The sequence below is a fragment of the Undibacterium parvum genome, assembly GCF_003955735.1.
Lineage (GTDB): Bacteria > Pseudomonadota > Gammaproteobacteria > Burkholderiales > Burkholderiaceae_D > Undibacterium > Undibacterium parvum.
This window is the reverse complement of record NZ_CP034464.1, coordinates 3224973-3282643: the sequence shown is the minus strand read 5'-3', so window position 1 is coordinate 3282643 and position 57671 is coordinate 3224973. Positions and strand designations below refer to the sequence as shown.

Below are 57671 nucleotides of genomic sequence, written 5' to 3'. Positions count from 1 at the left end.
AACGGTGTTTGACATTTTATACAATGGAAGGCTTGCGCCTCATTCAGTACGCGCGCCTCACGGGCGACATCGGTGAGCAATAATCGCGGCAGCAATTGAATTGCATTCTCTGGGCAAGTCTGTTCGCACAGGCCGCACTGGACACAATTACGCTCAATAAAACGCAATTGCGGTGCATTGGCATTATCCATCAAGGCCGAGGATGGGCAAGCACCGACACAGGACATGCAAAGCGTACAGGCATCTTTATTGATCCTCACTTCCCCGTACATAGCACCCTTGCCTCTTGGTAAAGCAATTTCTTCCGCTTTAACGGGCGCATGCTTATACAAATGCTCAAGCGCAAAATCGAGAGTTCCGCGTTTTTCAGCCGCGACATTAAATAGCGCGGCGACTGCAGGTGTCTGAGCTTGCTGCATGCCAAATAAGGCCTGATCTAATTGCGCCACGGTTTCTGCTTGAATCAGATGAAAATGCTGACCAGCGTAGCCCAAACCAGTCAAAATAGTTTGCGCAACCTCCATCTGATTTTGCACGGCTTGCCGGTACTCCTGCGCTTCCTCGTCAGTCATGAGGACCGCGATATTGCTAGCACCAAAGGCAATCGCTGCCATCCATAAGTCAATACCAAGCGAGGCGGTGTGATGTAAATCTACGGGTATCACATGCGCTGGCAAACCCCTTCCCTTTTTCGCAGCATTTTGCCCTGTTTGCAGCAGCAACTCAGCGCCTCCCTGCTTACTATGAAACAATAGCGCCGGCGCTTTACCGCCAGCTTTAGCATAAGTAGACAGCAGGGTTTTTAGTCGCAAACCTTGGTCCGCCGGACGCAAATACGCATAACTCATGGCACCTGTCGGACACACCGTAGTGCATGCACCGCAACCAGCGCAAAGATTAGGATCAACCAAGACCTTATCGCCCTTGGAACTGATCGCCGCCGTAGAGCAGACATCGATGCAGGCATTACATCCGGTTTTAGCGCTGCGACTATGTGCGCACAATTTTTCCTTGTAAGTGAAAAATTTTGGTTTCTCAAACTCACCCACCATTTGCGTCAGACGCAACACCGCATCGAATTGCGCGTCCAAATCCTTACCTGGCGCGAAATACCCTTGCGGAGGCTGCGACATGCTCAATAAAGGTTTTACCGATAGATCCAAAATCAAATCAAATGCTGAATTTCTGGCGATTTCCTTGCGATTAAAATCGATAGCACCGATCGCACCGCAGGCCTTGACGCAATCAAGGTGATTGCTGCATTTATTTAAATCAATTTGATAGGAGAAATCAATCGCATTTTCTGGGCATACTTCTACGCAAGCATTACAGCGGGTGCAACTTTCCAGATCAATAGGATTGGCTTGTTGCCACTCAACGTTAAACGCACCTAAATGACCAGAGATAGCAATTTTTGCTCCGGAAAACACCGGAAAACCTCTCTCAGTCAAGCGTTCAGACCCGCTCACGCCCTCGGTGATTAAAACATTCACATCCAACTGTGTCGCAAGGCGTTTCGCCCATGCCAAGGCCGCCTGGGCACCACCTATGATCAGTAGATTGCCTCCCGAGCGATAACTAACCGTAGGTACCGGCTCTGGATCCGGCAAGGCAGCGGCAGCGAGTAAAGCCGCCATTTTTGGCAGCGCCAAATTCGACTGCCGAGACCAGCCTGCTGCCTCACGAATATTCACAAAACGTAGCGGTGCAACAGATTGCTGTGCTAATTCAGAGAATAAAGCGCGCTCCTGAGTGCAAGCAACAACGACGTCTTCGCTGCCTTTAATCGCATCCAGAAAAACCCCGGCTTCACGTCGACACAGGGCATCACTGACGGTAAGCGTCGTTGTACCCAAAGACTGTTTCAATGCAGCAGCGGAGTCTGCATCTAGCGGCATTGTTTTATTGCAACTACAAATTTTAAATTGGGTACTCATACCTGAATCGGGTCTTTATCGTTAGAGTTGTCTAAATGCGGCGCATCTGTTTTTGTAATGAGTTCGTGCTCTGGCTCATCATCCTGCACAGCAACAGAGGCTGGCATGATGTCGGGCGACGTAATTGAATTTTGATTTTCAGTCGCTATTGTCAAATCTGAAGCCGCGATTAGACGCGGCAATAAATTTTGCAGAGGTTGAGCCAGTTGCGCCAAGGGATTCAACAACATCTCGGCGTGGCGCAAACTTGCCAGCATTCCCACTGGAAGCGGGTCAGGCTGACTGTAATCCGCGACATAAATATCTAAACCATCCATAAGATTAAAATGTGGATTGGTAAATAATTTTTTCATCGCTGAACGCCGCACCGACTCGTCCACACCATCGCGCATGAACACGGAAAAATCTGACCCCTCGTGTAACTGCTCGACATCCTGCATTTGCGGCAGAGGTGCAGGTTCTACTGACTCAATCTCAGTTGTGTCGCAGCCATCGGGCAACTGCGGACTGACTCGCTCGCACTGTTTATCTACTTCCGCATGTTTGGTTTTAGACCAGCGATTAAAAAAATCATTTGCCGCCATGCCTAGCTCCTATCTAATTCGGCACGTGCCATTTTAGCCACCTCTGCACCACCTTCAAAAGAGGGGCGCTTACGTTTTTTCTTAATTTCGGGCTGAAAATATTCCTGAGTATATGCCGCCAACCAAGCTGCAATTTCATCGGATAGCTCTAGGGTTTCGACTTGCTCTCCCGCATCCATCCAGCGCGCCGCCTCATTGTATGAAAGCGTGATGGCTTTAGGTACTGCCAACTCATCATCACCCAACTGCTCCATCCTCCACATAACGAACCAACAGGGAGTATCTGCACTGAGATTTAAAAAATAACCCGGCGTTTCATCGACAAAAAGTTCAACAGAAAATCCTGACGATACGCAGCGACCGGTTTGTGCATCGAACTCCAGCTTAGCGCGATCCTGCGTTTCAAGTTCATTTGCAAGCGGTGCAAGGGCCTGCACCTCCAACAACTTCCATTGAAAGGATTGCCAGCGGTTTTGCAAAATTTCACGCTGCATCACAATGCTGACGGTAAAAGGAAGAGAGGCGTTTTTATTCATAGATGCTAGTATTGCAGAGTACGGAAAGTTTAGTCCAGAGAATAAAAATCACCTATGCAATTTAAATCCCCCTTGCCCATCCGTGATGGTGTCGCAGCGAGCTACCTTTGGCTACCGGAAGGACACTGGAACAATATGCTGGAATTTTTGCTTATGCAATTTCCAGATGTCCTAGAGGCCACCTGGCGCCAGCGCATGGAAAAACATGAGCTGCTGGACATGCATGGAAACGCACTGCAAGCGAACAGCGTGGCGAAGCGTGGGATGTGTATTTTTTACTACCGCGAATTGGAGGCGGAAACCCTCATCCCGTTCGAAGAACGCATACTGCATCAAGATCAACACTTGCTAGTAGTCGATAAACCACATTTTTTGCCAGTCACCCCAGGCGGTCGTTTTTTGCACGAAACTTTGCTGGTACGCCTAAAGAAAAAACTAGGGCTGGAACATCTGACACCCATTCATAGACTGGACAGAGAAACCGCTGGCGTCATTTTGTTTTCATGTGAGCCTAGCAGCCGAGGAAATTATCAGAGCTTATTTCAGCAACGCACTATCCAAAAAACTTACCACGCACTTGCCCCACATCTGCCTGAACTGCATTTCCCCTTGATCCATCGCAGTCACATGCTAGAAAGCGAACAGTTTTTCGTCATGCAGGAAGGCTTAGGAGTTGCAAACTCCGAAACCGCGATAGACATCATCGATCGCCGTGGCGAATTAAGTCTTTACCAACTACAACCTAGCACGGGAAAAAAACATCAGCTGCGTGTCCATTTAGCCAGTTTAGGAGCTCCGATCGTCAACGATAGTTTTTATCCTGTCGCACTCCCTTGCAAAGCTGACGATTTTTCTATGCCCTTAAAACTACTGGCAAAAGCGATTGCTTTTACCGATCCAATAAGTGCGAAGCTACGTTACTTCGAAAGCCAACAAAGCCTGTAATCACAGCGTCAACTTGCTGTCCTCGATATACGGACAGCGACAAATCTATTGACAGTACCGAACAGCCGGAGTAATATCTTGCTCTTCGGAGTGTGGCGCAGTCCGGTAGCGCACCTGGTTTGGGACCAGGGGGTCCAAGGTTCGAATCCTTGTACTCCGACCAAATTTTAAGGATCATCGAGCTAAAACTTGGTGATCCTTTTTAATTTACAAAATTCAGGGATTTGCTTTAAAAACAAATCCCACATCAGTTTCGGAGTGTGGCGCAGTCCGGTAGCGCACCTGGTTTGGGACCAGGGGGTCCAAGGTTCGAATCCTTGTACTCCGACCAAATAAAAAGGATAGTCGAGTTTATCTCAACTATCCTTTTTTCTTTTCCGCATCATTTCTTCCACGAACTTTCTACATAAGCTTTCGCGACTAACTAAGCGAACCTGGCCAAGATCCGTATTGCATCACCAACTTTGCTTACCTCATGAAAAATGAGCTTTTTAGCCTGATCCAACGTACTTAGTTCTGGCAAGTCAAATAGTCCTGCACCATCTCCCAATAATTTGGGTGCCAGATACACCAATAATTCATCGACGCAACCTTGCTCTATCAAGGCGCCATTGAGTTTTGCTCCGGCCTCTACATGCAACTCATTGACTTGCCTACGCCCAAGCTCAAGCATTAACTCTTTGAGATCTACCCGCCCGACCTGATCTCGCAATAGCAAAACTTCCGCCCCCACACTTTGCAAAGCAGATCGTTTCTCAATCTCTGCAGTTGCGCACACCACGGTAGCACCACCGTGCTGCAGCAATTTTGCAGCAGTAGAGATACGCAGATTGCTATCAAGTACGAATTTTCTCGGTTGAGGCGAGATATTTATTCCTCTCACATTCATTTGCGGGTCATCAGCCAGTACGGTACCGATGCCCGTTAATATCGCATCAGCACGAGCCCGCCAGAAATGCCCGTCCTGCCGCGCATCCAAGCCGGTAATCCATTGACTATTGCCATTTGGCAGTGCGGTACGGCCATCCAGACTAGCTGCCACCTTCATACGCACCCAAGGCCTCCCGGTCTCCATACGCTTAAAGAAGCCAATATTCATTTCTCTGGCCTGCTCCGCCAGCAAGCCGCAATCGACAGAGATACCTGCAGTACGCAATAAATCCAACCCACGCCCGGCCACCCGAGGATTGGCATCCTGCAGCGCAGCGACAACGCGGCCAATCCCCGCATCAATCAAGGCATTGGCACAAGGTGGAGTGCGTCCAAAATGACTGCAGGGTTCCAGCGTCACATAAGCGGTAGCGCCACGAACATCATGGCCACGGGCGGCAGCGTCACGCAAGGCTTGCACCTCTGCGTGCGCCTGCCCGACAGGCTGCGTCCATCCTTCACCTATAGGGCTACCATGCTTGACGATGACACAACCGACTTTGGGATTGGGAGAAGTGGCCTGCGTGGCGCGGGAAGCAAGTTCCAATGCCATCCGCATAAAACCAAGATCCACCTCTGTTTGACTCATAGTGCGTATGCTCAAGTATTTTGTATCGTTATATTTGGAAATTTACTTGTCATATCTTTAGCTTTTTCCGCTACCTTGATCGCCAACTTGCGAGCGATCTCTTTATAAATCAACGCAATCTTGCCATCAGGATCAGCAACTACGGTCGGCTTACCAGAATCAGCCTGTTCGCGAATCGCCATGGTCAACGGCAAACCACCGAGGAAATCCACGCCATATTCGGCGCACATTTTTTCTCCGCCGCCTTCGCCAAAAATCGCTTCGGCATGACCACAGTTTGAGCAGATATGCGTGCTCATATTTTCCACGATACCCAAGATAGGGATGCCGACTTTTTCAAACATTTTCAAACCCTTACGCGCATCGAGCAACGCGATATCCTGAGGCGTAGTGACGATCACCGCGCCTGTCACCGGCACTTTTTGCGACAAGGTCAACTGCACGTCGCCGGTGCCAGGCGGCATATCAACGATCAGATAATCGAGATCGCGCCAATTGGTCTGCTCAAGCAATTGCTGCAAGGCTTGCGTCACGATAGGCCCACGCCACACCATGGGCTCATCAGGATCGATCATGAAGCCGATGGAAGACACTTGTAGTCCGTGATTTTCCAGCGGCTCCATAGTTTTACCATCGATCGTTTCTGGTCTTCCAGAAATACCCATCATCATAGGCTGAGATGGCCCGTAAATATCTGCATCCAAAATACCTACCGCTGCACCTTCAGCTGCCAATGCCAGCGCCAGGTTGACTGCGGTGGTGGATTTACCGACACCGCCTTTGCCGGACGCAACGGCGATAATATTTTTTACATTCGGCATCAACTTAATTCCGCGCTGAACTGAGTGAGCAACGATTTTCGACGTTACGTTCACACTCACATTGCCCATACCCGGCAGCGCGCGCAAAGAGGCAATCACACTCTTACGTATCAGATCAAATTGACTCTTGGCGGGATAGGCTAACTCCACATCAAGCGCCACATCAGAGCCATCAATCTTAATGTTTTTAGCTGACTTGGATGAAATCAAATCTTTATTCGTATTAGGGTCTATGACCAGGGATAAGGTGGCCTTGATATCTTCTAATGTAGCGCTCATGCAATTCTCCGTTTATGTGCCGCTAGTCTAGCGTAAAAATGCTAAACATCAGAGATAGCCTTGCAAAAAGTAGGCGTTTTATCGAACACTAAAACTAATCTGAGCAAGCCTAAGTTATCAGTTTTGGGAAAAGCAAAATTAGATCGCAATGTGACTATTCATACAAATAAAAAAGCCTCGTCACAGTGCCGAGGCTTTTTGCAAGAAGCTAGAAAATTAGTTTAAACGACAATTAATACCAATTATTCAAAAAAAGTTTTAACCTTATCCATCCAACTCTTACTTTGCGGATTATGCTTAGCGCCACCCTCAACCGTCAAGGTTTCAAAGTTACGCAACAAATCTTTTTGTTTCTCTGTCAGCTTGACTGGTGTTTCTATCACTACGTGACAAAACAGATCACCAGCATATCCCGAACGCACACCCTTGACGCCCTTGCTGCGCAAGCGGAAAGTTTTTCCGGATTGAGTCCCTTCCGGTATCGTAAAAGACGCTTTACCACTTAGAGTCGGCACTTCGATGTCACCACCAAGTGCGGCCTTGACAAAAGAAATTGGAATTTCACAATGCAGATCATCGCCTTCGCGCTGGAACACAGTGTGCTGCTTAATGTGAATTTCCACATACAAATCACCAGGAGGTCCACCGTTCACGCCAGGCTCACCATTACCAGAGGAACGTATGCGCATGCCATTATCGATACCAGCTGGAATTTTCACTTCCAATGTCTTATTACGCTTAATCCGGCCAACACCAGAACAACTAGTGCAAGGCTCAGCGATCATCTTACCAGTACCGTGACATTTAGGGCAGGCCTGCTGAATGCTAAACAAGCCTTGCTGCATACGCACCTGGCCGTGTCCACCGCAAGTCGTGCAAGTGACAGGTGAAGTACCAGGCTTAGCACCAGAACCATGACAAGGCTCACAAGCATCCCAACTTGGAACGCGGATAGTGGTATCGAAACCGTTCGCGGCCTGCTCCAAAGAAATTTCTAAGTTATAGCGTAAATCAGCACCGCGAAATACTTGCGGTCCAGAACTACGTCCACGACCACCACCAAAAATATCACCGAAAATATCACCGAACGCATCCGCAAATCCAGCCCCACCACCACCACCACCACCACCGCCACCCATATTTGGGTCTACGCCGGCATGACCGTAACGGTCATAGGCATCGCGTTTCTGCGCATCAGAAAGCATCTCGTAAGCCTCTTTGACCTCTTTAAATTTATCTTCTGAGGTCTTACTATCTGGATTACGATCCGGATGGTATTTCATTGCCAACTTGCGATAAGATTTTTTAATCTCATCCTCTGAGGCATTCTTGGCTACACCTAGAATCTCGTAAAAATCACGCTTCGCCATTTCGATTACACCCTGTTATATCTTGCAAAAATTAAGCAAAAACGCCGAGTAGAGTGTCGCATTCACGATCACACTACCCGGCGAGTCATAGCGGAACTAAGCCGCCGGACTAATTATTTAGCGTCTTTAACTTCTTTGAAGTCTGCGTCAACTACATCATCATCCTTGGCTTGCGCATCCGCTGCACCTGCTGCACCAGCTGTGCCTGCAGCAGCTTGTTGTGCCTGCGCGTCAGCGTAAACTTTCTCGCCCAACTTCTGTGAGGCTGTCGACAATGCCGCCAGTTTAGTATCGATCTCAACCTTATCGCCGGATTTCAAGACATCTTCTACGTCCTTGATCGCTGCTTCGATTTTCTCTTTCTCACCAGCCTCGAGCTTATCGCCATGCTCAGCCAAGGATTTTTTGGTAGAGTGAACCAAAGCATCGCCCTGGTTGCGAGACTCAGCCAATTCCTTGGCTTTTTTATCTTCTTCCGCGTTCAACTCGGCATCTTTCACCATGTTTTGAATTTCTTCTTCAGTCAAACCGGAGTTTGCCTTAATGGTGATCTTGTTTTCCTTACCGGTTGCCTTGTCTTTCGCGCCCACATGCAAGATGCCATTGGCATCGATATCAAAAGTCACTTCGATCTGTGGTGTGCCACGTGCTGCTGGTGGAATGCCTTCCAGATTGAATTCACCCAGACCTTTATTACCAGCGGCAATTTCACGTTCACCCTGGAAAACCTTAATCGTTACCGCAGGTTGATTGTCATCTGCAGTTGAGAACACTTGGCTGAACTTAGTTGGAATCGTAGTGTTTTTCTGTATCATTTTAGTCATTACGCCACCCTGGGTCTCAATACCCAAAGACAAAGGTGTCACGTCCAGCAACAGCAAATCTTTACGGTCACCCGACAATACTGAACCTTGAATTGCAGCACCAACAGCAACTGCCTCATCCGGATTCACGTCTTTACGTGGCTCTTTACCGAAAAATTCTTTAACCAGCTCTTGCACTTTAGGCATACGAGTCATACCGCCGACCAGAATGATATCGTCGATGTCAGACGTCTTAACGCCAGCATCTTTAATCGCCATACGGCAAGGTTCGATGGTTTTCTTGATCAATTCCTCAACCAGCGCTTCCAGCTTGGCACGAGTAACTTTTAAATTCAAATGCACAGGTGCGCCGTTGGCCATCGCGATATACGGCTCATTGATTTCTGTTTGCTGTGCGCTAGACAATTCGATCTTGGCGCGCTCAGCAGACGCCTTAATACGCTGCAAAGCGATAGGGTCTTTGGATAAATCCAAACCATTGATTTTTTTGAATTCGTCTATGATGTAATCAATAATGCGTTGATCAAAATCTTCACCGCCGAGGAAAGTATCGCCATTGGTAGACAAGACTTCAAACTGCATTTCACCATCAACGTCGGCGATTTCAATGATGGAAACGTCGAAGGTACCGCCACCCAAATCATACACAGCAATCTTACGATCACCTTTTTCTTTTTTATCCAGACCGAAAGCCAAAGCAGCAGCAGTAGGCTCATTGATAATACGCTTTACGTCTAAACCAGCGATACGACCCGCATCTTTTGTTGCTTGGCGCTGCGCATCATTAAAGTAAGCTGGAACAGTAATAACTGCTTCGGTCACTTCTTCGCCCAAGTAATCTTCAGCCGTTTTTTTCATCTTACGCAAAACTTCGGCAGAAATTTGAGGAGGTGCTAAACGCTTATCGCGCACACTCACCCATGCATCACCGTTGTCGGCCTTGGAAATAGAATAAGGCATCATGCCTATATCTTTTTGAACTTCTTTCTCGTCGAATTTGCGACCTATCAAACGTTTTACTGCGTACAAGGTATTCTTAGGATTAGTGACCGCCTGACGCTTAGCAGAGGCACCGACCAAGATCTCGCCATCTTCTTGATAAGCGATAATTGATGGTGTAGTGCGCGCACCTTCAGCATTTTCGATTACTTTAGGCTTGCCATTTTCCATTACAGCTACGCAAGAATTTGTTGTACCTAAATCGATACCGATCATTTTTCCCATGATATTTCCCTATAGATTTAATATTATTTTTGAATTTTGCTGAGTCATGAAGACCAGCTTATTTTTAATATTAGGCAAAACCACCCTTTTTCAAGATAATTTCACCTATTTTTTCTAGCTTTTTTTATTTTGTTTGTGCCACGGTGACTAAAGCTGGTCGCAACAATCTATCTGCGATGGTGTAGCCTTTTTGCAATACAACGACGACTGTATTCGCATCTTGTTCAGCGGGAACCATGGAAACAGCCTGATGCTTGCTCGGATCCAGTTTTTCGCCCTGAGTCGGATTAATTTCAATTAAGCGATTCTTTTCAAAAGCGGATATAAGTTGCTTCAACGTCATTTCAACGCCTTCTTTGATCGACTCCAGTGAAGGAGTTTCAACCTTCAATGCCATTTCCAAGCTATCTTTAACAGGAACCATGGCTTCTGCAAAGCTTTCAATCGCAAATTTATGTGCTTTGGAAATGTCTTCCTGAGCACGACGACGAATATTCTCGCCCTCAGCCTTAGCGCGCATAAAGGCATCCTGCAACTCCAGCACCTTCGCCTCCAATTGTGCCAAAGTGTCGCTTGGCACCTCTAAAACTTCAGCTATGTTTTCGACATCAGTCACAATAGTTTCAACTGGATTGGTGTTCTCCACCGGCTTTTCTTGCTCTTGCATTAACAATCTCCAAAATTAAAAACAATGGGATAGAAATGGGGGGATATTCATGCCATTTCAAGGGCTAATCTCAAAGAATTTCAAAGAAATCGGAGCTCCATGCATTTCACAAAGGAAATTAATGCTTCACAGATATAATTTATTATCTACAAACACGATCTATCACTCCTTCTCGCGTAAAATCATGAGATTTTTCTCTGCGCATACAAAAGTTTAAACTTATACAATACGGCGTGGAAAAATAGCAAATAATGGCCGTCATAACTGTCACGCGCGCACTCTCTGCAAAGGTAAAAAGAGTAATTTTCAATTCAATCGCAATTATTGTCGCCGGCACATTTTTAAAAAATTAGACAATGTCTGGCAACTATGCCAAATAGCAATTGAAGAATTCAAGAAAAAACAGAATCTAATCGAAGAGCATTTCGGTTTTTCTGTTTAAAAAACGCAATTCAATAGCCGAGTAAGCGAATATGAATACATCTAAACAAAATGCGTCCATTTTATTGACAGGCGCCACTGGTTTTGTCGGACAAGGGATGCTCAAGCAAGCCTTACAACAATCTATAGATGTTTGCTGTGTCAGTCGCAAGCCTATGCAAATCATCTCGGGCACGGGCGGGAGTATGCGCAATATCGTCATGCCTGAACTGGCACCCGATACCGATTGGAGCACGGCACTGTCCGGCATCAATAGCGTGATTCATTGTGCAGCAAGGGTACATGTGATGCAGGAAACCAGCGCCGATCCGATTAGCCTGTTTCGACAAGTAAATGTAGCTGCCACTTTAAAGTTAGCGCAACAGGCAGCCCAAGCTGGCGTGCGCCAATTTATTTTCATCAGTTCGGTCAAGGTCAATGGTGAGCAAACCCCACACGGCAAGCCGTTCACCGAACAGAGTAAGCCGCAACCTGAGGATGCCTACGGTATTTCTAAACATGAGGCCGAACTTGCCTTACTAGAATTAGGGCGAAATACCGGTATGGCAATCACGATAATCCGACCGCCTTTAGTCTATGGGCCTGGCGTGCGCGCCAACTTTCTGAGTCTACTGCAAAGCGTAAGGCGCGGTCTGCCACTGCCTTTGGGGCGCATCCACAATAAACGCAGTTTCGTCTATCTCGATAATTTGGTGAGTCTGGTATTGTGCTGCCTGGATAATCCCAAGGCCAACAACCAGGTATTTCTGGCATCGGATGGTCACGATCTGTCCACCACAGAACTACTACAAGCTTGTGCAATAGCACTGGACGTGCCATCCCGCTTAATCCCATTCCCCGCCAAGCTACTGAGCCTCGCTGCCAGCTTGATCGGAAAAAAATCCATGGCCGACCGGCTTTGCCAGTCCTTACAAGTGGATATCAGCAAAGCAAAGCAAATATTAGGTTGGACTCCGCCTTACACGGTAGCGCAAGGTTTATTGGCTACAGTAAAAAATATAAAGACATCATGAACCTAAAACGACTATTTGACCTGACCATCGCCCTGCTCGCAACCTGCCTGCTGCTATTGCCCATCTTATTGGTGGCGTTATGCGTAAAACTGACATCGCGCGGTCCTGCCGTATATTGGTCGGACCGCGTCGGTCGTAACAATGCCATATTCCGCATGCCAAAATTTCGTAGCATGCGTATCGATACGCCCTCTGTCGCCACCCATTTGTTAGGCAATCCGGATCAGTATTTGACGCCTATCGGTTCTTTCCTCAGAAAATCGAGTCTGGATGAACTACCCCAGTTATGGAGCATACTCAAGGGCGACATGAGTCTGGTCGGTCCTAGACCGGCGCTCTATAATCAGGATGATCTGATTGCCCTGCGCACAGAAAAACAGGTGCACCTGATCGTTCCCGGTCTAACCGGCTGGGCTCAAATCAACGGGCGTGACGAACTACCGATCCCAGACAAAGTAGTGCTGGATGTCTACTATCTTGAGCATCAGTCTTTCTGGATGGATATGCGCATCTTGCTCTTGACGTTTTTTAAAGTAATCAAACGCGATGGTGTTACACATTGATACGTATTTGTCGCGGCTTAATCGATGATTAACCGGCAAAGACACCTGTATGTCACGCAGCACACGTATAATTAAGGCAATATGATTATTGCAGCACTCGGACACCTAACACATGGAATTTCTTCTCGTACTACCGCGCTTTAAAAAGCAGCTCATCACTGCCATGGTAGATGCCATCTGTCTGCCCATCACCTTTATTCTGGCGATCTGGTTGCGCTATGACACCTTCAATCTGGCGTTATTCTCTCAGTATTTTTGGCTCATCATCGCAGTGCCTCTTGTGGCAGTTCCGATTTTTATCCGCATCGGTCTGTACCGTGCCGTGATCCGCTATATCGATCAAAAAATCATCGGGGTCGTATTCATAGGCGTCACCTTGTCAGTACTCGGACTGGCCTTCATCGGCATCATGACCCATATCATCGCGCCTTCGCGTGCCGTGTTCGGCATTTACTGGGCCGGTGCCTTGCTGTATGTCGGTGCCAGTCGTTTTCTGGCGCGCGCTTATCTGGTCGGCGTGGATCGTAATGAAGACACTGTCAAAATCGCCATTTATGGTGCTGGCTCGGCCGGCGCACATCTGGCCACGGCTCTGCGCAGCAGTGGCGCCTATACCTGCGTGGCCTTCATCGATGACAATAAAAGTTTGCATGGTTCCTTAATTGCCGGGATTGCTGTTAGCTCGCCCGATAAGCTCGCTGAGCTGATCACACGCTTAAATATAAAAGAAGTATTGCTGGCCATGCCTACCATTTCCAAAGCGCGCCAAAAACAGGTTTTGGATCATTTGGAAGCCTACAAAATTCGCATCAAGGTGACGCCCTCGATTAAGAGTCTGGTCAATGGGGAATTGCGCGTACAAGATATACGCGATGTAGAGATAGAAGATTTGCTGGGCCGCGATACGGTAGAGCCCGATGCGCGCTTACTTGCCGCCTGCATCACCGGCAAGAACGTGATGGTGACCGGTGCTGGTGGCTCTATCGGATCTGAGCTATGTCGCCAGATTTTAGCCCAGCGGCCAGCCCAACTGGTGCTGCTGGAGATGTCAGAATTTGCCTTGTATGCGATAGAGCAAGAACTGAGCGCCTTACGCCAAACTACCCAGATCAAGTGCGAGATTATCCCCTTTCTTGGGAATATTCATGATGCCGCAAAACTAGATAAGATCTTCCGCGCCTACGACATCAATACCCTATACCATACCGCCGCCTATAAACATGTACCACTGGTGGAGCATAACCCGATCGAAGGCATACGCAATAATGTGTTTGGTACTTTGCGTCTGGCGCAAGCGGCGATGGCGGCGCAGGTAAATCATTTCGTTTTAATTTCTACCGATAAGGCGGTACGCCCAACCAATGTGATGGGTGCCACCAAACGTCTGGCTGAACTGATTTTGCAAGCCTGCGCCCGGCGTCAGAGTGCCACCCGTTTTTGTATGGTCAGGTTTGGCAACGTACTCGGTTCTTCCGGCTCGGTAGTGCCGCTGTTTCGCAAGCAGATCATGCAAGGCGGACCGATCACTCTGACGCACCCGGAAATTACGCGCTACTTCATGACCATTCCAGAAGCGGCACAATTAGTGCTACAAGCTGGTGCCATGGGTGAAGGCGGCGACGTGTTTGTGCTCGACATGGGTGAACCGGTGCGCATCATCGATCTGGCGCGCCGCATGGTGCATCTGTGCGGGCTGGAAGTAAAATCAGAGACGACACCAGAAGGCAGCATAGAAATCAATCATGTCGGTCTGCGTCCTGGTGAGAAACTGTATGAAGAATTGCTGATCGGTGACAACGTCGAAGGCACCAGCCACCCGCTCATCATGCGCGCCCAAGAATCAGAAATCCCCTGGGATCTATTGCAGCTATCTCTGCAACAGCTAGACGCGGCTTGCGCTGCCTTTGATCATCAGCAAGTACGCGCGCTATTGCAACAATTAGTCCTTGAGTACGAGCCACAATGCGGCATAGAAGATTTCATCTGGCAGGCCAAATTGGCAGCGCCCGAAGCGCCACTCTCTAACACCGTTCTGCATTGATACCCGCAAACTGCTCGTCAAGTCTCCAACATTATTTAAACCTAAAAACTCAACTCTTGGTAAACCACTATGTCCCTGCTCTCCCCTAGTATTTTTAAAGCCTACGATATCCGCGGCATTATCGGCAAAACCCTCGATGCCAAAGTCGCTTACCAAATCGGTCAGGCGTTTGGTTCGGCAGCCCTGGCAAAAGGCGAAGCAAGCGTGGTCATCGGTCGTGACGGCCGTCTTTCCGGCCCGGAACTGACTGCCGCATTGGCACAGGGTTTGCAATCGACCGGTGTCAACGTCATCGATCTGGGTATAGTCGCAACGCCCATGGTGTATTTCGGCACGCATACGCTGGGGGCTGCTTCGGGCATCATGGTGACCGGCAGCCACAATCCTCCCGACTACAATGGTTTCAAGATGGTCTTGGCCGGTGAAGCGATTTATGGCGATGCGATACTGGCACTGTATCAGCGCATCTTGCATAACGACTTCGTTACCGGCAGCGGTAGCTACCACACGCACGACATCAAGGCCGCCTACCTGGCGCGAATCGTCGATGACGTCAAACTGGCGCGTCCCTTGAAGATCGCGATTGATTGCGGCAATGGCGTGGCAGGTGCTTTCGCCGGCGAAATGTACCGTGCCATGGGTTGCCAAGTGACAGAATTGTTTTGCGAAGTCGATGGCACATTCCCGAATCACCATCCTGATCCGGCGCATCCGGAAAACCTGCAAGACCTGATACGCTGCCTGCAAAATGGCGACGCTGAAATCGGTCTAGCCTTTGATGGCGACGGCGACCGTCTCGGCGTAGTGACAAAAGACGGCCAGATCATTTATCCGGATCGTCAATTAATGCTGTTTGCCGAAGACGTGCTGACCCGCAATCCTGGCGCGCAGATTTTGTATGACGTCAAATGCACACGCCATATCTCGGCCTGGGTCAGAGCACGCGGTGGTGTGCCGCTGATGTGGAAAACCGGTCACTCACTGGTCAAAGCCAAGTTGCGCGAAACCGGTTCACCTTTGGGCGGCGAAATGAGCGGCCACATCTTCTTCAAGGACCGCTGGTATGGTTTTGACGATGGCATGTACGCAGGCGCGCGCCTGATGGAAATCTTGAGCAAAGTCAGCGAAATGACCGCTACCCTCAATAACTTGCCGCAATCGGCCAGTACCCCGGAACTACAATTGCAATTAAGCGAAGGCGAGAATTTTGCCATCATCGCCCAGATGCAAGCCAATGCCAACTTCCCAGGCTCGGATGAAATCATCACGATAGACGGCCTGCGAGTCGAGTATCCGGATGGTTTCGGCCTGGCCCGCTCATCGAATACCACACCGGTGATCGTGATGCGTTTTGAAGCAGAAACACCGGCGGCGCTGGCGCGCATACAAGCGGCGATCAAGCAAGCGGTGCTGGCCGTCAAACCGGATGCAGACTTCCCTTACTAAGTAGGCCAACCGCAAACACCCACATACTCCCCTAGGTATTTTTTGTTTGCGCACTAAATACGTGCGCAAACAGCTAGATTTTAAATATTTTAGGGGGAGTATATGGAAATCTCTCCTTCTACCGTCAAGCAAGCATAGTGAAAATCTTACTCGTCCGCGTCTCATCCCTGGGGGATGTACTCCACAATATGCCGATCGTGGATGACCTGTTGCAGCACTACCCAGAGGCCCAGATTGATTGGGTGGTCGAGGAAGCCTATGTCAATCTGGTCAAACTTAATCCCGGCGTGCGCAAAGTGTTTCCGTTTGCCTTAAGGCGCTGGCGTAAAAATTTGGGCGATGCGCTTGGCAAGCAAGAGCTACAAAATTTCTTTAAGGATTTACGCCGCGAAGAATACGACCTGGTGCTGGAGACTCAGGGTTTGCTGAAAACCGGTCTAATCATGGGGCTGGCGCGGATTAAGGCCGGCGGCAAAAAAGTCGGCTTGGCCAATGGCACCGAAGGCTCAGGTTACGAAGCGATCTCACGGGTTTTTCATAGCGAAAGCGTGAAGGTCGACAGCCGTACCCATGCGGTTTTGCGTGGCCGTCTGGTGGCGGCACAAGCTTGCGGCTACCGCGTCAACACGCCAGCCAGTTTCGGCTTACGTGGCTCGGCACTGCATCCGGCCTGGATGCCCGCCAAACCGTATGCGGTGTTTTTTCATGGCACCGCCGGCGCCTCAAAAAAATGGGCGCGCAGCAATTGGATCAGCATCGCACGCACACTGATGCAAAAAGACATGCCGATCTTGCTACCGTGGGGCAGTGCAGAGGAAAAAGCCGAGGCCGAACAAATGGCAGCACAGATGCCCAATGCCACTGTCTTGCCGCAATTATCCATGCAAGAAGCGACCGTGTTAGCACAACGCGCCGCCCTGGCGATAGGCGTCGATACGGGTTTAACGCATATCGCGGCAGCTTACGAGACCCCAACCATAGAAATTTATTGCGACTCGCCACGCTGGAAAACTGAGGGCAATTGGTCGTCTAAAATTATCAATCTAGGCGACCAGGGCAAACCTGCCAGCGTAGGAGAAGTTGAGCGCGCCATCCACAGCTTAATACCAGACAAAACTTAGACTAAGCTCAGATTAAACCTGGATTAAACTCAGACCAAAAAAAACGCGCCGATAGCGCGTTTTTTATTCGTATCGTCTAGATACTTATTTCGATTCTTCACCCAGCAAAGCATGCTTGAGCTTGTCATCCGCTGGGCTGGCACCTAGCCAAATCCTGAGCAAGGCATTATAGAAATTCGGATCTTGTATCGTGTCGCCGATTTTTTTGCCGTTATACTGACTCACCACGCCGGTGCCGGGCAGCCAATCTACCGTCAAGACATCGCCTTTTTTCATCTCGGGTATGGTGGCAAACATCTGGCCAAAGCTAAGCATGGCATTGACTAATTTCGCACGCTCCGCCACTTCTGCATTCTTGCGTATGCCGTCCATGAAACGCTGACCGAGGTCATCACTACTCAGATCTCTGAGAATGACCAAGGACACCCGTTTTGCGCCCGGCAAGGCCAGTACCTCGGCCGTCGTGGTTTTCTTCTCTGTCATATACAGCGCTGCCGTGTAGACCTTGAAAATCACTTTATAGCGTATCCCGGCGCCATTGAGTTTGAGTTGCTGGGTGCCGACCTGAGCCGTGTCTTCTATCTTCACTCCCGCCAACTCCAGCGCCCCAACCGGAACCGAAACTGCCAATGCACAGGCCGCCAAAAATAGTGCCAAACGTCGATGTATAGAAACCCCAAATGTCATACTGCCCCCAAGAAATGGTCAAACATTAAAAAGCGAACGAACGTATTATTTTATTATTCTAGGATAAAGATAAACTCCCTTGCTGGCAAGCATATCTCCAATAAATAGACATGCTTAGGGGCAAGACTCTAGCCCCTAGCTCTGGTGTTTAACAATCTGCGCCAATGTTTGGATTACCCAACTTGCGCTCGCTTATCGCAGGTTCTGCTTGCGCTGTACAAGCATGACAAGAATTTCAACAAATTCCCGCTTTTAGGGTATATTCCACGCTTAACGAGAATTTCTTACAAGGAAGTATCGCCGCTGCGCTGTACTTCTTAAAAATTAACACCACCTGCATCCCTTATGCGTCTTATTTACTCTCTCGTCTGGTGGCTAGCCTTACCGATCGTCTTACTGCGTCTGTGGCTGCGTGGCCGCCAGGAACCTGGCTACCGCCAACACATCCTTGAGCGCCTCGGCTTTTACACCAGAAAGCCAGATACTAGCGCCCAGACCATCTGGGTGCATGCGGTATCAGCCGGTGAAACCCGTGCCGCCGAGCCACTGATACGCGCGCTCTTACTGCGCTATCCTGATCATCGCATCTTACTCAGTCACATGACACCGACTGGTCGCGCCACTGGCATCAGCCTGTTTAGCGATGTCGCCGAGCGCATCACACCGGTGTTTCTACCCTACGACATCGACAGCATGATACGGCGTTTCCTACGCCATTTTTCACCGCGACTCTGCATCTTGATCGAGACTGAGGTCTGGCCCAATCTGGTGGCGCAATGCCGCCATGCCAGAGTGCCGGTGACGCTGGTGAATGCCCGCCTCTCTGAAAAATCTCTGAAAAAAGCCATCAAACTTGCCTCCCTCATCTTGCCAGCAGCCAGAGCTATCCATTACGTCGCCGCGCAATCCGGGCCGGATGCCGAACGACTGCTAAAGCTAGACGTACAAAGACTCTGTGTCACTGGGAATATGAAGTTTGATGTGAGCCCACCAGCGCAGATGGCAGAACGTGGCGCCCGCTTGCGCCAGCAGTTAGGTAGCAGACCGGTGTTTATCTGCGCCAGCACCCGCGATGGCGAAGAAGAACTGCTACTCAAGGCCTTTGTCGCGCTAGCTCAACCACGTCCGCTACTGATACTCACGCCGCGCCACCCGCAACGCTTCGATCAAGTTGCGGCCATGCTGAGCGCGCACCAGCTCACGTATCTGCGACGCTCCGCGCTTCAATTGGAACAGGCCCCAGCCGCACTGGCAGAGAATATCGACGTCATCCTCGGCGACAGCATGGGCGAGATGTATATGTATTATGCAGCGGCCGACGTTGCCTTCGTCGGCGGCAGTCTGGTGAATTTGGGCGGGCACAATCTGATCGAAGCCTGCGCCATGGGCAAACCGGTACTCACAGGCCCCTACACCTTTAATTTTTCTGAAATCACCGAGCAAGCCATCGCCGCCAAGGCCGCCCTGCGCGCCGCCGATGCCACCGAGCTGATGGCACTGGCACAGCAACTGCTCGCCGACCAGCCCAAGCGCAGCGCCATGGGGAATAATGCCCACGCTTTTTTCATGCAACACCAGGGCGCGACCGCAAGAACCATGCAAATGCTGGAACAGTTTTTGTAAAATTCCCCTGTATTATTTTTTTCAGTGCCCTGCCAACGCGCATATTCCATGCGGCTTTCCAAGGCATATTGGCCTGCAAGGCGCATGAAATATGCGCAGCAGGCCTGCCTGTTTTTAAACCGGAAAACTACTTACAGCTCTGCCCACTGGCGCAAGAGGTTGTGATAATGTCCGGTCAGGCCTATCACTTCGTCGCAATCGCCTAGCCGGTTTCTGAGCTTGTGGATATTCTGGTCTAGCTCAAACAACATGCTGCGCTGGGCGTCGTCGCGCACCATGCTTTGGGTCCAGAAGAAGGAACAGACTCGCGCCCCGCGCGTCACCGGCAAAACCTGATGCAAGCTGGTCGATGGATACACGATCAGATCACCGGCCGGCAGCTTCACCTCATGCGTGCCATAGGTATCGACCACTACCAACTCACCGCCTTCATACTCGTCCGGATCACTCAAGAACAGAGTGGATGAAACATCGGTACGCAAGCTCACACCACTACCGGGCAATTTGCGTACCGCGCCATCAACATGCAGACCGTAATGTTGGCCACCTTCGTAACTATTGAAGAGCGGCGGTATCGTGGTGCGTGGCAAGGCGGCAGCGAAAAACAGGGAATTTTTTGCCAGCGCTGCCAGCACGATCTGGCCTAATTCCAGACTCAATGGCGAGTGTTCAGGCAATTGCCGGTTCAGCTTTACCATCGCCCCCTGCGCGCCCACCGTGGCGCGACCATCGGTCCAATCGGCCTCTGCTAGTTTTGCGCGCATCTTCGCCACTTGCTCAGGGCTCAACACGTTAGGGATATGTAGCATCATACAAATTTCCTTAAAAAACAAAAAACCCCAAGCGCACACAGACATGCGCGCTTGGGGTCATTAATACGTGCAGAAAAAACTGCACAAACAAGCTAACACTAAGCCGGCATCAGAACGCGATATTGGCCGTCACACTGAAAGAACGAGGCGCCCCCGGCGTGTAACGATAGCCGCTCTTATTGATAGACGCTACGTATTCTTTATCGGCGAGGTTATATAGATTCAATTGCAAATCAAGATTTTTACTCACGCGATACGAAGCCATTGCATCAAACACCCAATACGCTTCGGTATTGACAGGAGTGCCAACGGCACCGTCTTTACCACGCGTCAATTGATCCACGTAGCGGGCGCCACCGCCTATCATCAAGCCCATAGGCAGGGTGTAGGAAGTCCAGGCAGTAAAGGTCTGTTTCGGTGTGTAATTGAGATTATTTACACCACTGGCAGTGACCACACTACCGGCTTCCACGCTGGTGTCCATATGTGCATAGCCAGCACTGATCAGCCAGCCGCGCACGATCTCGCCAGTCACACCTAACTCCAAGCCTTGCACACGTTTTTTTCCAGTCTGGCGATACGTCAAATCGAGCGGATCTTGTTCAACTTCGTTCTTCACTTCGGTTTGATACAGCGCCGCGGTGAATGCCAGTTTTTGCTGCAAGAAATCCCACTTGGTACCGATCTCTTTGGTGATGGTTTCTTGCGGATCAAACTTAGGATTGGCGGCACTACCGGCTTGTGCGCTTAAGGCAAAACTATTCCCACCCGGTGGCTGCTTCGAGGTCGCCACCATCGCGTACACACTGCTATCGGCAGTCGGTTTATACAGAGCGGCCAACTTACCGTTGATTAAAGTGCCACTAGTGTCGATTGCCAGCGCACTCATGGTGCCGGGCGGTATGCCTTTACCTGTCAACTCAGAAATACTGGTGTAAGTGGTGCTGTAATGATCGGCGCGCAGGCCAAGATTAAATTGCCATTGCTCACCGAGCTTCAAGGTGTCAAACACATAGGCGCTTTGGGTGCTGGTGCTACCATCAGTGCGTTCGCCATTACGTTGCAAGTTAAAATCACTCACCGGAGCGCTAGGGTCGGGATGATACAAATTCGAATTTGGTAAAATTCCCTTCCCTTTATAGAAAAAGTTGGTTTGTTTCTCGTTAATAAATTCCAGGCCCGACACCACGGAATGAGCGATCACACCAGTGGTAAATTGTGCGGTCAGCGTAGTTTGGTTGGCGAAGATTTCGTTAACTTGATCTTTCACGGTAGGGATGGTGCGCGCCATGGTCCAAGTCGACAGATCAGTGGCAGATGGTGTCAACAGCCCTTCGCTATGGGTACGGTAGGAAGTGAGTAAATAGTTCTGACTGTTCTTACCGTAGCGGCTAGTATTTTGCAACTTGCTGGTGCTAGAGAAATCATGCTCTACCCGCACAGTCGCCATATCGGCCGTGACCTTATTAAAATCAGTCATGGCACCGTAAAAATTCTTGCTATCAACCTTAGGCGCATTCGTGATGAAGGGGCGCTTAGGGTCTGGACTGGTATAGCCAGGCAAGCCTATGGTAGGGACGCCGCCATCGGGTAAATTATCTTGCTTCACATGCAGATAATTGAGGTTCACGCGAGTCGCGCCATTCAAACCAAAGGCGAGACTAGGGGCAATCGCCCAACGCTTGTTTTTAACTTCGTCACGTGCCGGATTGCCACTATCCTGATCCATCAGGTTCACGCGAAAAGCAGTGCCGGTCTCGGCGTTAATGACTTTATTCCAATCGGCCGTAACGCGTTTGTTACTGCCGCTACCTGCGGTGACCAGCGAGTAAAAAGCATCTTCCAGTGTCGGCTGTTTTGAACTTAAATTGATAGAACCGGTTGGCGAACCACGACCACTATCGGTGCCCGCCGGGCCTTTCAAGACGTCGATCTGCTCAATATTAAACATGTCGCGCGAGATCGAACCGAGATCGCGTACACCATCGACATAAATGCTGCCCGAGGTATCAAAGCCACGCATGTAGACCGCGTCACCGGTACTGGTGCTGCCGTTTTCACCCAAGAAAAACGTGCCTACGCCTGGCGTATTGCGCAGAGCTTCAGTTAGCGTGACTGCGCCTTGCTGCTCTATCAATTCGCGCTTGATGACGGTGATGGTTTGCGGCGTATCGACCAGTGCTTCGGTGTATTTGACCGAGGCGGCCTTATCGGCCTTGAATTCATTGACGCCTTTTTTACTTCTGTCGCCAGAGACATTGATCTCTTTGAGGCCTTGCGTACTGCTCTCATTTTTTGTAGCTGCGGGGCTAGTCGCCACATCGGCGGCGAGCGCAGTTTGCGCTGCGAGAGGAAGTAACATCACAGCCAGAGCGCTACTCATCTGGACCGAAATTTTTTGCTTGGGAGTGTTAGTTGCGTGCTTGCGACTGGTAATGAAAGCCATGAAATCTCTCTGAAAATGTTAAAAGAGTAGCTGGCTAATTCACATACGAGGTCAGTGCAAAGCGAGACGCTGATACTTTATTTGGCTGGCGGAAAGGTGCTGCGATTTTTTAGCATTGTAACGAAGTCTAACAAGATTGTAAATGCGAATTAATATCATTTAAAAGATACTCAACTTAAAACCCGCCAACAAAACCCTAGAAGCTTGTCGCTTGCAGGCGTAAAATTCGCATCCTTAAACCCTCTACTTTATTTTTCGGACGCAGCGCATGTCATTAGATTTTCCTTTCAAGCAGCACAGTTTGTGTGCCCTCTTTTGCATCCTTAGTGGCCTCGGTTTAAGTAAGTGGAGTGTGGCCAACAATACTGCCAGCGCCGCTGATCTGAACAAAGCGCCAAGTGCTGTGCCGCAAGGCATGCTCAGTTTGGAGGGTATGTATCACCCCACCAAAAAACTCAGTTTCGAGACTGTGCCACTGACCCAGTTATCCTGGGATAAGCAAGATAGATTGATAGAGTCGCAGACCAAGGATGGCATAACGCAGTTATTCGTGATCAATCCTGACAACTGGGAAAAACAAATACTGCCGCTCGATGGCAACTTATTGGGCATACTCAAAACGGCTGCGATCGATGACAAGCAGGCGCTCAAGATTGCCGAGAAACTGGCGCCGCAAATTAGTCCTCAAATCAGCGTCTACCTGTTCAACTATCAGAACGACATCTGGCTACTCGATCTAAAAAATCAGCTGGCGCGCGCCTTAACTAGTACTCCGGAAGTGGCGGAAGATGAGGCCTTACTTTCGCCCGATTTTAAGTCGGTCGCCTACCTCAAAGGCAATGATCTGTATGTGACCGATCTGGCCAGCAGCCAGGAAACCCGACTTACCAGCGGTGGCAGCGAGACTGTGTTTAACGGCCGGCTAGATTGGGTTTATCAGGAAGAGGTTTATGGACGCGGTTCTTTCCGCGCTTTTTACTGGTCGCCGGACTCGCAACGCATCGCCTTTCTGAGCTTAGATGAAACGAAAGTCCCGCTCTACACACTGGCGGGCGAGCACGCACAGCCGCTCAAAACTAATCTCACTCGCTATCCCAAAGCGGGCGACCCAAATCCGCTCGCCAAGTTAGGCGTGGTAGATCTGCAAGCCAGATTAAGTTGGGTCGCCGATCCCTATCCAGGTCAAGAAAGTCTGATCGTTCAGGTCGGCTGGACACCGGACGGCAAACTCCTCAGCGCCTGGCAAGATCGGGTACAAACCTGGCTGGATTTACGTATCAATACGCACAACAATGAAAGCAAGCTGATCTTGCGTGAAAGCAGCCCCGCCTGGACCGAGCGCCTGCCATTGCCACACTTTCTCAAGGATGGTAGTTTTATCTGGGAGTCGGATCGTACCGGGCATAGGCATCTGTATCGCTATCTCAATGATCAAGGCAAGTTTACACTGCAAGCAGCCGTCACTGAGGGCGACTGGGATGTGCGTCATGTCTACGGAATCGACCAAAACAAGGGTAAAGTCTACTTCTCCGCCAACGCCCACAATCCTATCGGTGTTGATCTGTACGCCACCAATCTGCAAGGCGGAAATCCGCAAAGGCTAAGCAGCGAAGGAGGCGCGCATAAAGTGCGTTGGAACGCTAGTTTCACCCATTATCTGGACAGCTGGAGCGGCCTCAGGCAAACGCCAAAACAAGCCTTGTTTAGCGACAACGGTGCATTACTCAAATTGGTCGACGATCAGGGCACCCCTGAAAACATGCGAGGACTAAAACTGGCCACGCTCAAGCAGCAGCAAATCAAAGCGCGCGATGCTCACTTACTGGAAAGTCTGTTATTTCTACCGCCCGATTTCGATCCGTCCAAAAAATACCCGGTGTATCAGCATCTGTATGCCGGACCGATGGCGCCGCAAGTAATCGATCGCTGGACTAGCAATCTGTGGCATCACTTTTTAGCCCAGCAAGGCTATATTGTCTGGATACTCGACAACCGCAGCGCCAGCAATAAAGGAGTTGTCAGCGCCTGGCCCATCCACAAAAAACTTGGTCAGCTAGAACTGCAAGATCAACTCGATGGTCTGGAGTGGTTGCGTAGCCAAGGCTGGGCCGATATGCAGCGTATCGCCCTCAATGGCTGGAGCTATGGCGGCTATTTCACGTCCTATGCGATGACGCATAGCCAGGCATGGAAGATCGGTTTGGCGGGAGCGCCGGTCACCGATTTCCGTCTGTACGACAGTATCTACACCGAGCGCTACATGGGGCTGCCAAAAGACAATGCCACTGGCTACGATCAGGGCAGCGTATTGAAGGCGGCCAAAGACTTAAGCGGCAAGCTACTCATCATGCACGGCACCATGGATGACAACGTACACCCGCAAAATTCCATCATGCTGATCGATGCATTGATCAAAAACGGCAAAGACTACGAGCTGCAGCTCTATCCGAATAGTGATCACAGCGTGCGTGGTGACTGGGAGACCTGGTCATTGCAAAAAGCCAAATGGAACTTTATAAAAAATAATTTATAGAATTTCCCGGCTTTAGAGCGATACCGATTGCTGCAACTGCTGTGCGGCTATCGTTTGCAAGGCGAACCAGTATGTGCAAGCGGGCATTAAGACAATTGCACCAGTTCGCCGCTCTGATTGAATGCCAAATACTGGCTGATATTGCCATTCCGCAGGGATTGCACCATCATATCCAGCGGCCGGTTGGCTTCCTCGGTACTTGGTGCGACGCCGCCCTTACCCGACATGGTCGTCACGAACACAATATCCCAACTCTTGCCGGTATGTGAGGACTCTGCCGCCAGATGGGCAAAATCGCGCAATTCTGTGCTTAGTTTGTCGACGCACATGACCGCGGCAAGCGCACCGCCCTGGCGATTTTCAAATAACTGTTTTTCTTCCGGATTAACGCCAGGCGGCAATTCTGCCTTGGCGAACATAAACAACAATCTCTGCGGCTGTGGCTGCGCTCTAGCGGCCTCTAATAAGTCGGCAAAACTACTAATTTCCACGATGTTTTCCCTATAACTAATTCAAATTTTGAATTAAATAAGCTTACGCCAACTTATCTTTCCAGCATACCAAGTGTCCAGAAATTCTTGAGTCGCATCAAGGAAAAAACAGAGCCTAGGGTTATAATGCCTGACGCGATTTGGCTTTGGCATGAGCACTTTTAACAAAATTCCTCTGCAACAATTTCCCTAAAAACATACTCTTATTTAATCAATAATGACGATTTCGACATAGTTCTCTGTGTCGTCTTATTTCCCAAGTATTTTTTGTTTCTTGCTTTTTGTTTGCCTATTGTTTGCTTGTTATTGCCCCGTTCTGCCGCTGCTCTGACCCTGTGCTGGCCCTGTTCTGCCCCTGTTCTGCCCCTGTTCTGACCATATTGTTAATCTGTTATTAGCTATTTCTTTTTGTTCTTAAGTTAATTTCACGTTTTACCCAAATTTCGCCGCACTCCACTCACCGTTACCACCACTACTTATTCATCCAGATGAACGCCAACGAAAAAATGTTAGGACTGACTGAAATGTCGCCACAAGAAATCTCTCTCGATGTGTTACTAGAAAAATACGCCAAAGGCGAAGAAAGCAGTATCCAGGACGTACAAGCGCGGGTTGCCAGCGCCTTAGCCAGTGTCGAACAGCCCGATTTCCAAGCCTATTACGAAGAAAAATTCTTGTGGGCGCAAAAGAATGGTTTCGTCCCGGCTGGCCGGATTAATTCCGCCGCCGGCATGGATTTGCACGCCACCCTGATTAATTGCTTCGTGCAACCGGTAGGCGATTCGGTCTCCTCCACCACCAATGGCAAGCCGGGTATCTATACCGCCTTGTCCGACGCTGCAGAAACCATGCGTCGCGGTGGTGGTGTCGGTTACGATTTCTCGACCATACGCCCGAAAGACGCACTGGTACGTGGTACCCGTTCACGCGCCTCCGGCCCTGTCTCTTTTATGCAAGTGTTTAATGCTTCTTGCTCCACGGTAGAATCAGCTGGTGCGCGCCGTGGTGCGCAAATGGGCGTATTGCGCGGCGACCATCCAGACATCCTCGAATTCATACGTTCCAAAGACCAGGGCGGCCTGACTAATTTTAATATCTCCATCGGCGTTACCGATGAGTTCATGAACGCCGTCGCTAACGATACCGATTTCTGTCTGGTGCACAAAGCTGAACCTGGCGACGAGAAAAAAGAAGCCGGCGCCTATCTGCGCGAAGATGGTCTGTGGGTACACCAGACCGTCAGAGCCCGCGATCTGTGGGACGAAGTCATGAAATCGACTTACGATCACGCCGAGCCTGGTATTTTGTTTTTGTCGCGCATGAACGCAGAAAACAATCTGTACTACTGCGAAACTATAGAAGCGACCAACCCTTGTGCCGAACAGCCTTTGCCTGACTATGGCTGCTGCTGCCTCGGTTCGGTCAATCTGACGCGTTTCGTCAAAGCAGCATTCGGCAATACTGCCAGCTTTGATTTTGATACTTTTAAAGAAGTCGTCACCCTGGCAATTCGCATGCTGGACAATGTGCTGGAAGCCACTGCATGGCCTCTACCACAGCAAAAAGCCGAAGCCATGTCGAAGCGCCGCATCGGCCTTGGCTTCTTGGGTCTGGGCAGCACGCTGGTGATGATGGGTCTGCGTTACGACTCAGACGAAGGCCGTGCTCTGGCACAAAAAATCTCAGAAGTCATGCGCGACACTTCGTATCTGGCATCGATAGAACTGGCCAAAGAAAAAGGCGCGTTCCCGCTGTTTAACAGCACGAAATACCTGGCTGGCGTGTTCGCAAAACGTCTGCCTAAAGCCATCCGCAGCGCCATGTCCAAGCACGGTCTGCGCAACTCACACCTGCTGTCGATTGCGCCTACCGGCACCATCACCTTGGCCTTCGCCGACAATGCCTCTAACGGTATAGAACCGGCCTTCTCTTGGGTATACAACCGTAAGAAACGCATGGCCGTTGGCGACAGCAAAATCTATGAAGTCGCCGATCACGCCTGGCGCCTGTATCGCCACTTGGGCAACGACGTTAGCGATGACAATAAGTTGCCGCATCAGTTTGTCACCGCGCTCAATATGTCGGCCAGCGATCACATGAAGATGCTGGAAGTGGTGCAGCCCTTCATTGATTCGGCGATTTCAAAAACCGTCAACGTGCCGGCTGATTACCCTTACGAGGACTTCCAAAATCTGTACATGGACGCCTGGCGCGCAGGTCTCAAAGGCCTCGCCACCTACCGTCCGAACAGCATTTTAGGTAGCGTGCTGTCAGTCGCCAGCACCACACCGGATGTACCAGCAGTAGCATCCATTCCAGATGACGATTTACTGCGCAAGCAATTCGATGGTCGTCCGTTTGGCGACCTGGAGTCAGTCACTTCTAAAGTGCAGTACATGACTTACGAAGGCAAGAAAACGGTTTATCTGACAGTTAGCTTCATTCACATCCAGGGTGTTGTCGGCGGCGAGCGTGCCACCATAGAAAGACCGTTTGAATTCTTCATGCCAGCCGGCCAGAAGAACGATGGTCAGCAATGGATATCGGCCAGTATGCGTCTCTTGTCGATGGCAGCGCGTTCGGGTGGCTCGATCGCCAAAGCGCTGGCCGACATGCGCGAAGTGGTGTGGGACAAGGGCACGGTACGCTGCGGCATGATCACCAAGGAAGACGGTTCGCAAGCGCCGATGTTCCATGAATCAGAAGTAGCCGCCATCGGTTACTCGCTGCAACGCATCTTGATGAAACGCGGCTTTTTGGATGCTGCCGGCAATCAGGTACCAATCACGGTACTGGCAGAAAAATTCAAAAACAAAACCTTAGCCTACGGCATGGATGACCTTGCCTACGAAGCAGATGCGGCACCCATTACCTATACGGCTACCGGTAAAAAATGCCCGGATTGCGGTGCCTATGCCTTGCAAAAAATCGACGGCTGCAGCCGTTGCGTTTCCTGCGGTTATGTCGGTGCTTGCGGCTAATTCCACAGCAGACGATTGTTGATTATTTTTGATTGACGTTGAGTTAAACTAACTTAAACTAACGAGGGCCAGTGAAATCACTGGCCCTCGTTTTTTTATTGTATTTATTGCGCACTGAGTGGGCGTATGCTGATTTTGACGACCTCGGGCGAGTACACTTTTTGATATGCACGCCAGGCTTCGCCAGATTGCCCAGCCTGCTCCAGCATCTTAGCCAGTTTTTCGCGGTCAGCCTGAGTCAGCGCAGTCTTGGATAAATAGCTACCGCTATACGACCAGGCCAGCTCATCGAGTGGTTCAAATCTGAGTTTTCCTAGCATATCTTCAACCCGGCTATCGGCTTGCAACTCGCCAGTGAAAATACTCGGCGCCATAATCGTGGCACTCGTTGGGCGCAGTTTAAGTAAGCGTGCCACCGACAGCGGCTCACTTTCAAACGACACGCGCGCTTGCTTATTGAGCTCATCGATCAAGCGCTGATACTCGGGACCGTAATCAAAACCACGCACTAAAATTAAATGCATGTCAGATTGCTTGAGGACATCCTTGAAATTGCTTATGGCCGGCCGTGAAGTCGCGATAGAGATCAAGGTTGCCCGAATACTCACCATAGGAAAAAAGATACCAAATTCGTCTCTGCGCGGCGTTTTTATGGAAGCCAACATCATGTCAGAGTTGCCAGCCTCAAACATCGCTGCCACCCTCGCCTTGGGAACACTGGTAAAGGCAAAGCTGCAGGCATTTTTCTCACCGAGGCGGCGCAGTAAATCGGGGAAAATCCCGTGAATTTTCTCACCGGCGGTAATCACGCTCAAGCCGGTAGCGGAAACCGGAACGTTGATGACGCGGGAACACTCGGCATGCAACTCGGCCGAGAGGCATAAAGCGCTGCAACTAAGCGCTATTAAGCGTATTAACTTCGAGGAATAAAAGGCGGGCATTTTTTTGAGGTCTCTCAGAAAAAAGACATAAAATTCTCACCGAGGAACCATGCTACGCTTATTAACTCACTTTTGCATCTCTTAATTTTTCCACAAACTATTTTCTTGGAATTCGACAGAGAGCCGCTCAAAACTATGCTGTAGTCGCCGCTTAGACCCGCTCCAGCGCCCTATGTTCGCCCTCGGGCAGCAGGATTTTAATCGTATCATCAGGACTAACTATCCCTGTCACCAGCACGATACCCATTACCCCGGCTTTGCGTATCAATTCTCCCTCGGGACCAAAATCAAGCACCGCGGAGAGTAAGCCGGCTTGGAAATTTTCTATCTGCGCGCAAGGATTGCGTAAGCCCGTCAGCTCAACGATAGCCTGCGTCCCCAAATGCAGCTGGGTGCCCACAGGCAGCGCCAGCAAATCGATGCCACGGGTAGTAATATTTTCACCCATCACCCCAGGGCTGAGCTGAAAACCTTGTGCCGCTAGCTCGTCAAACAGCTCAGCGTGCAATAGATGTACTTGCCTTAGGTTAGGTTGACTAGGATCTAAGGCCACGCGAGAACGGTGTTTAACGGTAACGCCGCAGTGCGCATCGCCTTCGACGCCTAAGCCTTGCAACAGTCTCAGTTGCGAACAACTGTTCTTGCTAAAATTGTGATTTGTGTCTTTGTGAACGGCAATAATGCGTGGATTCATAGGGGCTAAAGAGGGGGCTAGATAGAGTCAGAGTTTGGATGCAGCACATGGATCGCCGTTATTTTATCTGTTTTTCAACATGCAGAAATCATACGCCCATTTTATGCAAACTCTGGGCCTAAACTATGCGCTCTAAGCTCCATTTTTGAAGCCACCCTGCCAGCGCGCATATTCCATGCGGCCCGCAGGCCATGTTGCCCGCAAACCCGCATGGAATATGCGCCTTGGGCCAGGCTCTAATATTTTCGATGGTATCAATACGCTAAAATCTATTTTGCTGCATGCACTTCAAAATGCAAGAGATCGTACCAGGTAGCGCCCAATTGAAAGCAACGCTTGGAGTGACCGAATTGCGCGAAGTCGTTCGCCAACAAGACCTTCACCGAAGCCAGGTTTTCTGGTCTGGCACACGCCTCTATCCGCCACAGATCCAGTTCAGTAAATGCCTGCTGCAATGCCAGACGCACTGCCGCTTTTGCGACACCGCGTCCGTTGTGCTCTTGCGCGACCCGGTAACCCAAACTGGCCTGTCTATGATGTGGGCGCTTTACCTGGGTCAGATTGACTCTGGCCAGCAACAGCCCATTTTCACGCACCAGATACTGATACGCGCTATCCTTGGCGGCATCTTGCTGCGCGGCCTGTATCGCGAGCGCGACACCCTCTAGTGAGTAATAATCTGCAGGTCGTGCATTGATCCAGTGCTCAAAATAAAGCCGATTGCACATCTCGAAGGCGTACAAATCATCCAGGTCGCTAAGTGTGGGGGGATGTATGGTTAGGGTAGGCAGACTGGCAGACATAAGCGTGTGATGAAGGGAAGGGAAGGATAAATATCTATGCTTGGCTAGCGGCACTCTGAATAAATATGCAGCCAGAGCGACGCCAGTGAAAATACGGCTTACTTTGCAGCGAGAGCCTTGTCATCAGCGCCCGTCGGGCCACCTTGGGCGCGACCGTAATTATTTATAACGTAAGCACTCGCCAAGTTGGCGACGCGAGTCAGCATCAGATTATCGTGTACGCCAAACAAAAAGCCTGCGGCCATGGCATCGGCGCGTTGAAAAAATTCTGGAGTCGCCACAATTTTACCTTGAGCATCAGTAATTTTGATACGCATCAGCACGCCTGAGCTACCCGCCAGTGGCCCCAGGAACACGCGCGTCGCACCACGGGTAAACTCTAGCTCTTCCACGATAGGCTCTATGGTTAGAGTGCGTCCATTTGCAGCCGTCTTGTTCCAGGTTTCCAGAGAAGGCGCCAGATCCTTAGCCAGATTTTCTTCAATTTTCGCCAGACCAGCGGCGCTCCCTTTGTAGCCCTGCTTAAATGTTGCCGGCTTTAAGTTAATCCGTCCATAAGCAGAAAATGCTTCGCTAGGCGCGGGATTACTCGCAGTGCTGGCCTTGACCTTGGTGGCGCAGCCTTGCGTCAAACTCAGCGCCAGCAGGCAAGATGCCAGAGAAATAAAGCGTATCGATTTTTTCATCACATTCCCAAAAAGTAGTTATTAAATTGCGCCCCGAACCTGGCATTCGCCATCATTGCAGGATCAGGCCGTGTTATACCAGTAAAAGCTAGATTTACAAAAAATATTGTCCCAATAACCAGCAACTCAACAGTGGCACATCGCAAGATCGAAGCCTGGCTGGCCTGCAAATAGCATTCTGCTTTTTTGAAAAGCATGCCTGCCAGCGCGCATATCCCATGCGGCTTACAGGCCATGCAGGCCGGAGAGGCGCATGGAATATGCGCCTGCAGCTACCCTTAGATAGGACTTACGCAAAACCGCCCCAACGTTGTTGCACTCGCCTTGCCGTACTAAAGTACTGTCTTCGGCGGTGCGCCTAGCTGGAACAATTTTGCGTAAGTCCTATTAGAAAACTATGTTGAACTAGCGCCGCCAGTCGTTTTGAATAAACTGCAGCACACTGTCTTCGTAATGCGGGCCGATCACGGTATGTGCCTCTTGCTTGACGGCGGCGATCGCGTTTTCCATGGCGATGCCACGGTGCGCGGCACGCAGCATGCTGACGTCATTCACATGGTCACCAAACACCACGATCTCGCGTTCATTCAAACTGTAACGATCTGCCAGAGTTTTGATGGCCTGATCTTTGCTGGCACGTCTATCGTGCACCGTCAGCCAGGGCCAGCCAGGCAGATACAGATCGTCGGCCAGATGGGTCTCGACCGCATCACCGCACAAGGCCGTGATCTCAGCCTGCAACTCCAGTAAGGGCGCAGCGCGGTCTATGATGACGAAGGTGACCACCGGGTCCAGCAAATGATCTTGCAAACGCGGCGTATGACGCAGGCGCGGATCGGCATTGCGCAGGCGTTCGCTGACAAAGCCTTGCTGCCCGAGATTTTGCGCCTCTTGATAAAACAATTGATCGTATTGCCCGTTATGGGTGGAGAAAAACGGCATCAGATCTAGCCGCCTTATCAGCGCAAAAATAGACTGCGCCAACGCGGGCTCCATCGCATGCACTAGCTCATGCTGATCGCTAGCCATCGCCCCGAGATAGGCGCCATTACCCGAGATCACCGGCAAACGCAGCGGCAGATCACCCAGAATGCTGCGGATAGACGAGACATGGCGGGCACTGGCAACCGTAAACAACAAACCTTGTTCTAGCAAATCGGTCAGCCCGGCGCGGCTACGCGCCGACAGCTTGCCGTCACGGTCTAATAGGGTGCCGTCCAGATCAGAAACATACAAAGTCATTGCGCTACCACCTTATTCCTAATATAAAAATCTGTGCGCAGCCTGCTGAGTAAGGCTGACGACATCTTAAACATCGTATTTTACGCGCTAGCGCTGAATTTGCTTGGGCTTGGTGCAGCCACGCTGGCTGAATCAAACCTATCATGTGCAGCAGCGCTTAGGTAAAATAGCCCAACTCCACCACTAGCGCAGCGCTGGCACCACCATGTCGATACAGATATTTCCACCCCACCCCAAGCTAGCCAAGCTGCTCATGCATATCCTGGTGCTGGAACTGGATGACTGCGAATCCTACATCCCAGCGAGCTTAACAAGCTCGGTGATGCTATTGGTACGCGGCAGCGTGCAAGTGGAGCAAGCCGATGGCAGCCTATTGTCTATGCAGCGCTGCATTTTGCGCGGCCCCTTCAATCAAATGGCCCATTCATTTTCCGGGCCTAAGACACTCACGATCTCGGTCGGAATACGCCCCGGCATGCTGCATCAGGCTAGCGGCATTTTCCCGGCCACGCTACTGTCTAGTTATCTGCCTATGCAGCAAGTCACCGATCCCCTACGTGTCGAAACTCTGCTGGCCGCCATGGATGAGCCGCGTGAGATCGCTGACTATGTCGCCCTATTTCAAGAGTTTTTACTCGATACCCTGGATCACCAGAAAAAACCCAGCATGGGTGCGCAGTTTTTAGCTGCGCATCAAAAAATGTTTTCTCCGCTGCTAGACCTGTCGCTATATTTTGGCATAGGCGAGCGCCAGCTAGAGCGGCGCATGCGCGAAGCCTTCGGAGTCAACTTGCGCGATGCCCGCAGGGTGGTGCGCTTTGGCTGGTCCTTATTGCACATTATCGGTATGCCGGTAGGCTGGGGTGATTTAACTCGCATCGCCCATGATTCCGGTTATTACGATCAAGCCCATATGCATAAAGAATATCTGGATCTGGCTGGCATCTCGCCGATCGCCCTGTTACAGAAAATTGCCAGTGATGATCCTGCGTATTGGCTATACCGCCTCAGTGAGCAAGACACCAAAAAATTATTTTTACCGGTCTGATGTCGGCTCGGTACAAATTTGACAGATCGATACAAGTAGCTAGGCTTAAGTCTCTTTAGAATCTACTCCAATGATAGCTAGCTAGACATTGCACGCAATGCGCAAAGCAATCAATGGTCGATTTTTATCTTTTGGGAACTTCTAAAAACCCCATACTCGGGCGCATCGCGGCGTTGCAAATCCTCGCAATACCGACGTATTGCTCCGGTTTGCGCCTTGCGCTGCATCCCGATTAACGGGTTTTTAGAAGTTCCCTTTTGGAGAGCATGATGAATCCTGTAGTTCTTAAAAACGTCGCCAAGATTTACCAAATGGATACGGTCGCTGTGCCGGCCTTAAGCGACATCAATCTGGAAATCCGTGCCAATTGCTTCAGCGTGATTTCTGGTCCCTCTGGCAGCGGCAAGACCACCCTGCTAAATCTGATTGGCTGTATAGACCGGCCCGATCAGGGCAAGGTCTACGTGGCGGGGCAAGATATCAACAGTATGGAAGACGATGATTTATCGGATTTTCGCGCCCAGCATTTGGGCTTCATCTTTCAAAATTTTAACTTACTGCAGGTACTGAGCGCGTATGAAAATGTCGAGTATCCACTGCTATTGACCAAGATGCCGGCAGCCGAGCGCAAGCAACGCGTGCTGGCAATGCTAGACGCCGTCGGCTTATCAGACAGAGCGCAAAACCGGCCCGGCCAATTGTCGGGCGGCCAGCGTCAGCGTGTAGCGATAGCACGTGCCCTGGCGACGTCGCCAAAATTGGTGTTGGCCGACGAGCCCACTGCCAATCTGGATAGCCAGACCGGCGCCGCCATCATCGCCTTGATGCGCAAGATGCAGCGTGATCTGGCTGTCTCATTCGTATTTTCCTCGCACGATCCGCAAGTACAGGCCGAAGCCGACGACGCCATTTTTATCCGCGATGGCCGCATTACGCACATAGAACAAGGCAATCAAACTAGCGCCACCGGAGTCACAGCATGAAGACCCTATCTCTGGCCCTGCGTAATTTACTGCGCAACCGTCGTCGCTCACTCACCACCTTGTTAGCCATGATCATCGGTCTGGTCACCATCCTGGTATTTGGCGGCTATAGCCGTAACGTGATTTTTGCAATGCAAACAGGGTATGTGCAATTGCATGGTCATTTACAAATCCAGCACCAGGATTATTTCCTGTACGGCAGCGGCAACCCAGCTGCCTATGGTATCGCCGACTACCAGCGCATGATAGAGCAGATCAAACAAGATGCTGTGCTGGCACCGATGTTGCTCATGGCCACGCCCAAGCTGCAACTGGGCGGCATCGCTGGCAATTTTTCTGCCGGGGTTTCAAAAAACGTGATCGCCAGTGGCATCCTGGTCGATGATCAAAACAAGATGCGCCTGTGGGACGATTACGGCAGCGCCAGCTACACGCCGCAGATCGCACTGGCCGGCACTGCCCAAGATGCGGTGGTGATAGGCACAGGCGTAGCGCGCATGCTGCAACTCTGCGGCCCGCTCAAGGTTGCCAACTGCAGTCAAGCTCAGCCTGCCAGCACGCTTGCAGCCAAGAGTTCCCCGGCGCCTGCTGTGCTGGCGGACGACATCGCCGCCTTGTCTGCCTTGGAAGCTCAACCAGAGCTAAGCAAGAGCGCAAGCAGCATAGAAATGCTGGCAGCCAATCTGCACGGTGCGCCCAACGTCGCCAGCCTGAACGTCATCAAGGCAGAAAACTGGGGCCTCAAAGAGTTCGACGACAGCTACATGGTCATGCATTTAACCCAGGCACAAAGACTGATCTTCGGCGCCGATGCCCCGCAGGTAACCGCAATACAAATACAGCTGCAACATACAGCGCAAATGTCTATCGCCAGAGAACGTCTCAAGGAAATATCAAAAAGCTTTAAGGAACCTATGGAATTACTTGGCTTTGAAGAACTGGCACCAATTTACGGCCAGACCATACAATTCTTTGATTCTGTGTTCGGCTTCATCGCCACCCTGATAGGCGTGATCGTCTTGTTTACTGTTGGCAACACCATGAGCATGGCGGTGGTCGAGCGCACCACCGAGATCGGCACCCTGCGCGCCATCGGTCAGCGGCGTGGCGGCATCCGTAGCCTGTTCGTCTGCGAAGGCATGTTGCTGGGCTTGATCGGTGCCAGCCTGGGCGTGCTAATCGCTTTGCTGATCGCCTTTTTGATCAACCATGCAGGACTCAGCTGGACCCCGCCTGGCTATGTCTACGCCTACCCGCTCAAGGTCAGAATTTGGGGTGATTTAGGTCTGATTTTTGGCTGCGCCATAGGTCTGTTTCTGGTGGCTGTGATCTCTGCCTGGTGGCCAGCCAAGCGTGCCGCCAAAATGATGATAGTTGATGCCCTGCGTCACGTTTAGAAAGAACTCAGCATGAAAAATTTTAGATTACTCTTTACCATGGCAGCTTTGAGTTTGAGTCTAGCCCTTCCCTCAGGCTCGGCACTGGCAGCCCCGCCAGATGCGCAAAGCATACTGGCAGCCAGCGATGCGGTGCGCAATCCCGATTTCCCTTTCGGACTCACCACGACCCTGATCGAATATCGCAATGGTAAACAAACCGATAGCAGCACGCTGGCGGTGTACTCCAAGGCCGACACTCAGAACGGGCAATTTCGCAACCTGATACGCTTTGTGGCACCGGCACGGGATGCGAATAAATTGATGCTCAAGAACGGCAATGACTTGTGGTTCTATGACCCGGCCAATAAAGCCAGCATACGCATCTCGCCGCAACAACGCCTGTTAGGACAAGCCGCCAATGGTGACGTGGTCACGGTGAATCTAGCCAAAGATTATCAGGCCAGCCTGCTCGCCGAAGAAGAGACCCAGGACGGCGAGCGCCAGACCAAGCAAAGCTACAAACTGGCGCTGGCCGCGATCACGCCCGATGTCACCTACCACCATATCGAGCTGTGGATAGATCGCAGCAATAACCACCCTATCAAGGCGCGCTATTACACCGAAAGCGCGCGCCTCTTGAAAACCGCGTATTTCAGACATTATCAAAAACAACTAGGGCAGGAACGCCCTACCGAAACCGTGATCATCGATGGCCTCGATCCGCAATGGGTGACCGTGCTGCGCCTGTCCGACTATGCAAAGCGCGAAGTACCGGACGCCTGGTTGCAGCGCGATTATCTGTCACGCTTCAAGCCAGACTAAGGCCAGGCAAAGCATGCGCACTTTCTTTTTAGGCCTAGCCTTAGCGACGAGCTCGGCGCTGGCGCAAGGCTCGGATGATCTGGATGCCTTGCAACTGGCCGACCAGGCACAAATACCTGTGGCCAGCGCCAGCGATTGGCATAGCTTTGTCGAAGTCGCGCTAGGGCAAGCCGCAACGCCACACGGCCCTACACTGGCCGGGCAAAGGCTATCCTTCGATCTGCAATTCGATCAACGCTTCGCGCCAGAATGGCGTGCCGTGTTCTCGGACCGCCTCGACCTCAACCGGCAGCAGCAGCCTGGGCAAGCCAGCGTAGATAAAGACGTCAACACCATCCGCGACGCCTATCTAAGCTGGCAGCCACAAGCGCATCAGCTGCTCGACGCTGGACGCATCAACGTCCCGTATGGTGCCGCCAGCGGCTATAACCCCAGCGATTATTTTCGCGACTATGCGGTACGTTCGGCAGTATCGGTCGATCCCTCCAGCCTAAAGAAAAACCGCATGGGGAGTGTCATGCTGCGCGGCCAACAGCTATGGGATAGTGGTTCGCTGACAGCCCTGTACTCACCCCAGCTAGCGCAGCAAGCCAATGCGGGCAGCTACCATCCTGATCTCGGCGCTACCAACGCACAAGACCGCTGGCTAATCGCCTACAGCCAAAAACTGCCCAGCAGCATGGCTGGCCAGTTGACGCCGCAATGGCTGCTGCAGGGCGGTGCCCACACTCACCCACAAATCGGGATGAATCTGAGCGCCCTGCTAAACGATGCCAGCGTGGCTTATCTGGAATATTCAGGCGGACGCAGCGGCTCCATGCTGTCACAAGCCTTGCAGGGCAAAGACGATACTGTGTTTCGCAATCGCCTGGCAAGCGGCATCACCTACACCGCGGCCAACAAGCTCTCGCTGACATTAGAATATGAATACAACGGCAGCGCCCTCGATGATCAGGCTTGGGATGCATTGCGCAAGGGCATCAAACAGGGCGCGCCACTGCCCTACCTGCAATACCGGCAGTGGCAGCAAAACCAGCAAGAACTAGCCACCAGACAAGAAGTTTTTGTGTATGCCAGTTGGCCGGATGCGCTACTCCAGCATCTCGATCTGAGCGCCATGCAAAAGCTCAACCTGGCCGATCACAGTCGCCTCTATTGGCTAGAAGCGCGCTACCACCTGGAAAAACTGGATCTGGCCTTGCAATGGCAGCGCAACAGCGGCGAAGCCAGCAGTGCCTACGGTGCCGCCTTGCAAAAATATAGCTGGCAGGCGCAGCTGCGGGTTTACTTCTGACCACCCATTTAGCAGTAGCGCGCCTGCCATATGCATCGACTATTGACACACGAGTTATGCTGGATTAATGCCATAGAAATTGGACTAGGAGCCCGACTATGTTTTTAGCGCATAGGCAATAAAACTTAAGCTTGTGATAATGGGTTTGGTGTGAAATACTTGAGCCGAAATACTTGAGTTGAAAATACTGAAGTAGACGTAGTAAGCACCAATGCAAGCAAGCCCTTGAAAGAACCTGAATGGAAAAAATACCGGCCCCACACCGTAGCGATTTTCTTGATCGCATCCGCGTCATGCTCACGATACTGGTGATTCTGCACCACACGGCGATTATGTTTGGTGGTGATGGTGGCTGGTATTTGCGCTACGATGCTAGCTCGACAATGGCGAAAGCTTTACTCACGCTGCTATGCGCGATTGACCAGTCTTTTTTTATGGGCACTTTCTTTTTACTGGCAGGTTATTTCACGCCACGCTCATTCGATAGCAAGGGCTGGCGGCGTTTTGGAATTGATCGATTAGTCCGCCTGGGCCTGCCTGTATTCGTGTATGGTTTTTTTATCGGCCCACTGACAATTGCACTATCGGAACCGTCCAACACCGTAGGTGTGCTAGAACACTGGGGTGTTTTAATTGGACGATTCACGTTTAATATCGGCCCACTCTGGTTCGCTTATGCCATGCTGATTTTTTCCGCGATATACGCCTTGCTACGCACGCTGATCGGCCAACACATGTGGGTAATTAAACTCGGATCCTTGCGTCATTCCAGCATATTGGCGATCGTATTAATCTGGGGCGCAGGCGCCTTTCTACTGCGCTTATGGGTGCCAACCGGGCAAGAATTTGGATTACTGCAAATCGGCTATTTTTCTTCGTATATTTTATTATTCGCCATCGGTTGCGCCGCTGCACCAGCACGTCTGCTGGAGCAGATAGACGCAAAGCTCGCAGTACCATGGGGATGGATCAGTTTATTGAGCATCCCCACGCTATTTATCTATGCAGCATTGAGCGGTGCTTTTGATGGGAAGCCATTCGAGATGCACGGCGGCTGGACTCTGCCAGTCACAGCTTACGCGTTCTGGGAGCCTATGGTCGGCTGCGGCATCATCCTGATGCTGTTATGGCGCTGCCGTGTAGCTAAAAATCCTGCACCAATTTTGAGCCGCTTAGCACCTTATGCTTATGGCGCGTTTATCTTGCACCCACCTGTTGTGGTTTCAATAGGCTTAATTCTCGAACCGTGGGAGGCATCGAGCCTGCTTAAGTTTGCAGTTTCCGGTGTGCTTGCAGCGACTGCCAGCTTTGCTTTAGCGTCCGCAATCGTGCGTTTGCCAGGTGCGCGGCGTGTGCTTTAATTTGCAATCCTTAGGACTTACGCAAAATTGCTCCAGCCAGCCGTAGCACCGAAGACAGTAGCTTGGAAAAACTGGATCTAACGCTGCTGCGGGTTTATTTTTGAGCGACACAAGCCCCGACTACGTCATCGGCATCGTCATCGATCAAGCCCCTGAACTTGTTACTCATGGCTTTTGACGTGCAAAGAATTCCCAGATCAATGCCGGTCCATTTGGCGTCATCGGTGATGGTCCTAATAATCTAGGACGACGCCAGTAGGCTTGTGGCAGACCATGACCACCGTCGTGTATGGTAACCAGTTCCACTTCCAGTTTGCTGTCGTCACGCCACACGGCACGTTCGACTTGGGTCTCGCCACCCGCAGTCGCGGCGGACAGCGCTGGTGGGGCCGAGAGTTTATTTTGCACGGCAAAATAATCCGCCGAGGCAAGCGATGAAAGCAACATGCCGCCCTTAAAGAACAAGCCAAACAGGCTAGACTCGCCCCCCGCATACGGCACCAGAGGATCTTTAGTCCCGTTCATGAGCATGACCGAAGTGCCTTGCGCTACCGGCTTGCACTTAAAATTTTCTGTGCTTGGCAAATTGGCCGACACCGCTGCCACAGCACGAAATTTTGTCGGGGCCTCAAGCGCCAGGCGGATAGCCATAAAACCGCCAGATGAAACGCCGGTCGCAAACACGCGACGGCTGTCGATGCCGATGTCGGCGATGAGTTTATCGGCCAGCACGCCCAGAAATTTAACATCGTCGACCGCGCGACCTTCAAAATTGAAGTCCCCGGTTTTACTGCAGTCGTTCCAATCGAAACTGCGGGCATCCGGATAGACCACGGCAAAACCAAATTGATCTGCCAGACGCTCAAAACCATAGCCAGTTTCAAGTCGGATTTGCGCGCCATTTTGGCCTGAACCATGCATCACCATGACCAAAGGCGCGCCTTTCGCTAAGCCTTGCGGGAGATAGCTTCGGTAACTGCGTTTCAGTCCATCCACCTCAACAAAAGCCTTGTTCACGCTGCCAGACAGTTGTGGAATTACGGGGTCAGGCGAATAAACAAAATACCAGAACAGCGCAGCGCCCAGTGCAATCAGCGCGAGTAAGCCGTACAAACAGAAACGTAGAAAAGTGAACAGTTTTTTCATGATGAGGCTCATTTTTGCCTATTTTCGATTAGCTTTTTGAGCGGTGTAGATCATTCCACTTGCTCAGATTGACGCCCTTCACTAGCAGCCAAAGACACAGTGAAGCTTCTCCAAGCAGGGGCAGTGCCAAAATAGCCGGGTTAATCAAATTCGACAACACCGGAGCGAATAAGGCGGCGAAACAGGCAATCAAATAACTGACCCCGCCAATTTGCATTAAGACCCCGACAAACTTAGGTAAATAGCCGGATTTAAAAATCAACTGGCCATACAGGATGCAGGCAGCACCAAAAAAAATCAGTGCCACATTGAAGGCGATATCATGCGACCTTAAAGCAAAATTTACCAAAGCGTGTAATTGCCCTGGTTCAAAGGCTTTCGCCATACTGGTGCTGGTCAAGATAGGTTTAACCATCAGCTGAAATAGCTTGCTAAGGGTTTCAACTGCCAGTGAGACTATATTAAAGAAGGCAGCGAGCAACATCAGATTGCGGTTAACCGGCCGCAGCAATAGATACAGCAGCCACGATAGAGCAGTCGCGCACAACACGAGTAGTAAATTGGCGAATGCGCCCAGATTCCAGAGGATGGGCTCCGCAAGAATATTCTTGGCTAAGCTTGCGACGTCAGCGGCAGAACGAAAATGATTGAGCACGTAAGCCTCGGCAAAAATACCGAGGGCGATTACCGCCAGATACAAAGCACCAGCAAGGCGTGCATACAATTGCGGGTTAGTCTCAAGACTGTGGTTTTTCATAATGGATTTTCTCGAAGTGTTTAACATTGTTCTTTAGCCACAGGCCATTTATCACTTTGCGCTTGAGCACAGCGACATCACGAATCTTGTCACTGAGTCTTGCGCCATGTGTCACCCTGTTTTTTCACATAATGACTATAAACGTAAGGCCAGGGTATGGCGAGGTAAACCAGCACTACCAGAGAAATCGCAAAAACATTTGGCAACATCTTTTCGTCCAACTGATTCGACTGCCACAGTGGCAAGGCGATGATCGCGAGCCAGATAGTCTTCCAGATCAATTCCCACATCAGTACCGGTAACATCTGCAAGGGATAGCGTATGCCCAGACCGCAGAGTAAAGAAAAAGCTGCCAACATACAGATTTCGACACCGTGCATAAATTCAAACGGCTTGCTGTGCGCGAGCAGAGTAGGCCATACTTGCACTCCCAGCGCGATGAACACCAGCAAGTATAGGGCGCGTAACACATAGAGCCGAAACAGCGAGACTTGATACATTTGAGGTGCTCCTAAATTGTTTTAGCTAGCTAGGAATTGCTAAACTCAGGATCAGAATAAATCAAGGGGCCTCACTAGCGTAGTCAATTACGACGACGCACAGACTTCTAGCATCGAACCACGCTAGACTGTGATGAATTACAAATTGTGTATTAAGTCAGCCGCACTGCGCGCGATACAAGAATACGACAGCGGGCTCAAGGGTCGTGTCAAAAATTATTTCCCTAATGAGCCTGATCAATTGTCTGCCAGCGATCCAATATCAATGCTGGTTGATGCTGGGTGATGCCGCCTAAGCGCACCGGCATAAAGAGCCTACGTTGCCCCCCAGCCCGGCTTTAGTTTGGTTTTACCCCCGCCAAAAATGCCTGATACGCGATGGCGGTTTCTTTGGTGCGTTCGAGTTGCGGGGCGTGCCCTACGTCTTTGAAAATCACTAGCTGTGCCTGTGGAATAAGATGGGTGAATACCTCGGTGCTAGAGACATCCACGGCTCTATCTTTATCGCCCCAAATCAAGAGAGTAGGCATGCTGATTTTAGCTTGCAGCGTTTCTAGTTCGCGCGAATAGGGCGGTCGGATTTCTGTAAAAATCTTGCTGGCGATCGCCTCACGCGCGATCGCGGTGCGCGTTAGCGAGGCGATCACCGGACCAGGAATATACGGTGGATCGCTCATGGTAAATGCCAGCAGATCCTTAAAACTTTGGGTATCGTGGGCGATCAGGGGATTCTCGCCATGCTGCAGACGCATGAATAACTCACTGGGCCGGCCAGACACGACTCCGGCCGCGCTCATCAAACCCAGACTCTTGACACGTGCCGGCGCATTTGCTGCCACATGATAGGCGATCGCACCGCCCATAGAATGGCCCAGCAGATGAACTGGTTGCATCAAGTGCAGCGCATCCATCAGCGCGATCACGCGTAATGCTTGCTCACTGACACTGTAACTCTGCGTCATCAAGATCGTGCTATCGCCATGCCCCGGTAAATCGATGGCGATCACATGGTAGTGCTTAGTCAGTTGCGCCGCGAAGCGTATCCAGATATCTTTGTTCGACTCAAAGCCGTGTATCAAAAAGACGGTATCGCCCTGCCCACCCTCCAGATAACTGAGTTCAAATTCACCCACACTGATCTGTTTTTTCTCCACACTGGCCAAGGCCCGTTCACCGTTTATGGCCCAACTAGAGAGCGTATTTTCGACGCTGACACAGCCCACCAGGCTCCAGCTTAGGGTGAGACCGCACAGCAATTTAAGGAGCGGACGAGTAATAAAAAATAGTTTTTGCATAGTTTGGTTTAAACGCCTCTGTGGAATTGCGGAATCTACAGCTACCCTGCCCAAGGCGCATAGTCTATGCGGCCTGCAGCCTTGCATGGACGGAGAAGCGCATGGAATATGCGCGTTAGGCCTGCCGGTATTTTGATGACAAATTCTACACGCTTAAACCTAGTCGAAATTAGAATTTAAGCTCAAGTCGGCGCTAGCTTAGAAATTAAAACGCAGCCAACTACCCGGGGTCAAGCGCCGTTAATCTTCAGCGCCAGCCATTTGCGGTAGACCAGCAAGGCAACCTGCGCGTCATCGGCAGCGTATTGCAACTGGCGCTCGGAGAGTGCTGCAGCGGCCCAATTGGAGGTCGAGGTCTTCTTGGATTTTTGCAGTTTCATGCCAAAGTACTTGGCCACTGCGGCCTTGGCGCCCATGTCGCGATGCTTACTCTCGCGCATCAGGCGCGACAGATCCAGCACATTGGCAGGGACGATGCCGAGCTTGGCATGCAGACGTTTATTATCGTCGGAGAGGCCAAAGCCGACCTTGAGTATCTGCTTGGACTCCAACACCGCTTGCACCGCCAGTATCTGGGTAGGCTGCAACACCGGGAACAAAAAAACCTCGGTGTCGGTGGCCAGCTGTATCAGATGCGGGCCATCCGATTGCTGGCCCTTGAAAAATATCGGCTTCGATTCGGTATCAAAACCAAGCACATCAGCCGCGCTCATGGCGGCATAAGCGCGCGCTGTATCCGACTCGGAACGCACCAGGCGGATATTATCGAAGGGAATACCGGGATACGAGGGCAGCAGGAGGATTTCTTCAGAGGTCATAGCCAAGATGATAGCAAAATAGCGCCCTGCATAGCGACCACGGCGAGAAATAACTTATAGGACTTTGGCAAAACCGCCCCAGCGTTGTTGCACTCGCCTTGCCGTACTAGTACTAGTACCGGCGTACTGTCTTCGGCGGTACGCCTAGCTGGCGCAATTTTGCGTAAGTCTTACTTATTTACTAGCCTCAGGATATTTTTAGACGGCAGGCCAGACGCGCATATTCCATGCGGGTTTCCAGCCTGCATGGCTGGCAAGGCGCATGGAATATGCGCCTCCGGCAGGGCTCATTCTGCGCCGCTTGCCCTCACCCTAGCCAACCACGCGCCCAGCAATTGCCAGACCTGATGTCTGGCGGTCGGGCGCGACAGCACCAGATCATGAATGCCACCGGCGATCGCATGGCGCTCTACCTGCAAGCCTAAAGCGGGTGCCAGCCGCTGCATGTCGGCCACATCGAGCACAATATCGGCGCTCAGCAGATCCTCACTCCAGGCGGTAGCGCGCAGGCTGTGCTCAGCGTGCAGCATCAGACAAGGGCAAGCGATTTGCAAACCGCGCGCCACCTCCTCATGCGCCAGATGGATGGCGCGAAACCAGCCTGCGTACACAGGGAAACCGGCAATCGGTTTCCAATCGGTACGGTAGTCCCATTGCCCTTGATGCATCACATGCAGGCTGCGACCGTACCAGGTCGGCAAACCCGGCAGACGCCAGTAAGGGAAAAACTTGCCCAGCCAGGCCAGCACTGGTTCGGCATACTTCTCTTGCCAGGCCGCTAGATTCATATCCAGAAACGGGCTATTCAAAAACAGCGCCTTAACCTGCGCACGCTGCGCGCCGCGGTGCGCATACAACGCCGCCACCAAGCCGCCGGTAGAATGGCCATTGAGCATCAGCCACGCCACTTGTTCGCTCTGGTGCAAGACGCTAATGGCGGCATCTACGTCTTGCAGATACTCATTCACATCCAAAGTAAAATTGGGCAGTTGTCCAGGCCGCAAAGATCGGCCATGACTACGCAAATCCAGCGCATAAAAATCCAGCCCTTGCGCATGATAAAAATCAGCCAGCTCGGTCTGAAAAAAATAGTCAACGAAGCCGTGGATGTACAAGACCGCCGCCCTAGGCTTGCCCTCCTCACCTTGGCGTCGACACAGACGTCGCACCAGCGTGATCTCAACGCCATCCGCCTGCCCCTCCGCGCTCGGAGCGGCCTTCGCGCTAGTGGCGGCCTTCAGACTCAGTTGTTCAAAGCCAGGCAAAATGTCAGCGCACCACTGTGCCGCAGTCGGCGCGAAAGAAAGAGTCGAAGTCATAAAAATTCTATTGCTATCATCGTTAAGCCAGGCATGAAAAAACGCGGCCAGAAAAAATCCATGCAGCAGAGTAAGCGCCCAGCCAGTGCGAAGCAAGTGCCAGCCCTGAATATATGCGCAAACTACCCAATAGAGTAGCAAACCGTGCATAAAATCCATCAAACACTATCAAACACTATCAAATTTGTGGCAGCGCAAGTGATGCATGGCCATGCCCGGATCGCGGTATAAGGAAATTAAGACTCATGGCAAATATTTTTCGGTCGCGCCAACTTCATTGGTAAAATGAAAATGTCGTTCAGCGCCTTTTTTTGCGGATCTGCTTATACCTTCTGTTTTTAAGATCATCAAGGTAAGAGCTAAACAGAACAAGAATGTGCTGAGAAAAATAACCTTTGACTAGCTTTTTAATTATCGGTTAATTTTAAAAATGAAAATTAAAATACTTTTTATTCAGGTAAGAAACTCTTTATGCCATCAGATTTAACTTTAAATGCATTACTTGTTGACGCCTTGGAAAAACTAGATTTAGCTTTGAACGAGGCGTTAAATTTGTCGCAAAATAGCAGCGAAGATTTCTATCACATAGGTACTCTTGGCAGATCAATTGGTCTCATTCGAGAGTTTCAATCACCAATATTAGAAAAATATCCGGAATTAAAACCACCGCCTCCTTGGCAAGACTGGTCGCTTCCGGAATTAACTCACGAAGAAATAGAGAACGTTTCTGAAATAACAAATGAGGAGTTGGAAGCAATTGATTTGGCTTTGCTTTCATACTCAAATCATCAGTTTCAAAAAGTTGCACGGATAGTCGGTGTATTTATGACTGAATCAAAACTCCATAAAGCAGGGATACCTGATATTTTCTATAGTCAACGTATTGAGGCTCTGTGTGGTAAAGGTCTTTTTGAATTTAAAGGTAATTTAAAGTTTATGCGCTATTGTGAAGTCCGTTTGACGCAAACGGCCATGTAGGGAGGCTTAAAAGCCGCCCTACTTAATTGTGACAATTAAGGCTGTGCCCCGTACTAAGCAAGCCAAACTCCACCAGCGGGTTGTTCCATATTGGATTTCGCCAGCATCCCCGCCACTGCGCATATCCCATGCGGGCTGCAGGCCATGCAGGCTGGAGACCCGCATGGAATATGCGCGAGCGGCCAAGTGCTTGAAAATTTTATTGCAGCCATTGCGTCATCGCTCGCTAATGCCAGCGATGACGCTTGCTGCTTTTTTACTGTTTATTTTCTGCTTTTTTCTACTGATTTTCTACTTATTTACTACGACCATACTTGGCGGTGAAGCTGGCTTTTTTGATGCTGTTGGCGTTGATCATATAGCCAGCCAATGCCGCAGTGGCGTCGGCCGGGATCTCTAGTTTTTCGACCTTGAGTGCATGCACGGTGAAGATATAGTGATGTGCTTTATCGCCAGCTGGCGGGCAAGCACCGCCCCAGGCTGCGACGCCATAATCGATACGCACTTGCGTAGCACCCGCTGGCAGATTGGCGCTGCCAACTGCGCCGGCATCGGCTTTTAATTCTGTCACGCTAGCCGGAATGTTGATAACTGACCAGTGCCACCAGCCAGAGCCAGTAGGCGCATCCGGATCGTAGACGGTGACAGCAAAACTTTTTGCGTCTTTCGGTGCACCTTCCCAATGCAAGGCGGGCGACTTGTTTTCGCCGGAACAACCAAAACTATTGAATTCGAATTTTTTATCCATCAAAGCGCCGGCCTTGATCTCGCTACTACTCAGATGGAAATCGGCGGCGTGCGCCAGATTGACGGCGCCAAATAGCGCAGCGCTACAAAAGATAGTCTTGATGAACTGAGTTCTCATGGAATTTCCTTGGATAATTGAAGGGAGAATAATCATCGCATCATTCTGCTCGCCTCACTAGCCCGATTGCGCCAAATGCTGTGCGCCAGAGTTCATGGGCGGGCGCAAATGCGAAGGAGTAAATCCAAAGCGTTCGCGGAAGGCGGCGGAAAAGCGGCTGTGCGAGGCATAGCCAGAGCGGTAGGCAATATCGGACACTGGCAGCATGGTGCTCTGCAGCAGTAACAGCGCAGTCTCTAGCCTCACTTCACGCACGCAGTCACTGACGGTGCTGCCTTCGCTATCGAGGCGACGCCGTAAGGTGCTGGCGCTAAGATTAAAACTAGTCGCCAGTTGATTAACGGTCCATGCATCGTGCGGACGCTGCGCTACCATACGACGCACACGATCTGCCCAACTGAGCTCTGAGGCGCGCGAAAAAACCAGACCTCGTTCGGCCAGCATCAGCAATAATTCCAGCAAGCGATGTTGACTCAGTGCGCTAGATACCTGAGTGTCTGTCAGCGAGGCAAAGGCACGCGCGTAAGCCGTGTGCAGCGTTTTATCTTGGCCGATTTTGGCGCAGGCGGCGAGCGGCAACAGCGATGCAAACTGGGCAAAGCGCTCATGAAACAGCTCGATCAAGGCTGGCGTCAACAGCAAGACATGCGCCACATACTGTCCTTGCGGCGCGCTGTCATTCACCATATCCCATTGCGTGCCGCGTGCGATCAGAAAAAATTCGCCCGTTTGGTATTCTTCGCTCTCACCCGGGCGCAACAGGCGCTTGCTGCCAGAGACGATATAACCGAGCATGTCGTCGCGCACCACACTGGTACGCACTCTATGCGCTACGCTAGTGCTAAGGATGTGGGCAAAAGCCTGAGTCATGATTTATCCCAAACGCGGCAAGCTGTGATGCACAGATTTGGCTCACTCACTGATGGCACTAATATGGCCAGCGATGATCTGCCAGCCACCATCGGCACGCTGCTGCCAGACACGGGTGTAGCGCAAATCGCCGTCAAATGGGGCGTCAGCATAGGTACCAGAGAGCAGCATACGGGCCGATACCACGGCGGTATTTTGTTGGATTTTTATGTATTGCTCTAACAGCTGCATACTAATAAATTTCAACACGCCCGAGCGATGCAAGGCCAGATCATCCTCCTTCGTAAACAACTGTCCCAGATGATTAGTAAAGATAATATCGCCACAGATCAGTTGATCTAAGCTCGCGACATCGCCATTTAACATAGCCAGGCGCAGCGTTTCTTCCAGTACTAGAATTTCTTGTTCGGCATTATTTAGCATTATTCACTTTCAATTAAAGGCCTAAAAACTCCAGGAGTTTGAGCTTCACTGTTTGAGCTGCACTGCGCGGGCTAGACTTACTATCAGTGCGTGATATTTTTGTAGACTTTACCGTCTTTCATGATCAGCCATAGATTTTTCGAGGCATCTTCCAGTAGTTTGATATTCGCGATAGGGTCACCGTCGACCAACAGTAAATCGGCCAATGCGCCTTCCTCGACCACGCCCAGTTTGCCAGGGTAAGGGCTGCGCGCACCGGACAGCGCCAGCAATTGCGCATTGTCGGCAGTCGCCATTTTCAGCACGGCGGCAGGTGCAAACCATTTCACCATTTTTGTCAGTTGCTCAGTCTGGCTTGCCAAAGTGTCGGCATTAAACAAAATGTCGGTGCCCCAGGCGGTTTTGATTTTGTATTTTTTGATCAAGGCATAAGCGCTATCGGTGCCGCTAAACATCTTCAATTGCTTGATGCGATTCGGTGTGCCCTCGGCGAAGTTGGATGGTTTATCGTCGGCAAACGGCTGCATGCTCCACCAGATTCCTTTGTCGGCGATCAGCTTGGCACTGGCATCGTCTAATAATTGGCCATGATCGATACATTTCACCCCGGCCTCGATCGCTTGCCTGACCGCGCGCGGGGTGTAGGCGTGCACCGTCACATAGGTTTCCCAGTTCTCTGCGGCGACCACTGCGGCACGAATTTCTTCGACCGTGTATTGCGTCACTTCTAGCGGATCAAAACTAGAAGTGACGCCGCCACCAGCCATCAGTTTGATCTGTGAGGCGCCTAGTGCCAACTGTTCACGCACGCGTTTTTGCACGCTGGCGGCATCGTCGGCAATCATGGCAGCGCCGATTCGTTCGGTATAACTAAAAACGCCAGGAGCCGAAGGCAGCTCGGTCGGTAAACGGAAATCGCCATGCCCGCCAGTCTGCGACACCATCGCCCCCGAAGGCCAAATCCTGGGGCCGATCACCATCCCGCTATCGATGCCTTTCTTCAAGCCGAACACGGGGCCGCCCAGATCGCGCACACTGGTATAGCCGCGCATCAGCATCTTGCTAGCGGCGGCACCAGCGGCGAGGTTGACGTAGCCGATGTCACTGGTCATCACGGCAAGCTGCGAGATACTGTTCATCATCATATGCGTGTGATTGTCGATCAAGCCTGGCATCAGGGTGCGCCCACCGCCGTCTATGCGCGTCAGCTTAGCGCCGGGCGGAGCCGCGATCGGCGTTTTGGAAATACTTTTGATCAGATTGCCCACGACCAAGACATGGGATGACGGCGAGAGTTGCTCGCTACTGCCATTGAAAATACGTACGTTCTCTATCAATATCGCATCAGGCGCCGCATCAGGCAACGTAGTCTGCGGCGTACTCTGCGCCTGCGCTAAACCAGCTAGCCCGTAGCACAAGCCAATGACTGTGTATAAGCTAGTTTTATTCAGTTGGTACATGACTATCCTTGTTTGGGTAAATGATAAAAACAACGAACAATAAGTATTTACTATTGACTAGTCGAGATACGTCCAGCTATCAGCACCATCAAAATGCCGGATAGGAACATCGATCCATACACCTGCTTCAAAATTTCTGGCGTTGACCGCCATTTTCCGGTCCGGTTCGGTGGATAACGCCTCCCAATGCGTGACACAGCCGCACACCGCGCAATGCATGGTCTGTATGCTTTGCTGGCCCCACAGATAAGCAACGCTATGCTCAGGATGCCCAATTATTTCAATCTGGTTCAAACTATAGCAAGCCCACAGTGCGCCATAACGACGGCAGATAGAGCAATTGCAATCGATTAAAAACGCACTCTTTGCTGGCACCTTGATTTGAATACGGCCGCAGTGGCAGCTAGCGCTCAGCATATTCCTAGCATTCAGAGCATCGTTCACTTCGGCCTCGCCGTATCAGTAGCAGCACCAGCAGTGGCTTGTTGCGCCTTGGCTTCCAGCTCTTTGGCGAGAGTCCAGCCAGCCGCTTCTATCATCACAACCGAGATACCCGGTGCGACTACTTGCCCGAGGAAAGGGATGAACTTGGATAATTCTTTACTCAGAACTTTGATGGGTTGCTTGAGCATACTGTTTTTCAGACTGGCAATAGCCAGCGCTTTGGCTGCTTCTTGCGTGATACTGCCACCAAACACTGCACACAAGCTCATTGCCATCGCGGTCATGCACAGCATATCGGTAGCCACACCCATGCCGGGTACAGGTACAGCATTGCCCGCTGCGGCAGCCACGGCATGCGCATGGATAATCGCGTGACACTTCTTTTCTTGGATTTGGTTCATGGCATAAGCAAAATAGGGAAACATCTAGACAGGGCGATTTGCCTGATCTTTCGGCAGATTAGCATCAAATTTGTATTTCGGACATGTTTCCCACGCTGTGCTCTTCATTTCTTGCTGATTTCACCGTTAATCAACTAGCAGTCCCGCAAAAACCATTTTTCTTCGGACAAACTCAAGTGATCAGCATAGGTAAATATCTCTACGTCTCGTCAGCGCAAGCACCGGAAATTAAACTCGGCGCGAACGGCGAGAACGCCAAAACTTCGGCACCGACGGCTAGCGCCGCAAATGCGATTACGGCTGTGACCGTGAATTTAAATGTGAGCCCACAAAAAGCCAGAAATACGGCAGCCCTGAGCGCCTTCAATAATAGCCCCATGCAATTTCCCTCCCGTAAAGACGCTGCCAGGGAAAGAATTGCCTGGATAAAAATGCAGTTAGAAGGCTTGATGAGATTTGCCGGTGTCGCAGGCAACCCACGAGAAGCGATCCGTCTGGCCAAAGAACTGGCTGCGGCGGTGCGTGAATATGGCGGCGGCGATACTGGCCCCGCTATGCCACAGGTCAGCGTCGGTAGTGCAAGTCAAGCTAGCACCGGTGAATCAGGCGCGACCAGCGAGCTTGCCAGCGGCGAAGCGTCCGACAAGACTGTCAACGAGACCGCCAACGCGTCGGCGGCGACGGCGGCGACCAGCGAAACCAGCGCGGCAGCAAGTCTGGCAGCGCAAGTGATGAGCAACTCGAATAGCATTACCAGCAAACAGTTGACCCAAAATTCAGGGCAAGATTCAGAGCAAGATTCAGAGCAAAATTCAGTGCAAACGTCGGCGGAAAACTCAGCGGCGGCAGCGCAAGTTACGCAAGCGCTAGCACAGGCCATGCATTTCGCGATGGCTGATCCAGCTAGCAAAGAGCGACCCAGCACCGACTCCGGCAACGCTTTGGCAGCGCTAGCGCAAGTCAACACCTCGGGCCTGAGCGCGCCAGATCGTGCTTTTTTAGCGGAAGCGAAAATCTTGATGGGCAAGATCAAACTTCTCATCGCGCTAGAGAGCAAAAAAGCCGAAGACGATAAAAAGGCGCAGCAAGCGAGTAAAGAAATGGATGACGCGTTTGAGACGGCAACGATGTCACTGATGCAGGAAAATACTAGCCTAGCCTATGCCGCCAACGGGCAGAGCGTGAGTGAGACTAGCAGCGCGCCGATACTCAATGAAACGGCTTGAAATTGCATTGGACTTACGCAAAACAGCCCCAGCGTCGTTTTTTGTGTAAGTCCTATAAAAATAGATACCCCACAAAAAAATAGCAAATACTTCAAGTTTTCTGAGCATTTGCCGTTAAATGCCTAAATTTCAATCAATGGCTAACTTATTTCATGTTTTCACTCAAGGCACTGCGCTTTTTTGAACAAGCCGCACCCAAGCTTCCTACGCCCACCTTTGCGCCACGCCCGCACCTAAGCTCGGCCAGCGCCAATTCCGAGTTGCCAGCCGCAGCTAACTGGCCAGAAATTGAACGACGTGCAAGTGAAGAAAGACGTGCCAGCGACAGACGTGAACAACAACATGCGACCTTCCTGGACACCCGCAAACGTCAGGGCCGTAGACGCAGTAGCGGCCGCAGACAAGACGATAGCAGCGCCAGCAAGCACACCATGCCTATCTCCATCCTTGGTTAAACCTGATCAAAAAATACACGCATTTAAGTCTAAGCAGATTACACTCTGCGCTTCAGTCTAAATCAAGGCTCAAGATGAAAACTTCTACTTTGCCAAACTCACTGCGTGCGCTACTCATACTGCCAGCCCTGCTAACGCTCTCATCGGCCTACGCGCTCGATTGCCCGGTCGGCCAGAAAAAATATTATGTGGCGTATCAAGCGCTCAGCAGCAAGGGCGTCAGCAGCGTGGGTGCGAATTATGTTTGCGGCGATAGCCAGCAAACCAAGACGGAAGAAGGCTTAAATCAAATCCAACAACAAATACAAAAGCAAAACAAGGGTCTGGAAAAAGCCACGATAGTCATCACCAATATCATGCCTTTGGATAGATAAGCTAGTAGGACTTAGGCAAAATCGCCCCAGCGTTGTTGTACTCGCCTTGCCGTACTAAAGTACTGTCTTCGGCGATACGCCTAGCTGGAACAATTTTGCCTAAGTCCTGTTTAGAATAAAAACCCAGGCAATACGTGCTTGCGTTTCTGCACACTGCCCTAATCTGCAAGCCATGATACCTTTCTCTATCCTCGATCTCTCCCCTATCACTGAGGGTAGCGATGCCGCCCAGTCTTTTCGTAACAGCTTAGATCTGGCGCAACATGGCGAACGCTGGGGCTATCAGCGCTATTGGCTAGCCGAACATCATGGCATGCCTGGCATTGCCAGTGCCGCCACCGCAATTCTGATCGGCCACATTGCAGCGGGAACCTCGCAGATACGGGTGGGTGCTGGCGGCATCATGCTGCCAAATCACTCGCCCTTAGTCATCGCCGAACAATTTGGCACGCTGGAATCCCTATTTCCTGGTCGTATCGATCTAGGTTTGGGGCGGGCACCGGGCTCAGACCAGCTCACCGCACGTGCCTTGCGCCGAAATCTAGCCACTGATGCCGATCAGTTTCCGCAAGATGTCGTCGAACTCATGGATTATCTATCGTCTGAACCTAAGCGCGCCGGACGTGGTTTATTGGCCGTGCCAGGTGCTGGTCTGAATGTACCAATCTGGATTTTGGGTTCTAGCCTGTTTGGCGCGCAATTAGCGGCAGCCTTGGGTTTGCCGTATGCGTTTGCCTCGCATTTTGCACCGGCCCAGATGATGCAGGCGATTGCGCTCTACCGCGCCACTTTTAAGCCATCAGCGCAACTACAAAAACCGTATGTGATGTTGGGCTTTAATGTGTTTGCGGCCGACACCGATGCGCAGGCGCAATTACTGGCAACGTCTATGCAGCAAGCCTTCATCAATTTACGCAGCGGTCACCCGAAACGTCTACAGCCACCCAAGGCCGATTATCTGCAACAACTCGGGCCGCAAGAACATGCCATGCTGGAGCAAGTTTTATCCTGTTCGGCGATAGGTTCACCCGCAACAGTAGCGCGCCAGTTGCAAGCATTTATCGCCCATACCGGTGCCGATGAATTGATGATCACTTCGCAGATTTTTGAGCATGCAGCGCGCCTGCGCTCTTACCAGATTACCGCTGAGCTTCAGACGGCATAGGCTGACCACCTCAACGCTCAAGCCCTTGCTTGAGTGCGGTCTTAAAAAAGACGGCAGTATCCGAAAAATTCAGCAAGACGCCTGGAAAACCTATCAAGCACACTGCACCAGCGACTAGCCCAGCGCGCATTATCCATGCGGCTCACCAGCCATGCTGGCTTGAAACCCGCATGGATAGTGCGTAAGCAGGCAGGTGCGATTTCAATTCTGAATAGTTTCAAGCAGCTCAAGTTTGCGCATGAAACGCGATTACGTGATCGATCTCAAGTTGGATCCCTATCAGCTCACCAATGGCGTGATTGTGGTGACTAGGCACCAGCGACAAGAGACGCACGCCACTTGCTAACTCCAGTGTGTACAAAAAATCCGCACCACGAAAAGCCTTGGCAAGCACGCGCGCCTGCACCTCACTGTGATCGTCATGGATCACATCATCCGGTCTGACTAAGACATCGACGGTACAACCGAGACAGCAATCGAGCGGCATATTGCCAGCGATTTCACCTAACTCGATTTGTATCCGGTCGGGAGCCAGTACGGTGCCTGGGATGAATACGCCCTCCCCGACAAAATCGGCGACGAAGCGATTGGCCGGTTCATGATAAATTTTATACGCGCTATCCCATTGTTGTATCTGGCCCTGATGCATGACGCCGATCTCATCGGCAATCGCAAAGGCCTCGTCCTGATCATGCGTCACCAGAATCGCGGTGGCGTTTTGTTGCTTGAGAATCTCACGCACCTCCAGACCTAGGCGCTCACGCAAGGCCACATCCAGATTCGAGAAAGGCTCATCGAGCAAGAGTAAATCTGGCTTGGGTGCCAGCGCCCTGGCCAATGCCACCCGCTGTTGCTGACCACCGGATAACTCGTGCGGGTAAGCATTTTTGTAGGCGCGCAAACCAACCACGTCCAACAACTCATCAATCCGTTGCTGGCGCAATTGGCGCTGCATGCCATGCAAGCCAAAGCCCACATTTTTTTCTACGTTCAGATGCGGGAATAAGGCGTAATCCTGAAACACCATGCCGATCTGGCGCTGTTCGGCAGGCAGATGCAAATCGGTGCTACTGGCCAGCTTGCCATTCAAAAATATGCTGCCAGCAGCCAGCTGTTCAAAACCTGCAATGCAGCGCAAGGCCGTGGTTTTACCGCAACCGGATGGTCCCAGTAAGCAGCCTATCTGGCCCTTTTCCAATGAAAAACTCAGCTCAGAAAAAGTGTTTTTTTGCTGATAGGCATGCGACACCAGACTCAGGCTTAGGACGGGAGGTAGGGACAAGGAAGTAGTCATCATCATGTTTAGTGTTCGGCCTGGCGCGTGAGTAAAATCACCGGTATCAGACCCGCGATCACCAGCGCCACGGCAGGTAGCGCGGCGCGCTCCCATTGTCCTTCAGAGGTCATTTCAAACACCCGCACCGACAGCGTATCCCAGCCAAACGGACGTGTCATCAAGGTGATCGGCATTTCTTTCATGACGTCGACAAACACCAGCATGGCGGCGCTAAATATGCCGCCGCGCAAGAGCGGCAAATGTACCCGTATAAACAGGCGCCAACCAGACAAACCCATGCCACGCGCCGCCTCTTCCTGGCTGCGGGTGATGCGCTGCATGGCGCTGTCGATGGCATTAAAACCTGGAGCCAGAAAACGCGCCACATAAGCCAGTAACATCACGGTCAAGGTGCCGCGCAAAATTGCACCGCCCCCTAACCAGGGCTTGAGAATCGCGATCAATTGATTATCTAACCAGGCCACAGGAATAAACACCCCAACCGCCAGCACGCTGCCGGGTATGGCGTAACCCAAGGTAGAAAGACGTCCAAAAAAACGTGTAGGCCAGTCGTTGTACAGACGCAGCGCATAAGCTAACAGCAGCGCCGCGACGACCACGAGCAAGGCTGCCATGCTAGACAAGAGTACCGAGTGCAGCACAAACATCGGATAACGGCTATCAAAATCTTCGGCAAACACTTCCACACACCAGACCAGCAATTGCCCCACTGGCAAGGCAAAGGCCAACGCCAAAATTAAGCCCGCATACAGACAACTGATCCAGCCTAAGAATGGCTGCAAAGTGTAACGAGATTGATTCGATTTGCCGGTGGCGTGATAGCGCTTGGCGCCGCGCCAGGATTGTTCGCCCAAAGCCAGTAGCAACACCAGCATCACCAGGATGGAGGCCAATTGCGAGGCCGACGACAGTGAAAATAAACCGAACCAAGCTTTGTAAATGGCCGTGGTGAAGGTGTCGTAATTAAACACGGCAACAGTGCCAAAATCAGCCAGACTTTCCATCAAGGCCAGCATAATGCCGGAAAAAATCCAGGGTCTGGCCATCGGCAAAGCCACCTTAAAAAATCCAGCAAGGCGACTCAAACCCAGCGATTGCGCCACTTCTAGCGAGCGCTTACCCTGAGTCATGAAGGCATTGCGCGCCAATAAATACACATACGGATACAGAGATAAAGTCATCACCAGGATCACCCCGCCACGCGAGCGTATCGGTGGAAACCAGGCGCTAGAGCCGAACCACAGACGCAAGGCGGTCTGCAAGGGCCCGGTAAAATCAAATAGGCCTATATTCACAAAAGCAGCCACGTAGGCGGGAATTGCCAGCGGCAACATCAGTGCCCAGGCAAAAATTCGACGACCAGGAAACTCACACACGGCGGTCAACCAGGCCAGACTAACACCCAGAAAACCCGTTCCTAGCGCCACGCCCAACGCCAGCCAGAAAGTATTGATCAGCAAATCGGGCAAGACATACTGACGCAGATGATCCCAGATCTCAGGCTCGGGAGAAAATAGCGAGAACAGGACCACCAGCAATGGGACTAAGGTAATCAGCGACACCAAAAAAGCGGCCAGCCGCCAACCAGTCAGGAAGCGCGCAAGCGACAAGCAGTAAGTAGTGAGCGCATGGCGGTTGGCTAGCACTGTATTCATTAATTTTTTATTCTATTTTTTCAACATGCAGCGACTGCAATAGCTTGATTTTTTATGCAAGCTAAA

At 51.1% G+C, this 57671-nt stretch carries 52 protein-coding genes and 2 tRNA genes (1 of these 54 only partly in view); 23 read left to right on the top strand and 31 right to left on the bottom strand.

The window, feature by feature from the left end; genetic code table 11:
- The 3 genes in view from EJN92_RS14360 to EJN92_RS14350 are tightly spaced (at most 2 nt apart) and all read right to left on the bottom strand, a layout consistent with a single transcriptional unit that may run on beyond the window.
- Positions 1-1937 carry the 5' portion of a 4Fe-4S binding protein gene (locus EJN92_RS14360; protein WP_126128453.1) on the bottom strand. 145 nt of this gene lie to the left of the window's left edge, so the window shows 1937 of its 2082 coding nt (coding positions 1-1937); its start codon is at positions 1935-1937; its stop codon lies off the left edge, out of view.
- A complete protein-coding gene (locus EJN92_RS14355) occupies positions 1934-2521 on the bottom strand; it encodes a DUF3306 domain-containing protein (protein ID WP_126128452.1) in 588 nt (195 codons plus the stop codon). Before EJN92_RS14355 ends, EJN92_RS14360 begins: the two co-directional genes overlap by 4 nt.
- A 2-nt stretch (positions 2522-2523) precedes the next feature.
- Complete coding sequence (locus EJN92_RS14350) at positions 2524-3057, bottom strand: DUF3305 domain-containing protein (RefSeq protein ID WP_126128451.1); 534 nt, start codon at positions 3055-3057, stop codon at positions 2524-2526.
- A gap of 54 nt (positions 3058-3111) precedes the next feature.
- Between EJN92_RS14350 and EJN92_RS14345 the strand changes: the two genes are divergently transcribed.
- The 3 genes from EJN92_RS14345 (at position 3112) to EJN92_RS14335 (ending at position 4333) form a co-directional block, all read left to right on the top strand.
- Positions 3112-4002 (top strand): pseudouridine synthase, encoded by an 891-nt coding sequence (locus EJN92_RS14345; protein WP_126128450.1) that lies wholly within the window; start codon positions 3112-3114, stop codon positions 4000-4002.
- Between the two features lie 86 nt (positions 4003-4088).
- Positions 4089-4165 (top strand) — tRNA-Pro (locus EJN92_RS14340).
- A gap of 91 nt (positions 4166-4256) precedes the next feature.
- Positions 4257-4333, top strand: a tRNA-Pro gene (locus tag EJN92_RS14335).
- 93 nt (positions 4334-4426) lie between these two features.
- Here the strand turns inward: EJN92_RS14335 and ribD are convergent.
- The 5 genes from ribD to grpE form a co-directional block, all read right to left on the bottom strand.
- Entirely contained in the window at positions 4427-5521 is a 1095-nt protein-coding gene (gene ribD, locus EJN92_RS14330; protein ID WP_227869555.1) for a bifunctional diaminohydroxyphosphoribosylaminopyrimidine deaminase/5-amino-6-(5-phosphoribosylamino)uracil reductase RibD, read from the bottom strand.
- Between the two features lie 11 nt (positions 5522-5532).
- Positions 5533-6621, bottom strand: coding sequence for an iron-sulfur cluster carrier protein ApbC (gene apbC / locus EJN92_RS14325; RefSeq protein WP_126128449.1), 1089 nt, complete (start codon positions 6619-6621; stop codon positions 5533-5535).
- Positions 6622-6863: 242 nt separating this feature from the next.
- Positions 6864-7991 (bottom strand): molecular chaperone DnaJ, encoded by a 1128-nt coding sequence (dnaJ, locus tag EJN92_RS14320; RefSeq protein ID WP_126128448.1) that lies wholly within the window; start codon positions 7989-7991, stop codon positions 6864-6866.
- Positions 7992-8104: 113 nt separating this feature from the next.
- Positions 8105-10039: a molecular chaperone DnaK gene (gene dnaK, locus EJN92_RS14315; RefSeq protein WP_126128447.1), complete on the bottom strand. Its 1935-nt coding sequence runs from the start codon at positions 10037-10039 to the stop codon at positions 8105-8107.
- Positions 10040-10163: 124 nt separating this feature from the next.
- Entirely contained in the window at positions 10164-10706 is a 543-nt protein-coding gene (grpE, locus tag EJN92_RS14310; RefSeq protein ID WP_126128446.1) for a nucleotide exchange factor GrpE, read from the bottom strand.
- 473 nt (positions 10707-11179) lie between these two features.
- Here grpE and EJN92_RS14305 point away from each other — a divergent pair, with 473 nt between their 5' ends.
- The 5 genes from EJN92_RS14305 (at position 11180) to waaC (ending at position 17331) form a co-directional block, all read left to right on the top strand.
- Complete coding sequence (locus tag EJN92_RS14305) at positions 11180-12160, top strand: UDP-glucose 4-epimerase family protein (protein WP_126128445.1); 981 nt, start codon at positions 11180-11182, stop codon at positions 12158-12160.
- The gene (locus tag EJN92_RS14300) at positions 12157-12723 is read left to right on the top strand and encodes a sugar transferase (protein WP_126128444.1); all 567 of its coding nucleotides are present in this window, start codon (positions 12157-12159) and stop codon (positions 12721-12723) included. The genes EJN92_RS14305 and EJN92_RS14300 overlap by 4 nt, the downstream gene beginning before the upstream one ends.
- A gap of 112 nt (positions 12724-12835) precedes the next feature.
- Positions 12836-14764, top strand: a complete 1929-nt coding sequence (locus EJN92_RS14295; RefSeq protein ID WP_126128443.1) for a polysaccharide biosynthesis protein — start codon at positions 12836-12838, stop codon at positions 14762-14764.
- A 69-nt stretch (positions 14765-14833) separates the two neighbouring features.
- Positions 14834-16210 (top strand): phosphomannomutase/phosphoglucomutase, encoded by a 1377-nt coding sequence (locus EJN92_RS14290; protein ID WP_126128442.1) that lies wholly within the window; start codon positions 14834-14836, stop codon positions 16208-16210.
- A 137-nt stretch (positions 16211-16347) separates the two neighbouring features.
- Positions 16348-17331 carry a lipopolysaccharide heptosyltransferase I gene (gene waaC, locus EJN92_RS14285; RefSeq protein ID WP_126128441.1) on the top strand — a complete coding sequence of 328 codons (984 nt, stop codon included), beginning with the start codon at positions 16348-16350 and terminating at the stop codon, positions 17329-17331.
- Between the two features lie 84 nt (positions 17332-17415).
- Here waaC and EJN92_RS14280 read toward each other — a convergent pair whose 3' ends face one another.
- Positions 17416-18018 carry a chalcone isomerase family protein gene (locus EJN92_RS14280; protein ID WP_194074938.1) on the bottom strand — a complete coding sequence of 201 codons (603 nt, stop codon included), beginning with the start codon at positions 18016-18018 and terminating at the stop codon, positions 17416-17418.
- 345 nt (positions 18019-18363) lie between these two features.
- Between EJN92_RS14280 and waaA the strand changes: the two genes are divergently transcribed.
- The gene (gene waaA, locus EJN92_RS14275; protein WP_126128440.1) at positions 18364-19641 is read left to right on the top strand and encodes a lipid IV(A) 3-deoxy-D-manno-octulosonic acid transferase; all 1278 of its coding nucleotides are present in this window, start codon (positions 18364-18366) and stop codon (positions 19639-19641) included.
- A gap of 131 nt (positions 19642-19772) precedes the next feature.
- Here the strand turns inward: waaA and EJN92_RS14270 are convergent, their stop codons facing one another.
- Entirely contained in the window at positions 19773-20453 is a 681-nt protein-coding gene (locus tag EJN92_RS14270; protein WP_126128439.1) for a Fe2+-dependent dioxygenase, read from the bottom strand.
- Positions 20454-20562: 109 nt separating this feature from the next.
- Positions 20563-22899 (bottom strand): catecholate siderophore receptor Fiu, encoded by a 2337-nt coding sequence (locus EJN92_RS14265; protein ID WP_126128438.1) that lies wholly within the window; start codon positions 22897-22899, stop codon positions 20563-20565.
- 268 nt (positions 22900-23167) lie between these two features.
- On the opposite strand from EJN92_RS14265, the gene EJN92_RS14260 reads away from it, so the two are divergent.
- Positions 23168-25432, top strand: coding sequence for a S9 family peptidase (locus EJN92_RS14260; protein WP_126128437.1), 2265 nt, complete (start codon positions 23168-23170; stop codon positions 25430-25432).
- A gap of 86 nt (positions 25433-25518) precedes the next feature.
- On the opposite strand, the gene EJN92_RS14255 is transcribed toward EJN92_RS14260, so the two are convergent.
- A complete protein-coding gene (locus EJN92_RS14255) occupies positions 25519-25923 on the bottom strand; it encodes a ribonucleotide reductase subunit alpha (RefSeq protein WP_126128436.1) in 405 nt (134 codons plus the stop codon).
- Positions 25924-26411: 488 nt separating this feature from the next.
- Between EJN92_RS14255 and EJN92_RS14250 the strand changes: the two genes are divergently transcribed.
- A complete protein-coding gene (locus EJN92_RS14250) occupies positions 26412-28904 on the top strand; it encodes an adenosylcobalamin-dependent ribonucleoside-diphosphate reductase (protein ID WP_126128435.1) in 2493 nt (830 codons plus the stop codon).
- A gap of 104 nt (positions 28905-29008) precedes the next feature.
- Here the strand turns inward: EJN92_RS14250 and EJN92_RS14245 are convergent, their stop codons facing one another.
- From EJN92_RS14245 to EJN92_RS14225, 5 genes are all read right to left on the bottom strand, one after another.
- Entirely contained in the window at positions 29009-29845 is an 837-nt protein-coding gene (locus EJN92_RS14245; RefSeq protein ID WP_126128434.1) for a type 2 periplasmic-binding domain-containing protein, read from the bottom strand.
- 151 nt (positions 29846-29996) lie between these two features.
- Positions 29997-30539, bottom strand: coding sequence for an MOSC domain-containing protein (locus EJN92_RS14240; protein ID WP_126128433.1), 543 nt, complete (start codon positions 30537-30539; stop codon positions 29997-29999).
- Positions 30540-30808: 269 nt separating this feature from the next.
- Positions 30809-31342 (bottom strand): GNAT family N-acetyltransferase, encoded by a 534-nt coding sequence (locus tag EJN92_RS14235; RefSeq protein ID WP_126128432.1) that lies wholly within the window; start codon positions 31340-31342, stop codon positions 30809-30811.
- Between the two features lie 98 nt (positions 31343-31440).
- Positions 31441-32028: a hypothetical protein gene (locus EJN92_RS14230; protein ID WP_126128431.1), complete on the bottom strand. Its 588-nt coding sequence runs from the start codon at positions 32026-32028 to the stop codon at positions 31441-31443.
- Between the two features lie 405 nt (positions 32029-32433).
- Positions 32434-33270, bottom strand: coding sequence for an HAD family hydrolase (locus EJN92_RS14225; RefSeq protein WP_126128430.1), 837 nt, complete (start codon positions 33268-33270; stop codon positions 32434-32436).
- 205 nt (positions 33271-33475) lie between these two features.
- Between EJN92_RS14225 and EJN92_RS14220 the strand changes: the two genes are divergently transcribed.
- The 6 genes from EJN92_RS14220 (at position 33476) to EJN92_RS14195 (ending at position 40157) form a co-directional block, all read left to right on the top strand.
- Positions 33476-34318: an AraC family transcriptional regulator gene (locus EJN92_RS14220; RefSeq protein ID WP_126128429.1), complete on the top strand. Its 843-nt coding sequence runs from the start codon at positions 33476-33478 to the stop codon at positions 34316-34318.
- A gap of 269 nt (positions 34319-34587) precedes the next feature.
- Entirely contained in the window at positions 34588-35301 is a 714-nt protein-coding gene (locus EJN92_RS14215; RefSeq protein WP_126128428.1) for an ABC transporter ATP-binding protein, read from the top strand.
- Positions 35298-36698, top strand: coding sequence for an ABC transporter permease (locus EJN92_RS14210; protein WP_126128427.1), 1401 nt, complete (start codon positions 35298-35300; stop codon positions 36696-36698). Before EJN92_RS14215 ends, EJN92_RS14210 begins: the two co-directional genes overlap by 4 nt.
- 12 nt (positions 36699-36710) lie before the next feature.
- Positions 36711-37502, top strand: a complete 792-nt coding sequence (locus EJN92_RS14205) for an outer membrane lipoprotein-sorting protein (protein ID WP_407701521.1) — start codon at positions 36711-36713, stop codon at positions 37500-37502.
- 13 nt (positions 37503-37515) lie between these two features.
- Positions 37516-38796, top strand: a complete 1281-nt coding sequence (locus EJN92_RS14200) for a hypothetical protein (protein ID WP_126128426.1) — start codon at positions 37516-37518, stop codon at positions 38794-38796.
- Between the two features lie 239 nt (positions 38797-39035).
- Positions 39036-40157, top strand: coding sequence for an acyltransferase family protein (locus EJN92_RS14195; RefSeq protein WP_126128425.1), 1122 nt, complete (start codon positions 39036-39038; stop codon positions 40155-40157).
- Between the two features lie 165 nt (positions 40158-40322).
- On the opposite strand, the gene EJN92_RS14190 is transcribed toward EJN92_RS14195, so the two are convergent.
- The 3 genes from EJN92_RS14190 to EJN92_RS14180 all read right to left on the bottom strand — a co-directional run bounded on the left by EJN92_RS14190 (position 40323) and on the right by EJN92_RS14180 (position 42560).
- Positions 40323-41303, bottom strand: a complete 981-nt coding sequence (locus EJN92_RS14190) for a CE1 family esterase (RefSeq protein WP_157984371.1) — start codon at positions 41301-41303, stop codon at positions 40323-40325.
- A 28-nt stretch (positions 41304-41331) separates the two neighbouring features.
- Positions 41332-42060: a DUF4386 domain-containing protein gene (locus EJN92_RS14185; RefSeq protein WP_126128423.1), complete on the bottom strand. Its 729-nt coding sequence runs from the start codon at positions 42058-42060 to the stop codon at positions 41332-41334.
- An 89-nt stretch (positions 42061-42149) separates the two neighbouring features.
- Entirely contained in the window at positions 42150-42560 is a 411-nt protein-coding gene (locus tag EJN92_RS14180) for a hypothetical protein (RefSeq protein WP_126128422.1), read from the bottom strand.
- Positions 42561-42693: 133 nt separating this feature from the next.
- On the opposite strand from EJN92_RS14180, the gene EJN92_RS21600 reads away from it, so the two are divergent.
- The gene (locus EJN92_RS21600) at positions 42694-42846 is read left to right on the top strand and encodes a hypothetical protein (RefSeq protein ID WP_170174906.1); all 153 of its coding nucleotides are present in this window, start codon (positions 42694-42696) and stop codon (positions 42844-42846) included.
- A gap of 52 nt (positions 42847-42898) precedes the next feature.
- Here the strand turns inward: EJN92_RS21600 and EJN92_RS14175 are convergent, their stop codons facing one another.
- The 3 genes from EJN92_RS14175 to EJN92_RS14165 all read right to left on the bottom strand — a co-directional run bounded on the left by EJN92_RS14175 (position 42899) and on the right by EJN92_RS14165 (position 45992).
- Positions 42899-43855 (bottom strand): alpha/beta fold hydrolase, encoded by a 957-nt coding sequence (locus tag EJN92_RS14175; protein WP_157984370.1) that lies wholly within the window; start codon positions 43853-43855, stop codon positions 42899-42901.
- A 230-nt stretch (positions 43856-44085) separates the two neighbouring features.
- Positions 44086-44673 (bottom strand): 3'-5' exonuclease, encoded by a 588-nt coding sequence (locus EJN92_RS14170; RefSeq protein ID WP_126129938.1) that lies wholly within the window; start codon positions 44671-44673, stop codon positions 44086-44088.
- 287 nt (positions 44674-44960) lie between these two features.
- Entirely contained in the window at positions 44961-45992 is a 1032-nt protein-coding gene (locus EJN92_RS14165; protein WP_157984369.1) for an alpha/beta hydrolase, read from the bottom strand.
- Between the two features lie 471 nt (positions 45993-46463).
- On the opposite strand from EJN92_RS14165, the gene EJN92_RS14160 reads away from it, so the two are divergent.
- On the top strand, positions 46464-46970 hold the full coding sequence (locus EJN92_RS14160) for a DUF3658 domain-containing protein (RefSeq protein ID WP_126128419.1): 507 nt from the start codon (positions 46464-46466) through the stop codon (positions 46968-46970).
- A 295-nt stretch (positions 46971-47265) separates the two neighbouring features.
- Here EJN92_RS14160 and EJN92_RS14155 read toward each other — a convergent pair whose 3' ends face one another.
- The 6 genes from EJN92_RS14155 to EJN92_RS14130 form a co-directional block, all read right to left on the bottom strand.
- Positions 47266-47835 (bottom strand): YbhB/YbcL family Raf kinase inhibitor-like protein, encoded by a 570-nt coding sequence (locus EJN92_RS14155; RefSeq protein ID WP_126128418.1) that lies wholly within the window; start codon positions 47833-47835, stop codon positions 47266-47268.
- A gap of 57 nt (positions 47836-47892) precedes the next feature.
- Positions 47893-48705: a helix-turn-helix transcriptional regulator gene (locus EJN92_RS14150; RefSeq protein WP_227869554.1), complete on the bottom strand. Its 813-nt coding sequence runs from the start codon at positions 48703-48705 to the stop codon at positions 47893-47895.
- Positions 48706-48747: 42 nt separating this feature from the next.
- Positions 48748-49128, bottom strand: a complete 381-nt coding sequence (locus tag EJN92_RS14145; RefSeq protein ID WP_126128416.1) for a nuclear transport factor 2 family protein — start codon at positions 49126-49128, stop codon at positions 48748-48750.
- Between the two features lie 83 nt (positions 49129-49211).
- Positions 49212-50588, bottom strand: coding sequence for a metal-dependent hydrolase family protein (locus tag EJN92_RS14140; RefSeq protein WP_126128415.1), 1377 nt, complete (start codon positions 50586-50588; stop codon positions 49212-49214).
- Positions 50589-50645: 57 nt separating this feature from the next.
- Complete coding sequence (locus EJN92_RS14135) at positions 50646-51032, bottom strand: GFA family protein (protein WP_126128414.1); 387 nt, start codon at positions 51030-51032, stop codon at positions 50646-50648.
- Positions 51029-51433 (bottom strand): hypothetical protein, encoded by a 405-nt coding sequence (locus EJN92_RS14130; RefSeq protein WP_126128413.1) that lies wholly within the window; start codon positions 51431-51433, stop codon positions 51029-51031. Before EJN92_RS14130 ends, EJN92_RS14135 begins: the two co-directional genes overlap by 4 nt.
- Positions 51434-51516: 83 nt before the next feature.
- Here EJN92_RS14130 and EJN92_RS14125 point away from each other — a divergent pair, with 83 nt between their 5' ends.
- The 4 genes from EJN92_RS14125 to EJN92_RS14110 all read left to right on the top strand — a co-directional run bounded on the left by EJN92_RS14125 (position 51517) and on the right by EJN92_RS14110 (position 54653).
- Complete coding sequence (locus EJN92_RS14125) at positions 51517-52659, top strand: hypothetical protein (RefSeq protein WP_126128412.1); 1143 nt, start codon at positions 51517-51519, stop codon at positions 52657-52659.
- Positions 52660-52811: 152 nt separating this feature from the next.
- Positions 52812-53114 (top strand): hypothetical protein, encoded by a 303-nt coding sequence (locus tag EJN92_RS14120; RefSeq protein ID WP_126128411.1) that lies wholly within the window; start codon positions 52812-52814, stop codon positions 53112-53114.
- Positions 53115-53188: 74 nt separating this feature from the next.
- On the top strand, positions 53189-53488 hold the full coding sequence (locus tag EJN92_RS14115; protein ID WP_126128410.1) for a hypothetical protein: 300 nt from the start codon (positions 53189-53191) through the stop codon (positions 53486-53488).
- A gap of 172 nt (positions 53489-53660) precedes the next feature.
- The gene (locus EJN92_RS14110) at positions 53661-54653 is read left to right on the top strand and encodes an LLM class flavin-dependent oxidoreductase (RefSeq protein ID WP_126128409.1); all 993 of its coding nucleotides are present in this window, start codon (positions 53661-53663) and stop codon (positions 54651-54653) included.
- A gap of 226 nt (positions 54654-54879) precedes the next feature.
- Here EJN92_RS14110 and EJN92_RS14105 read toward each other — a convergent pair whose 3' ends face one another.
- Positions 54880-55950, bottom strand: coding sequence for an ABC transporter ATP-binding protein (locus EJN92_RS14105; RefSeq protein ID WP_227869553.1), 1071 nt, complete (start codon positions 55948-55950; stop codon positions 54880-54882).
- A gap of 5 nt (positions 55951-55955) precedes the next feature.
- On the bottom strand, positions 55956-57605 hold the full coding sequence (locus EJN92_RS14100) for an ABC transporter permease (protein ID WP_126128408.1): 1650 nt from the start codon (positions 57603-57605) through the stop codon (positions 55956-55958).
- Positions 57606-57671 lie beyond the last annotated feature (66 nt).

Bases quoted from the DNA above. Each gene is read 5' to 3' on its own strand.
- EJN92_RS14355 (WP_126128452.1), bottom strand. From the start codon at position 2,521: ATGGCGGCAAATGATTTTTTTAATCGCTGGTCTAAAACCAAACATGCG.
- EJN92_RS14350 (WP_126128451.1), bottom strand. From the start codon at position 3,057: ATGAATAAAAACGCCTCTCTTCCTTTTACCGTCAGCATTGTGATGCAG.
- EJN92_RS14345 (WP_126128450.1), top strand. From the start codon at position 3,112: ATGCAATTTAAATCCCCCTTGCCCATCCGTGATGGTGTCGCAGCGAGC.
- ribD (WP_227869555.1), bottom strand. From the start codon at position 5,521: ATGAGTCAAACAGAGGTGGATCTTGGTTTTATGCGGATGGCATTGGAA.
- apbC (WP_126128449.1), bottom strand. From the start codon at position 6,621: ATGAGCGCTACATTAGAAGATATCAAGGCCACCTTATCCCTGGTCATA.
- dnaJ (WP_126128448.1), bottom strand. From the start codon at position 7,991: ATGGCGAAGCGTGATTTTTACGAGATTCTAGGTGTAGCCAAGAATGCC.
- dnaK (WP_126128447.1), bottom strand. From the start codon at position 10,039: ATGGGAAAAATGATCGGTATCGATTTAGGTACAACAAATTCTTGCGTA.
- grpE (WP_126128446.1), bottom strand. From the start codon at position 10,706: ATGCAAGAGCAAGAAAAGCCGGTGGAGAACACCAATCCAGTTGAAACT.
- EJN92_RS14305 (WP_126128445.1), top strand. From the start codon at position 11,180: ATGAATACATCTAAACAAAATGCGTCCATTTTATTGACAGGCGCCACT.
- EJN92_RS14300 (WP_126128444.1), top strand. From the start codon at position 12,157: ATGAACCTAAAACGACTATTTGACCTGACCATCGCCCTGCTCGCAACC.
- EJN92_RS14295 (WP_126128443.1), top strand. From the start codon at position 12,836: ATGGAATTTCTTCTCGTACTACCGCGCTTTAAAAAGCAGCTCATCACT.
- EJN92_RS14290 (WP_126128442.1), top strand. From the start codon at position 14,834: ATGTCCCTGCTCTCCCCTAGTATTTTTAAAGCCTACGATATCCGCGGC.
- EJN92_RS14280 (WP_194074938.1), bottom strand. From the start codon at position 18,018: ATGACATTTGGGGTTTCTATACATCGACGTTTGGCACTATTTTTGGCG.
- waaA (WP_126128440.1), top strand. From the start codon at position 18,364: ATGCGTCTTATTTACTCTCTCGTCTGGTGGCTAGCCTTACCGATCGTC.
- EJN92_RS14270 (WP_126128439.1), bottom strand. From the start codon at position 20,453: ATGATGCTACATATCCCTAACGTGTTGAGCCCTGAGCAAGTGGCGAAG.
- EJN92_RS14265 (WP_126128438.1), bottom strand. From the start codon at position 22,899: ATGGCTTTCATTACCAGTCGCAAGCACGCAACTAACACTCCCAAGCAA.
- EJN92_RS14260 (WP_126128437.1), top strand. From the start codon at position 23,168: ATGTCATTAGATTTTCCTTTCAAGCAGCACAGTTTGTGTGCCCTCTTT.
- EJN92_RS14250 (WP_126128435.1), top strand. From the start codon at position 26,412: ATGAACGCCAACGAAAAAATGTTAGGACTGACTGAAATGTCGCCACAA.
- EJN92_RS14245 (WP_126128434.1), bottom strand. From the start codon at position 29,845: ATGCCCGCCTTTTATTCCTCGAAGTTAATACGCTTAATAGCGCTTAGT.
- EJN92_RS14240 (WP_126128433.1), bottom strand. From the start codon at position 30,539: ATGAATCCACGCATTATTGCCGTTCACAAAGACACAAATCACAATTTT.
- EJN92_RS14235 (WP_126128432.1), bottom strand. From the start codon at position 31,342: ATGTCTGCCAGTCTGCCTACCCTAACCATACATCCCCCCACACTTAGC.
- EJN92_RS14230 (WP_126128431.1), bottom strand. From the start codon at position 32,028: ATGAAAAAATCGATACGCTTTATTTCTCTGGCATCTTGCCTGCTGGCG.
- EJN92_RS14225 (WP_126128430.1), bottom strand. From the start codon at position 33,270: ATGACTTTGTATGTTTCTGATCTGGACGGCACCCTATTAGACCGTGAC.
- EJN92_RS14220 (WP_126128429.1), top strand. From the start codon at position 33,476: ATGTCGATACAGATATTTCCACCCCACCCCAAGCTAGCCAAGCTGCTC.
- EJN92_RS14215 (WP_126128428.1), top strand. From the start codon at position 34,588: ATGAATCCTGTAGTTCTTAAAAACGTCGCCAAGATTTACCAAATGGAT.
- EJN92_RS14210 (WP_126128427.1), top strand. From the start codon at position 35,298: ATGAAGACCCTATCTCTGGCCCTGCGTAATTTACTGCGCAACCGTCGT.
- EJN92_RS14205 (WP_407701521.1), top strand. From the start codon at position 36,711: ATGAAAAATTTTAGATTACTCTTTACCATGGCAGCTTTGAGTTTGAGT.
- EJN92_RS14200 (WP_126128426.1), top strand. From the start codon at position 37,516: ATGCGCACTTTCTTTTTAGGCCTAGCCTTAGCGACGAGCTCGGCGCTG.
- EJN92_RS14195 (WP_126128425.1), top strand. From the start codon at position 39,036: ATGGAAAAAATACCGGCCCCACACCGTAGCGATTTTCTTGATCGCATC.
- EJN92_RS14190 (WP_157984371.1), bottom strand. From the start codon at position 41,303: ATGAAAAAACTGTTCACTTTTCTACGTTTCTGTTTGTACGGCTTACTC.
- EJN92_RS14185 (WP_126128423.1), bottom strand. From the start codon at position 42,060: ATGAAAAACCACAGTCTTGAGACTAACCCGCAATTGTATGCACGCCTT.
- EJN92_RS14180 (WP_126128422.1), bottom strand. From the start codon at position 42,560: ATGTATCAAGTCTCGCTGTTTCGGCTCTATGTGTTACGCGCCCTATAC.
- EJN92_RS21600 (WP_170174906.1), top strand. From the start codon at position 42,694: ATGAATTACAAATTGTGTATTAAGTCAGCCGCACTGCGCGCGATACAA.
- EJN92_RS14175 (WP_157984370.1), bottom strand. From the start codon at position 43,855: ATGCAAAAACTATTTTTTATTACTCGTCCGCTCCTTAAATTGCTGTGC.
- EJN92_RS14170 (WP_126129938.1), bottom strand. From the start codon at position 44,673: ATGACCTCTGAAGAAATCCTCCTGCTGCCCTCGTATCCCGGTATTCCC.
- EJN92_RS14165 (WP_157984369.1), bottom strand. From the start codon at position 45,992: ATGACTTCGACTCTTTCTTTCGCGCCGACTGCGGCACAGTGGTGCGCT.
- EJN92_RS14160 (WP_126128419.1), top strand. From the start codon at position 46,464: ATGCCATCAGATTTAACTTTAAATGCATTACTTGTTGACGCCTTGGAA.
- EJN92_RS14155 (WP_126128418.1), bottom strand. From the start codon at position 47,835: ATGAGAACTCAGTTCATCAAGACTATCTTTTGTAGCGCTGCGCTATTT.
- EJN92_RS14150 (WP_227869554.1), bottom strand. From the start codon at position 48,705: ATGACTCAGGCTTTTGCCCACATCCTTAGCACTAGCGTAGCGCATAGA.
- EJN92_RS14145 (WP_126128416.1), bottom strand. From the start codon at position 49,128: ATGCTAAATAATGCCGAACAAGAAATTCTAGTACTGGAAGAAACGCTG.
- EJN92_RS14140 (WP_126128415.1), bottom strand. From the start codon at position 50,588: ATGTACCAACTGAATAAAACTAGCTTATACACAGTCATTGGCTTGTGC.
- EJN92_RS14130 (WP_126128413.1), bottom strand. From the start codon at position 51,433: ATGAACCAAATCCAAGAAAAGAAGTGTCACGCGATTATCCATGCGCAT.
- EJN92_RS14125 (WP_126128412.1), top strand. From the start codon at position 51,517: ATGTTTCCCACGCTGTGCTCTTCATTTCTTGCTGATTTCACCGTTAAT.
- EJN92_RS14120 (WP_126128411.1), top strand. From the start codon at position 52,812: ATGTTTTCACTCAAGGCACTGCGCTTTTTTGAACAAGCCGCACCCAAG.
- EJN92_RS14115 (WP_126128410.1), top strand. From the start codon at position 53,189: ATGAAAACTTCTACTTTGCCAAACTCACTGCGTGCGCTACTCATACTG.
- EJN92_RS14110 (WP_126128409.1), top strand. From the start codon at position 53,661: ATGATACCTTTCTCTATCCTCGATCTCTCCCCTATCACTGAGGGTAGC.
- EJN92_RS14105 (WP_227869553.1), bottom strand. From the start codon at position 55,950: ATGATGACTACTTCCTTGTCCCTACCTCCCGTCCTAAGCCTGAGTCTG.
- EJN92_RS14100 (WP_126128408.1), bottom strand. From the start codon at position 57,605: ATGAATACAGTGCTAGCCAACCGCCATGCGCTCACTACTTACTGCTTG.